This window comes from Streptomyces sp. GS7 (assembly GCF_009834125.1).
Lineage (GTDB): Bacteria > Actinomycetota > Actinomycetes > Streptomycetales > Streptomycetaceae > Streptomyces.
Genome location: NZ_CP047146.1, coordinates 6,121,537 through 6,179,207, shown reverse-complemented (window position 1 = coordinate 6,179,207; position 57,671 = coordinate 6,121,537). Strand labels below are relative to the sequence as shown.

Below are 57,671 nucleotides of genomic sequence, written 5' to 3'. Positions count from 1 at the left end.
TCTCCGGCGCGTTCGTCACCCGCTGGCTGGGCGGTGCGGTCCTGGGCGCGCTGGGCGACCGCCACGGCCGCAGGGCCGCCATGGTCGCCGGCATCCTGCTGTACTCGCTGGGCACCTTCGCCTGCGGATTCGCCTGGAACTACACCAGCCTGTTCGCCGCCCGGCTGGTGATCGGCCTGGGCATGGCGGGGGAGTACAGCGCGAGCGCGACGTACGTGCTGGAGACCTGGCCGGTCCGGCTGCGCAACCGGGCGTCGGGATTCCTGATCTCCGGTTACGCGGGCGGAACGGTCCTCGCGGCCGGGCTCTACGGCTGGGTGGTCCCCTCCTGGGGCTGGCGCCCGCTGTTCTGGATCGGGGTCCTGCCCGTCCTGGTCGCCCTATGGGTGCGCAGGTCGCTGCCGGAAGCCGGCGACTGGCAGGCGGAGATCGGCGGCGCACCGGCCGGCGGACCGGAGCGGCATCCGGAACGCCCGAATCCGTTCCGCCCGTTGTTCACCGGACGCGTCCGCGGCTGGGCCAACACGGTGCTGGCGGTGATCGCGTGCGCCGCGCTGCTCCGCGTCTTCACGCCCGCCGGCGCGGGACATGCGCTCTGGCCGGCCGCCGCCGCGGCGCTGTGCCTGCTCGCGTTCGCCGGGCAGCTCGGCGGGCGCCGGGGAGCGCTGCTGTACGTGTCCCTGACGGTGACGGTGTTCTGCGCGTTCCTGTACAGCTGGCCCCTCCAGGCGCTGCTGCCCACGTACCTGAAGACCGAGCTGGGCTACGCACCGGGGCAGGTCGCCGACGTGATGTCCGCCGCGGGCCTCGGCACGATGGCCGGCTGCTGGCTGGCGGGGTTCACCGGCGACCTGCTCGGCACCCGGCGGGCGTACGCGTACACCCTGCTGGCCTCGTTGGCGCTGGTCTTCCCGGTGTTCGCGGTTCGCGGGAACCTCGTGGGGCTCGGGGTCCTGCTCTTCGGGCTGCTCGCGCTCAGCCAGGGCATCTCCGGCATCCTGCCGAAGCACATCGCGGGCCACTTCCCGACCGTGACCCGCGCCGCGTCCCTGGGATTCGTCTACAACGCGGGCGCCCTGGGCGGTGCGGTGGCACCGGTGCTCGGGGCGCGGCTGGCCGAGGGCATGCCCCTGGGGCGGGCCCTGGCGGTGCTCACCTTCGGGCTGACGCTGGTGGTCGTCGTCCTCGTGGGCGGCGATGTTCCGCGGAGGCTGGGGCGGCTGGTGGACCGTCAGCTGACCGGAGACCACCTTGCGCCCGAGCCCGGGGACCGGGGCGCGGGAGCGGGTGCCGGTCCGGGGGAGGCGTCGCCCGGCGCGGCATGAGCGACCGGACGGATGCCCGCGCCCCATGAGGAGCGGCCCGTCCTCATTCGGTGCTGTCGGACTGCCGCCCCAGCGCCACCCCGCGCACCCCCTCCAGCTCGGTCAGCGCCTCGACCAGGGGGTGCGCGGAACCGTTCCCCTCCAGGCGGAGCAGTACCTCCGCCGGGACCCAGGCGTCGCCCGTGCCGTTCTCCACCTGGACGTCGGTGACCCGGAAGCCGCTGCCGGTGCACAGCTCCAACATCCGCCCCAGCAGTCCGTTCTGCGACCGGTAGGACAGGCGCAGCTCGACCCGGTCGAAGGACCGCCCCGACCCGATCCGTTCCGAGACCTTCGAGAAGCCGCGCACGATGAGGAAGTGCACCGCGGTCGCGCCGACGGCCAGCAGCGGCAGCCCGCCGCCGCACGCCATGCCGATGGCGCAGGTCAGCCAGATGGTCGCGGCGGTCGTCAGCCCGCGGACCGCGTCCTTCCTGACGAAGATCAGTCCGCCGCCGATGAAGCCGATACCGGAGACGACCTGCGCGGCTATCCGGGACGGGTCGAGGGTGACGCCGTCCATGCCCAGTACCGATCCGAAGCCGTGGATCGACACCTCCATGAACAGCGCGCTGCCCACGCCGACGAGGGTGTGGGTGCGCAGCCCGGCACTCTTCTGCCGGGCCTCGCGCTCCAGCCCGATCAGTGAGGACAGCAGCAGGGCTATCGCGAGCTCGGCGAACTGCCGCAGCCCCTGGCCGTCGTGGACGTCGAACAGTGTGGTGGCGAGGTGTGACATGGCCGCATTGTCCCTCCGCCGGCCCGGCGTTCGGCGCTGCGCGGGCCGTTGTCAGTGGTCGCGGTTAGCGTGGAACGCGATGGGTGGCGCGGGCGTACGCGCGGCCCGCCGGGAGGCACCGCGGCCGGTGCCGGACGGGGGAACGGACGTGGAGGCAGGCATGGCGAGGACGGCGGGACCGACGGCGCAGCCCCGCCGCTGCATAGCCCCGGGGGAGTTCATCGCCGAGTGCGGCGGGGGATAGCGGCGCGGCGGAGGCAGGCGCGCGAAGGCCCGCGACGGCGATGGCAGTTGAGCATCGTCGGCGTGGGCTTTTCCGGTGGTGGCCACTTGGCTCGGGGGGCTTGTGGAAAGTGGAACACGTTCTTAACATCACGAGTGTTACATCAGAAGTGTCACAGTGCGGAGGGCATGGGGCGCGATGACGCAGTCAGGGAACGGCCCGCTGAGCGGGGTGCGGGTCGTGGAGCTCGCCGGCATCGGCCCCGGCCCCTTCGCGGCCATGCTGCTGGCCGATCTGGGCGCCGACGTCGTCCGGGTCGACCGGCCCGGAGGCGCCGGGCTGCGCATCGATCCGGCCCACGACATCACCAACCGCAACAAACGCTCGGTGCTGGTGGACCTGAAGCAGCCCGCCGGGGTGGCGCAGGTGCTCGACCTGGCCGAGCGGGCCGACGTCCTCGTCGAGGGGTACCGCCCCGGTGTGGCCGAGCGGCTCGGCGTCGGGCCCGAGCAGTGCCTGGCGCGCAACCCGCGGCTGGTCTACGGCCGGATGACCGGCTGGGGACAGGAGGGCCCGCTGGCCGGCACCGCGGGGCACGACATCGGCTATATCGCCATCACCGGCGCCCTCGGCATGATCGGCCCGGCCGACGGCCCGCCCGCCGTCCCCGCCAACCTCCTGGGCGACTACGCAGGGGGCTCGCTCTATCTGGTCATCGGCGTGCTCGCGGCACTCCAGCACGCCCGCGCCGAGGGCGGTAGCGGCCAGGTCGTCGACGCCGCCATCGTCGACGGCACGGCCCATCTGACAGCCATGATCCACGGCATGCTGGCGGCCGGCGGCTGGCAGGACCGGCGCGGCGCCAATCTGCTCGACGGCGGGACGCCGTTCTACGGCACGTACGCGACCGCGGACGGCGGCTATATGGCCGTCGGCGCGCTGGAGCAGCGCTTCTACGCCGAATTCATCCGCCTGCTCGGCATCGAGGACGAGGTCCCCGCCCGCGACGACCTCGCCGCCTGGGACGAGCTGCGGACCGCCATCGCCGCCCGGTTCCTGACCCGTACGCGGGAGGAGTGGACCGCGGTCTTCCAGGAGTCCGACGCCTGCGTGGCGCCCGTGCTGTCGCTGCGCGAGGCCCCCGGGCACCCGCATCTCGCCGCCCGCGGCACCTTCGTCGACCACGCCGGCATCACCCAGCCCGCCCCCGCGCCCCGCTTCTCGGACACCCCCGGAACGCTGCGCAGACCCCCCGCCCAGCCGGGCGCGGACACCGAGCAGGTCGCCCGCGACTGGCGGATCCCCAGCCTCGCGGTCCCGCCCGAAGACCCGTGCCGCACCGAGCGGAAGGACCCGGTCGGCTGATGGAACCCGCCACCGCGCCGCAGTACGCCGACGCTCCGCGCCAGGCCGCCGAAGAGGCCGCCGCCCCGGAACGGGCCGGACCGGGCGCCGTCCGGGCCGCCGAGGCGTACGGCTTCGGCGCGCCCACCGCCATGCGCTTCCCGGCGGACCGCACGGAGCACGCCGGGATCGGCCCGGCCATCGTGAACGTCCACCCCATAGGCCCCGGCCCCGCGAAGCCGATCGAGACCGTCAGGAACCGGCTCTGAGGGGACCGCGCCGATGCCGCGTCCGCCCGGCCGCCGGCCTCCGGAACCCCTGCCGAGCCGCCCCGCCGCCCGCCCCGCACCACTCCTCGAAGGGACAACAGCGTGAAGCGCCAGCTCTTCACCGACGACCACGACGCCTTCCGCGAGACCGTACGCACCTTCCTCGCCAAGGAGGTGACGCCGTACTACGAGCAGTGGGAGAAGGACGGCATCGTCAGCCGGGACGCCTGGCGGGCGGCCGGCCGGCAGGGGCTCCTCGGACTGGCCGTGCCCGCGGAGTACGGCGGCGGCGGGGAGAGCGACTTCCGCTACAGCGCGGTGCTGGCGGAGGAGTTCACCCGGGCCGGGGCCGCCGGGCTCGCCATCGGACTCCACAACGACATCGTCGGCCCCTACCTGACCTCCCTCGCCACCGACGAGCAGAAGCACCGCTGGCTGCCCGGCTTCTGCAGCGGCGAGACGATCACCGCCATCGCGATGACCGAGCCCGGCGCCGGCTCCGACCTCCAGGGCATCCGCACCTCCGCCGAGGACCGCGGCGACCACTGGATCCTCAACGGCTCCAAGACCTTCATCTCCAACGGCATCCTCGCCGACCTCGTCATCGTCGTCGCCAGGACCACCCCCGAGGGCGGCGCGCACGGCCTGAGCCTGCTGGTCGTCGAGCGCGGCATGGAGGGCTTCGAGCGCGGTCGCAACCTCGACAAGATCGGCCAGAAGTCCCAGGACACCGCCGAACTGTTCTTCCGCGACGTGCGGGTGCCCAAGGAGAACCTGCTGGGTGAGCTCAACGGCGCGTTCGTCCACCTGATGACCAACCTCGCGCAGGAGCGCATGGGCATAGCGATCGCCGGGATCGCCGGCGCCGAGCACCTCCTGGAGATCACCACCCGGTACGTCAAGGAGCGCGAGGCGTTCGGACGGCCGCTGGCCAAGCTCCAGCACATCCGCTTCGAGATCGCCGAGATGGCCACCGAGTGCGCCGTCACCCGCACCTTCCTCGACCGCTGCATCGCCGACCACTCGGACGGCACCCTCGACGCGGTGCACGCCTCCATGGCCAAGTGGTGGGCCACCGAACTCCAGAAGCGGGTCGCCGACCGCTGCCTCCAACTCCACGGCGGCTACGGCTATATGACCGAGTACCGCGTGGCCAAGGCGTTCACCGACGGCCGCATCCAGACCATCTACGGCGGGACGACCGAGATCATGAAGGAGATCATCGGCCGCTCCCTGCTCGGCTGACCCTCCCCGACTGCGCCTCCCCAGGCCCGGGTCGTCAGCGGCTGACGCCGCGGGCCCCCGGGCCCCGGCCGGAAAGAAAGGCTTTCCTGTGAGCACCGAAGCGTATGTGTACGACGCGATCCGCACCCCCCGAGGCCGTGGCAAGGCCAACGGCGCACTGCACGGCACCAAGCCGATCGACCTGGTCGTCGGCCTGATCCACGAAGTGCGCCGGCGCTTCCCCGACCTGGATCCGGCCGCGATCGACGACATCGTCCTCGGTGTCGTCGGACCGGTCGGCGACCAGGGATCCGACATCGCCCGGATCGCCGCGATCGCCGCCGGGCTGCCCGACACCGTCGCCGGCGTCCAGGAGAACCGCTTCTGTGCCTCCGGCCTCGAAGCCGTCAACATGGCCGCCGCCAAGGTCCGTTCGGGCTGGGAGGACCTGGTGCTGGCGGGCGGCGTCGAATCGATGTCGCGGGTTCCGATGGCCTCCGACGGCGGCGCCTGGTTCGCCGACCCGATGACCAACTTCGACACCGGATTCGTGCCCCAGGGCATCGGCGCCGACCTCATCGCCACCATCGAGGGCTACTCCCGCCGCGATGTCGACGAGTTCGCCGCGCTGTCCCAGGAACGGGCCGCCGCCGCCTGGAAGGACGGCCGCTTCGAGCGCTCCGTCGTCCCCGTGCGCGACCGCAACGGCCTGCTCGTCCTCGACCACGACGAGCACATGCGCCCCGGCACCACCGCCGACTCCCTGGCGGTCCTCAAGCCGTCCTTCGCCGCCATCGGGGACGCCGGCGGCTTCGACGCGGTGGCCCTCCAGAATTACCACTGGGTCGAGAGGATCGACCACGTCCACCACGCCGGCAACTCCTCCGGCATCGTGGACGGCGCGGCACTGGTCGCCATCGGCTCCAAGGAGGTCGGCGAGCGCTACGGCCTCACCCCGCGGGCCCGCATCATCTCCGCCGCGGTCTCCGGATCCGAGCCGACGATCATGCTCACCGGCCCGGCGCCGGCCAGCCGCAAGGCCCTCGCCAAGGCCGGACTCACCATCGACGACATCGACCTCGTCGAGATCAACGAGGCGTTCGCCGCCGTCGTCCTGCGCTTCGTCAAGGACATGGGCCTGAGCCTCGACAAGGTCAACGTCAACGGTGGCGCCATCGCCATGGGCCACCCCCTCGGCGCCACCGGCGCGATGATCCTCGGCACCCTCATCGACGAACTGGAGCGGCAGGACAAGCGCTACGGCCTGGCCACCCTCTGCGTCGGCGGCGGAATGGGCATCGCCACCGTCATCGAGCGCCTCTGACCCCTCGTCCCACCCACTACGGAGTACGAACCATGAGTGAATCCGCTGCCGTGTCGACCATCCGCTGGGAGCAGGACGAGACCGGCGTCGTCACCCTGGTCCTGGACGATCCGGACCAGTCCGCCAACACCATGAACAACGCCTTCAAGACCTCCCTCACCGCGGTCGCCGACCGCCTGGAGGCCGAGAAGGACAGCATCCGCGGCATCATCTTCACCTCCGCCAAGAAGACCTTCTTCGCCGGCGGCGACCTGCGCGACCTGATCGCCGTCACCCCCGAGCAGGCCCAGCAGGCGTTCGAGGCCGGCAACGGCATCAAGCGCGACCTGCGCCGCATCGAGACGCTCGGCAAGCCCGTCGTCGCCGCCATCAACGGCGCGGCGCTCGGCGGCGGTTACGAGATCGCCCTGGCCTGCCACCACCGCGTCGCCCTGGACACCCCCGGCACCAAGATCGGCCTGCCCGAGGTCACCCTCGGCCTGCTGCCCGCCGGCGGCGGGGTGACCCGTACGGTCCGGCTGCTGGGCATCACCGACGCGCTGCTGAAGGTGCTGCTCCAGGGCACGCAGTACAACGCCACCCGCGCCAAGGACAACGGGTTGATCCACGAGGTCGCCCAGTCCTCCGAGGAACTGCTCGCCAAGGCCCGGGAGTTCATCGACGCCCACCCCGAGTCCCAGCAGCCCTGGGACCTCAAGGGCTACAAGATCCCCGGCGGCACACCGGCGCACCCGAAGTTCGCCGCCAACCTCCCGGCGTTCCCCGCGAACCTCAAGAAGCAGCTCAACGGCGCGCCGTACCCGGCGCCGCGCAACATCCTCGCCGCGGCCGTCGAGGGCTCCCAGGTCGACTTCGAGACCGCCCAGACCATCGAGGCGCGCTACTTCGTCGAGCTGGTGACCGGCCAGGTCTCCAAGAACATGATCCAGGCGTTCTTCTTCGACCTCCAGGCCGTCAACTCCGGTGCCAGCCGCCCCAAGGGCATCGCGTCGCGCACGGTCGAGAAGGTCGCGGTGCTGGGCGCCGGCATGATGGGCGCCGGGATCGCCTACGCCTGCGCGAAGGCCGGTATCCAGGTCGTCCTCAAGGACGTCACCCCGGAGGCGGCGCAGAAGGGCAAGGCGTACTCCGAGGGGCTGCTCGCCAAGGCGCTGGCCAGGGGGCGGACGACCGAGGCGCAGCGCGACGAGCTGCTGGCGCGGATCACGCCCACCGCCGAGCCGGCCGACCTCGCGGGCTGCGACGCCGTCATCGAGGCGGTCTTCGAGGACGTGGCCCTCAAGCACAAGGTGTTCAAGGAGATCCAGCACATCGTCGCGCCCGACGCGCTGCTGTGCTCCAACACCTCCACCCTGCCGATCACCCTGCTCGCCGAAGGCGTCGAGCGGGACGCCGACTTCATCGGTCTGCACTTCTTCTCGCCGGTCGACAAGATGCCGCTGGTGGAGATCATCAAGGGCGAGCGGACCGGTGACGAGGCACTGGCCCGCGCCTTCGACCTGGTGCGCCAGATCAAGAAGACGCCGATCGTCGTCAACGACTCCCGCGGTTTCTTCACCTCCCGCGTCATCGGCCACTTCATCAACGAAGGCGTGGCGATGATCGGCGAGGGCCTGGACCCGGTCTCCGTCGAGCAGGCCGCCGCCCAGGCCGGCTACCCGGCCAAGGTGCTGTCCCTGATGGACGAGCTGACCCTGACCCTCCCGCGCAAGATCCGCAACGAGACCAGGCGGGCCGTCGAGGAGGCCGGCGGCAGCTGGCAGCCGCACCCGGCCGACGCCGTCATCGACCGCATGGTGGACGAGTTCGAGCGCCCCGGGCGCAGCGGCGGCGCGGGCTTCTACGACTACGGCGAGGACGGCCGGCGGACCGGTCTGTGGCCGGGGCTGCGCGAGCACTTCCAGCAGGAGGGCGCCGCCATCCCGTTCGTCGACATGCAGGAGCGGATGCTGTTCTCCGAGGCGCTGGACACCGTCCGCTGCCTGGAAGAGGGCGTGCTCACCTCCGTCGCCGACGCCAACATCGGCTCCCTCTTCGGCATCGGCTTCCCGGGCTGGACCGGCGGTGTGCTCCAGTACATCAACGGGTACCAGGGTGGGCCAGGGCGGGAGAAAGCCGCCGGGGCGGGCCGGGAGGAGCTGGTCGGCCTGCCCGGATTCGTGGCCCGCGCCCGCGAGTTGCAGGCGGCCTACGGCGAGCGCTTCGCGCCCAGTGCGCTGCTGGTCGAGAAGGCCGAGAAGGGGGAGCGGTTCGGCGACTGAGCCGGGCCGGGGGCGGGCCGCCACGGCCCGCCCCCGTCAGCCCTCGCTGCGGCCGCCGCCCTCGCCCCTGCCGAACCACTCCCGCAGCTCTTCCTTCATCGACCGTTGGAAGGCGGTGACCAGTGCCTGCACGACCATCGGCTGCATATGGGCGGAGAGCGACTTCATCCGCGCCATCTCCTCCTCGTCCGGCCCGCCGTCGCGGTACGGACCCCATACCTCGTCCTTGAAGAGCCGGCTCAGCTCACGGGCCGCCGAGCGGGTGTGCTCGATGACGACGGTGCGCGCCGCGAGGATCGTCTCCAGCGCGATCGGGACATCGAGCAGCCGCGTCCCCAGATGCAGCAGCCCCGGATCGACCCGGTAGACCTGCGGGTCCGCGGTCCGCACGAGTACGCTCATCGCCGCCAGCCGGTCCAGGTCCTCCTCGGTCAGCTCCCGGCCGGCCCGCCGCTCCAGCTGTTCCCTGGTCGCGTCCTCCGCCGTGTCCGGGATCCAACTGGCCACCAGCGCCCGGTGAATGGCCAGGTCCTGGGCGCTCAGGTCGGGTGGCAGCTGCGCCAGATAGCGTTCGATCGCGGACAGGGTCAGGCCCTGGTGCTGGAGTTCCTCGATGAGCGCGAGCCGCGAGAGGTGGTCCGGTCCGTAGCGGCCGACCCGGCGCGGGCCGATCTCGGGCGGCGGCAGCAGACCGCGGGTGCTGTAGAAGCGGATCGTGCGGACCGTGACGCCGGCGCGGGCGGCCAGTTCGTCGACCGTCAGGTCGGGGGCGGACTCCATCATGTTCAACAGTATTGCTGTCTCACCACTTTTGTGAAACCTTCTTCACCGCTCGGCGCCGCCGTGAGGAAACCCGTTCGGTCCGCAGATCAGGCCCATGCCCTCGGGATGCCGCCTTGGCCACGATCCTGCGTATGCCAGGCGATCCGGGCGAACTCACGCTGCCCGCCCTGCTGTTGCGCAACGCCGAGGACCACGGCGCACTGCCCGCCCTGTCCTGGCGCGCGCCGGACGGGACCGGCCGGCGGACGCTCGGCTGGGCCGAGGTCCGCCGCCGGGTCGGCTAGCCGGCCGCCGGTACCGCGCGCTGGGCGTACGGCGCGGCGAGATCGTCCTCCTCATGATGGGCAACCGCCCCGAGCACGGGCTCAGCGACCTCGCCCTGGCGCATCTCGGCGCGGTCCCGGTCACCGTCTACGGCACCGCGGCTCCCGGCCGGACCGCCCATGTCGTCCGGCACGGCGGGGCCCGGCTCGCCGTGGACGCGGGCGGCGGTCGAGGAGGCGGGGGGTGCGCCCGCGCCCACGTGGACTGCCGGCAGCGCGGGGAGCGGCCGTCCGCGGAGCCGGCGGCCGGGTACGCCCGGGCGAAGGCCGAGGTGCTGGACGCCGAGCCGGCTGCGGCCTGGGCGGCGCGGCGGGGCATCGCGGGGACGGTGGCGGAGCAGGCCCGGCACCCGGCCGTCCGGGGGGAGGCCGAGAGGGCCGTCGAGGCCGCCAACGCCCCGCTGAACCGCACGGAGCAGGTCAAGGGAATTTCGCTGCTGAGCGAGGAGTGGGGGTCCGAAAGTGGCGAACTAACGCCGTCGTTGAAGCTTGGGCGCCGTGTTATTCGCCACAAATACGGACAACTCATGGAGCGAATGTGCGCCATGTGATCTTGCGCACAGACGGGGGAGCGGTTTCCGGGGAAGGTGTGCCGTCGGCCGTTCGCGCGATCCGCGGAGCCGGTCTTCGGTCCTGATCTCCCTGAAAGCGAGATGAACCAGCAGTGAGCGCAGAAACCGTCATCGATGAAGCACAGAGGTCATCAGACGGGGGGAGTGGGACCCGGCAGGACGCCGGTGACGCCGGTTACAGCAAGGGGCTGAAGGGCCGGCACATCAACATGATCGCCATCGGCGGGGCGATCGGCACGGGTCTGTTCCTGGGGGCCGGCGGCCGGCTGCACTCCGCCGGACCGGCGCTGGCCATCGCGTACGCGGTGTGCGGCCTCTTCGCCTTCTTCGTCGTCCGGGCCCTCGGTGAGCTGGTGGTGCACCGCCCGTCGTCCGGTTCGTTCGTCTCCTACGCCCGGGAGTTCCTGGGTGAGAAGGGCGCCTACGTCGCGGGCTGGATGTACGTCGTGAACTGGTCGACCACCGGTATCGCCGACATCACCGCGATCGCCCTGTACACGCACTACTGGAGCCTGTTCACCAGCATCCCGCAGTGGGTGATGGCGCTGATCGCGCTGGCGGTGGTGCTCTCGATCAACCTGATCTCGGTGAAGATCTTCGGTGAGATGGAGTTCTGGTTCGCGATCATCAAGGTCGCGGCGCTGGTCGTCTTCATGTTCATCGGCATCTTCCTGCTGGCCACCCAGCACTCGGTCGACGGCCACACCCCGGGTCTGCATCTGATCACCGACAACGGAGGCATCTTCCCGACCGGTCTGCTGCCCGTGGTGATCGTGCTCCAGGGCGTGGTCTTCGCGTACTCCGCGGTGGAACTGGTCGGTGTGACCGCCGGTGAGACCAGCGAGCCGCACAAGGTCGTGCCCAAGGCCGTCAACTCGATCATGTGGCGGGTCGGCGTCTTCTACGTCGGCTCGGTGGTCCTGCTGGCGATGCTGCTGCCGTGGAACGCCTTCAGCGCCAACGAGAGCCCCTTCGTCACCGTGCTGTCCCACGTCGGCATCCCGCACGCCGGCGACGTGATGAACCTCGTCGTGCTCACCGCGGCGATGTCCAGCCTGAACTCCGGGCTGTACTCCACCGGCCGCATCCTGCGCTCCATGTCGATGGCGGGCTCCGCGCCCAGGTTCGCCGGCCGGATGAACCGCAACCAGGTGCCGTACGGCGGCATCATGCTCACCTCCACGGTGTGCGTGCTCGGTGTCGGGCTCAACTACTGGCTGCCGGGCAAGGCGTTCGAGATCGTGATCAACATCGCGGCACTGGGCATCGTCAGCACCTGGTGCACGATCATGATCTGCCACATGGTGTTCGTCCGGCGCTCGAAGGCCGGGCTGGTGCAGCGTCCGCGGTTCCGCCTCCCCGGCACGCCGGTCACCGACATCGCCACCATCGCCTTCCTGGTCGGCGTCATCGTGCTCATGTGGTTCGACGACGGCGTCGGCCGGCAGACCGTGATGCTGATCCCGGTCCTGGCCGCGGCGCTGGTCGGCGGCTGGTTCGCGGTGCGCGGCCGGGTCAACCGGATCGCCCGGGAACGCGAACTCGCCGAGTAGCCGCGCCGTCAGGCGCGCCCGAGTGACCGAGGGCGGCTGCGGAGACCCGACGGGCTCCGCAGCCGCCCTTTCGCACGCTCCGCGGTGCCCGGAGCGGCGGCCCGATCCTGCGCTCCGGGCCGATTGTCAGTGGTCGCCCGTACCGTGGGGACATGGCTGAGGAAACGGGGGATGCCATGGGAATCGTCTATGTCACAGGAGACGCCACGGTGCCGCAGGGCAAGGGCGTCAAGATGATCGTGCATGTGTGCAACGACCTCGGGGGCTGGGGCAAGGGCTTCGTGCTCGCCGTCTCCCGGCGCTGGCCGGAGCCCGAGCGGGCCTACCGCCGCTGGCACCGCGAGCGCGCACGGAACGACTTCGGCCTGGGCGCCGCCCAGTTCGTGCCGGTCGCGGATCGCCTGTGGGTGGCCAATCTCGTGGGGCAGCGGGGGATACGGACGGGCAGCAAGGGCGCTCCGGTGCGGTACGAGGCGATAGCCGCCGGGCTGGGCCGGGTGGCGGACAAGGCGCTGGAGCTCGGCGCCTCGGTCCATATGCCGCGTATCGGCTGCGGGTTGGCGGGCGGCAGGTGGTCCCGGGTGGAGCCACTGATATCCGCGCGGCTCGTCGGGCGCGGAGTGGCGGTGACGGTCTACGACCACTGACGACCGACGGTCGCCGCCGGCCACGGATGACCGGCGGTCGCCGCCGGCCACGGATGACCGGCGGTCGCCGCCGGCCGCTGGCGGTGCCGACGGCCGGCGCACCGGGACGGGGCGTCCGCCGGTCAGTCGCCGAGCAGCGGATAGTGGTCCGAGGGGTCGGCGGAGGTGTAGTCCTTGCCCCGGCGGGAGACGGTCCAGGGTGCCGACTCCTCCTTGATCGCCGTGTTCTGCCAACGGGCGGGCCGGGCATGCCCGTTGCGGAAGAGGACGTAGTGCAGGTCCTCGCGGGCTGACAGGCCGTCATCTTCCGTCGGACTGGGCGTCGTTCTGTGCGTACTGCGAAGCCGTGGTTGCCGAGCGGTTGGAGCTGAACCGCTCGGTGCGCGATGTCCTCGACGAGCTGGCCCATCCGCGGAAGCCGCCGGTGCGGTGGCTCCCGGCGTTCCTGTGGCGGCCGTTCGCCGCGCTCGCTGCCCACTGCCGGTCACCGTCGGCGTGCCGCCGCCCGTGCTGTGTGAGCGGCTCGGGCTGCGCTGGACGGACCGGCAGCAGCGGCGGCTGCGGCGGTTCGCCCGCGTGGTGCACTGCCTGGCGGCCCTGGTGCCGCCGCCGCGGATCGCCCCGGCGATGTTCCTGGCGTACCGGAACACCCGCCGGCCCGGGACAGACCCGCATACCCGGCGACCGCTGGGGGCCACCGTATGATGAGTAATGATATGAATACGGTACGGATGGTCCCTAATCCCCCGCCGCCTGGAGGCGTGCTCTGGTCGCTGGTCGGGGACATCCGGACGCTGCTGACGCTGCCCGCCGCGCTGACGCTGCAGGTCGCGCACCCCGCGGTGGGGGCCGGCGTGGACGATCACTCGGTGTTCCGCACGGACCCGTGGGGGCGCGGTGAGCGCTCGCTGGTCTCGCTTCAGCTGTGGGTCTACGGCGGGGAGCGGGCGGCCGAGGAGGGGCGGCGGCTGCGGAAGCTGCACCGGACCATCCAGGGCACCGACGCCCACGGCCGCAGCTACCACGCACTCACCCCTGCCCACTACGCCTGGGTGCATGCCACCGGCTTCCCGGTGTTCCAGCACACCCAGCGCTATCTCGGGCGCCCCTTCACCCCGGCGCAGGAGCGGCAGCTCTACGCGGAGTGGCTCCAGGTCGGCCGGGTCCTCGGCATCCACGACCGCGATATGCCGCAGTCCATCGAGGAGTTCTGGCCGTACTACCGCAAGGTGCTCGACAACGAGCTCGAAGAGACGGCCGTGGTGCGGGAGTTGATCGCCACCGACCGGCCGCTGCCGCCGCCGGACCGCGGCCCGCGGGCGGTGCGGTGGCTGCTGCGGCTGACCTGGCCGCTGCTGCTGCCGCGGTTCGCGCGCTTCCGTCGGTTCGTCACGATCGGGCTGATGCCGCCGGACGCACGGCAGGCCATCGGACTGGAGTGGACCGACGAACAGGAGCGGCGGCTGCGGCGGTTCGGGCGGGTGGTGCGGATCGTGGTGCCGCTGCTGCCGGAGCGGCTGCGGTTCATGCCGCCCGCGCGGCGGGCGCGCCGGGCGTACCGGGCGGCCCGCCGCTAGCGGCGGTGGGCGGCGCCGGGGGATCGCCCCGGCGCCGCCCACCGGCCGGCTCAGTGGCCGACGTGCATGGCGTGGGTGGCCGCGATCTGCTTCCAGGACTTGGGCTGGGCGACGAGGCCGGAGGCAGCGAACGCCCGTACACCCGCGCCCGCCGCGGGCTTGGACGGCTGGAACAGCCAGGTGTGGAAGAAGTCGGCCAGCGGCTTGCCGGACTTCTTCTCGGCGAACGCCACGAAGTCCGCGACCGAGGCGTTGCCGTACTTGTTCTCCGTCGGCCAGGACTTGAGGATGCCGAAGAAGACCTTGTCGCCGACCTTGTTGCGGAGCGCTTGGATGGCCAGCGCACCGCGGTCGTAGACGGCCGTGTCGAACTGCTTGTCCGCGCCCGGGTCGCCCGGCTTGACCGTCCAGAACGGGTCGTTCGCCGGGTGCTGGGCGTAGACGTAGTCCGCGAGCTGCTGCGCGGTGCCCTCACCCTCCTTCTCCGACCACAGCCACTGGCTGTAGGCGGCGAAGCCCTCGTTGATCCAGATGTCCTTCCAGTCCTTGAGCGAGACGCTGTCGCCGTACCACTGGTGGGCCAGCTCGTGCACCACGACCGAGACGTTGGTGCCCTTGTCGAAGGCCGCCTTGCCGTAGAACGGGCGGGTCTGGGTCTCCAGCGCGTAGTGCGCCGGGACGTTCGGGACGTAGCCGCCGACCGAGTTGAACGGGTACGGGCCGAAGACGCTCTCCAGCCACTCGGTGACCTCGGCGGTGCGCTCGATGCTCGCCCGCGCCGACCCCAGGTTCGCGCCGAGGTCCGGGCTGACCGCGTTGATCACCGGCAGGCCGTCGGCGGTCCTGTCCGTGGTGATGTCGAACTTGCCGATGGCCAGCGTCGTCAGATACGTCGCCTGAGGCTTGTCCGAGCGCCAGTTGTAGCGCGTCCAGCCGAGCTTGGAGGTCTGCGAGGCCAGCACGCCGTTGCTGAGCGCCTGGGTGCCGTCCGGGACCGCGATGGAGATGTCGTACGTGGCCTTGTCGCTGGGGTGGTCGTTGCTCGGGAACCACCACACGGCCGAGTCCGGTTCCTGGGCCACCACCCCGCCGTCGGGCGTACGGGCCCAGGCGGTGAAGCCGTCGATCTTCAGCTCCGAGGGCTTGCCCGCGTAGCGGACGACCACGCTGATGTCCTTGCCCTTCTCCAGCCCCGCGGCCGGAGTGACCTCCAGCTTGTGCTTGCCGGAGGTGGCGAAGGTGGCCTTCTTGCCGTTCACCCGGATCTCGCTGACCTTGAGGCCGAAATCCAGGTCGAAGCGGGAGAGGTCCTGGGTGGTCTTGGCGAGCAGCGTCGCCGTGCCCTCCAACAGGTCTGTCTTCGGCTGGTACTTGAGCCGCAGGTCGTAGTGGGAGACGCGGTACCCGCCGTTGCCGCTGTAGGGGTAGTAGCTGTCGCCCACACCCGGGGCGCCCGGTGTGAAGTCGGCGGCCGATGCCGGGATCGCCAGCAGCAGGCTGAGCGCGGCAGCGCCCGGGACCAGAAGTCTGTGACGCACGAGTCCTCCAACTCGTAGGGGAGGTGGATCCCTTCGGACCTTATGTACTCATCAGTGGCACGTCATGTCCATGGCCTCATCTGACACATGACCGACATCTGGTCGACACGGACCTCGGAAAACCCCCTTCTGCACGGGAGTTGACCCGCGCTACCGTCCGCCCGTGACGATACGTACGGGAATTCCCCACATCCCCTGGAAAACGCTCGTGGTGGCGATCACCCTCGCCCTGTTCGGGCTGCTCATCGCCCCGCATCCGGCAGGTGCGGCCCCCTCCTCCGGCGAGAGCGGCCCCGTCTACTCCTACGACCACGCGATCCGCGAATCGGTCTGGGTGGACACCCGGCTCGACGGCGACGGAGACGGGCACACCGACCGGGTCGCCGTCGACATCATGCGCCCCTCCGAACCCGCCCGCCAGGGCCACCGCATACCGGTGATCATGGACGCGAGCCCCTACTACTCCTGCTGCGGACGCGGCAACGAGAGCCAGAAGAAGACCTACGACGCACAAGGGCGCCCGGTCCAGTTCCCGCTCTTCTACGACAACTACTTCGTGCCCCGCGGCTATGCGGTCGTCCTCGTCGACCTGGCCGGAACCAATCGCTCCGACGGCTGCGTCGACGTCGGCGGGCGCTCCGACATCCAGTCCGCCAAGGCCGTGGTCGACTGGCTCAACGGCCGCGGACGCGCCTACACCGCCCGCACCGGCGGCAAACCCGTCACCGCAGGCTGGTCCAACGGCAGCACCGGCATGATCGGCAAGAGCTGGGACGCCACCATCGCCAACGGCGTCGCGGCGACCGGAGTCCCCGGCCTGAAGACCATCGTCCCGATCTCCGGCATCTCCTCCTGGTACGACTACTACTTCGCCAAGGGCGCCCCGCTCTACAACTCCGGCCCCGACCAACTCGCCCACGAGGTCGAGAGCTCCGGCGCGCAGCAACACTGCGCCGCCGTACAGAAGAAGCTGGTCGACGGCGCCCCGCGCAACGGCGACTGGACCGGCCTGTGGACCGAGCGGGACTACGTCCGCAACGCGGGCAAGGTCCGCGCCAGCGTCTTCCTCGTCCACGGGATGCAGGACCTCAACGTCCGCACCAAGCACTTCGGCCAGTGGTGGGACGCGCTCGCCCGGCACGGCGTCCAGCGCAAGATCTGGCTCTCCCAGACCGGCCATGTCGACCCCTTCGACTACCGCCGCGCGGACTGGGTGCACACCCTGCACCAGTGGTTCGACCACTACCTGATGGGCTACGACAACGGAATCGAGCGCGCCCCGATGGCCGACGTCGAGCGGGCGCCCGACACCTGGTCGACGGACGCGCACTGGCCGGCGGCCGGCACCGCGCCCGTCGTCCTGCACCCCCGCAACGGGACCACCGCGGGCGTCGGCGTCCTGGGCGCCCAGCCCGCGCCGAAGGGGGCGACCGCCTCCTTCACCGACGACCCCAAGCAGAGCGAGACGGACTGGGCCGCCCACATCGACCAGGCGACGCCCGCGAAGGCCGGGTTCACCACCGGGCCGCTGACCGCACCGCTGCGGCTGTCGGGCTCCGGCACGGTGACCGTCACCGCCACCCCCAGCACCTCCTCGGCCCATCTCTCCGCCGTCCTGGTCGACCTCGGTCCGGCCACCCTGCGCAACTACGCGGCCGACGGCGAGGGCATCGTCACCCTCGACAAGCGCACCTGCTGGGGCGCCGGCAACAAGGGCGACACCGGCTGCTTCAAGGAGACCGCGGCCGACGTCGAGAAGGCCGGCTACACGGTCTTCAGCCGCGGCTGGGCCGACCTCGGCCACTGGGCCGATCCCGGCAAGGGCCGCCCGCTGACCCCCGGCAAGCCGTACACCATCACCCTCGACCTGGCCGCCACCGACCACATCGTGCCCGCCGGGCACCGGCTCGCGCTGATCGTGGCCGGCACCGACGCCGGACTGATCGACCCGCCCGCGTCCCACCCGCGGCTCACCCTCGACCTGTCCCGCACCGCGGCGCGGCTGCCGCTGACCGGCGGGGCGCCGGTCACCGCGCACGCGATCCCCACCCCGTGACCGCGATCCCCACCCCGTGACCGAAGGGAGGCACCCCTCGTGACGGCGCCTTCACCGGCGCCGAGACGGCCGGCCCGGCGCCCGACGACAGGCGCCGGGCCGGCTGCCTTCCCGCCGAGGCACCCGCGGCGGGCGACGGTACGGCCGCTGCCCGGCGGGCGGGCCCGCCGTCAGCCCGGGGCCGGGACGCCGACGGGCTGCTGAGCGGCGCCGCCCGCCCGCACCAGCCGCAGCACCTCGTCCGCACACCCCCACGCCACGGTCACCCCCGCACCCCCGTGCCCGTAGTTGTGGACGCACCGCGTCCCGTCCGGCAGCCGTTCCGCGGCCAGCCGCACCGCCGGACGGGCCGGGCGCAGCCCCACCCGGTGGGCCAGGACCCGGGCCCGCGCCAGCGCGGGGAAGAACCGTGCGCAGCGCGCCACGATCGCCTCCGCCACCGCCGGGTCCGGCTCCCGCGACCAGGCGTCCTCGCGCGCCGTACCGCCCAGGACCACCCCGAAGGGCTGCGGCAGGACGTAGGCGGTCTCGCCCGCCGCGGAGTCCGCGGTCGCCAGCCAGGTGTCGATGCCGGGGTTCTCCGCGATCACCAACTGCCCCTGAACCGGGTACACCTGCGGATCCGGGACGAGCTCGCGGGCACCCAGACCGGAGCAGTTCACGACCGCGCCGGCGCCCCGGCCCGCCTCCGCCAGCGACGCGACCGCGCGCCGCTCCACGACCCCGCCGGCCGCCGCCAACCGCCGCTCCAGATACCGGAGATGGGCCGGCATGTCCACGAGCGGGGTGCGCGCCCGCCGGCCGGAACCGTACCCCTCGGGCAGCTCGTCGGGGCGCGCGGGCCGCATCCCGGGGACCGCGTCGTACCAGGCGGCGAGGCCGTCCGGGCCCGGGTCGGCGGCAACTTCCGCCATGATGCCGGCCACCATGCGCGCGCCGGTCTCCGCCGGCCGCTCCGCCAGCCCGGCGAGCACCTCGAAGGAGCGCAGCGACCACCGCACCGCGTCCTCGTACGGCTGGATCAGGTAGGGCCAGCACAGCGCCCCGGCCACCGCCGACGTCGTGTCGCCGGCCGCGTCGCGGGTCAGCAGCCGCACCCGGTACCCGTTCTCGGCCAGCACGACCGCCGAGGTCAGGCCGATCACCCCGCCGCCGACCACACACACCCCGACGTCCTCGGCGGTGTCCACCACGCTCTTCGCCATCTGCGCGCCCTCCCGTGATCTTCGGGTAACCCTCCGGCAGCGGCCCGGACAGATCCGGACCTTACGCTGGTGGCAGCACCGTCGGCCGATGACGCCCCTCGGATCCCGCCACCCGTGTCCGCGTACCCACGCCATCGCCCGAGGAGACCCATGCCCCGCGCCCAGCGCGCCGTGCCCGCCTGGCTCGCCCACCCCTTCCGCTGGCAGCGGTTGCCCGTGCCGTGGCCGGCGGTCGTCCGGGGCGCGCTCTGCGCGGGGCCGCTGCTCGCCGCGGGGATCGCGACCGGGCACCCGGCGCCCGGTGTGCTCGCCGCGCTCGGCTCCATGCTGGCCGGCGTCAACGACCGCCCCGGGACCCGGCGCACCGGCGTCGTCCACATCGGACTGCCCGCGCTGGCAGTGGCGTTCGGGATGCTGCTCGGCGGCTCGCTGCGGGCGGCCGACGCCGGCTGGTGGCTGGTGCCGGCGCTCTGCGCGGTCGGCTTCGTCTCCGGGGCGGTCAGCGTCACCGGACCGGTGCGCTCCACCGCCGGCATGCAGATGCTGGCCGCCACCGTCCTCGGCGCGGGCATGCCGCTGCCCGGCGCGCCCTGGGCGAAGGCGCTGTACGTCCTCGCCGGCTGCCTCTGGCTGCTCCTGCTGCGGCTGGTCCTGCGCACCCCGCGCCCGGCGGGTGGCGCGCTGCGCGGCGAGCGGGCGGCGGTCGCCGCGGTCTTCGACGCGCTCGCCGACGCCCTGGCGGCGGTCGGCGGACCCGGTGCCGAGCCCGCCCGGCGCCGGCTCACCGCCGCCCTGGACCGCGCCGACGAGGCACTGCGGCTGCGCCGTCTCACCAGCCGGCTGCTGCGCCGGCCCGCCCGTACGGAGGAGCTGCTGCTGGCCGAACGCTTCGCCGCGGCCACCGCGCTGTGCGAGGCCAGCGTCGCGCTACTGTGGGAGGCTCGCCCGCTGCCGGCGCGGGTCGCGGAAAGCCCCCGGCGGTTCGCCGCGACGCTGCGCACCGGGCGCCCGCCGGGCCGGCTGTCCGCCCCGGAGAACAGTTCCGCGGCACGCGGGGCCTTCGACCACGCCCTGCTGGACGCCGCGGTCGCCTTCGCACGCGAACTGCCCCTGCCGCGGCCGTCGTTCGCGGCACCGGCCACGGGGACCGCGGCGGGCGCCGCGCTCGGCCCCGCCGGGCGGGACTACGGACTGCGGGTCGCCGTCTGCATCGGCACCAGCGCCGCCGTCGCCCTGCTGCTGCGCGCCGACCACTGGTACTGGCTCCCCACGACCGTCACCTTCCTCGTCAAGCCGGACCTGGGCCCGCTGTTCTCCCGCACGGTGAACCGCTTCGCCGGCACCGCGGGCGGCGTACTGGTCTTCGCCGGGGCCGGACTGCTGCTCTCGGGGAGCTGGTGGCCCGCGCTGGTGGCCGGGGCGGGCGGCGCGCTGCTGCCGTTCGCCACCCGGCACTTCGCCCTCCAGACCGGCGCGATCACCCTCATGGTGCTGTCGTTCGTCTACGCCGGCGGCGCCCGGCAGGCTCCCGCCGAACGGATCGTGGACACCGCCGTCGCCTGCGCGATCGTCCTCGTCGTCGGCCATCTGCCCCGGCTCGCGGACCCGCGCCGCCGGGTCGGCCAGCGGGTCACCGCGGCTCTGCGCGCCACGGAACGCTTCCTCCGCCACGTCCTCGCGCCCCGCCCGGACGGCGACACCGCCGACCCCGGCGAACGGCTGGCGCTGCGCCGGGCCGCCTATCGGGCGCTGGCCGAGGCACGGGCGGCGGCCGAGACCGCCGCGGCCGAGCTGCGCCCCTCCCGCGACCGCGTGCCCGACTGGCTGACCGTCGTCACCGCCGCCGAACGCATCGTCGACGCCGCCACCGCCTGCGCCGTACGCCTCGACCACGGCGCCCGCCGCCCGGACCCCGACGAGGCCGAACGGCTCTGCCACGCCCTGGCCGCCATGGCCGTCGCCCTGGAGGACCCGCGCCGCCACCGCGCCACCGGCACCCCGCCGCCCGTGCTGCGGCCGGTCCCCGACTGCGCGACCCTCACCGACGTGGCCGCCGAACTGGAGCGGCTGCGGGAGTACGCGGGGGCGGTGTGACGCCGCCCCGCCGGGTGACCGCTAGCCCGCCGTCGCGGGGAGCCGACGGCCGCGGGCGGCGGCGCGGCGTACCGCCTCCGCCACCCCGCCGGCGACCAGCGCCAGCGCCACCAGCAGGGCGCTGACCCACAGCGGGGCGCGGTAGCCGAGCCCGGCGGCCAGCGGGATGCCGCCGCACCACGGGCCGATCGCGGCACCCACGTTGAGCGAGGCCGTCGCGAACCCGCCGCCCAGGGTGGGTGCCCCGGCCGCCGCGTAGAGCACCTGGGAGATCAGCGTGGCGCCGACGGCGAACGAGAGGGCGCCCTGAACGAGGACCAGCACGACGGTGGCCACCGCGTTCCCGGCCGTGAGCGCGAAGAGCACCCAGCCCAGGAGCAGGGCCACCCCGCCGGCCAGCAGGAGCTGCCGGGGCCGGGCGTCCGCCAGCCGCCCACCGGCGGTGACACCGGCGAACGAGCCCGCCCCGAACAGCGCCAGCGCGGCCGGCACCCCGGCGGCGCCGAACCCGGTGACCTGCGTGACCAGCGGCGCGAGGTAGGTGAAGGTGCAGAAGGTCGCGCCGTTGACGAGGGCGCACAGCAGCAGGGTCACCAGCAGCCGCGGGCTGCGCAGCGCACCCAGCTCACCGCGCGCACGCGGGGCGGCGGCACCGGCACCGGCCGCGGGAGAGGCGGCGCCGCCGCCCGGCACCGACCGCAGAATCGCGAACACCGCCGGCAGCGACACCAGCGCCACCGCCCAGAACGCCGCGCGCCAGCCCCACTGCTGCCCCAGCACGGCGCCCGCCGGAACGCCCGCGATACAGGCGAGGGTGGTGCCGCCCAGCAGGACGGAGGTGGCCCGGCCCTTGGCGTCCGGTGCCACCAGGCCGGCCGCGGTCGCCAGCGCCACCGCCAGGAACCCGGCGTTGGCCAGCGCCGCCACCACACGGGTGGCGAGCAGCACCCCGAAGCTGGTGGTGACCGCGCCCAGGACATGGACGAGCAGGAACGCGGTCAGGAAGGCCAGCAGCGCGCGCCGCCGCGACCAGCGCAGGCTCAGCAGCGCCATCAGCGGCGCCCCGACGATCATCCCGACCGCGAACGCGGAGGTCAGCGAGCCCGCGACCGGGATCGACACCTCCATGTCGCGCGCGATGTCCGGCATCAGCCCGGACAGCATGAACTCGGATGTGCCCTGCGCGAACACCGCCAGCGCGAGCACGTACAGAACGAATGGCATCACACAACTCCGCAACCACACCACGGGTCGGCACGGACCGGTACGGCACCTTCGACAGGGGCGCCGACGCGGGTCGGGAGGGACCGGTACAACCGGCACGGCCGACGGGGAAGCGGCAGCCCCGGCTACCGCATGACAAGATCTGCCGCACGGGCGGCGATCCGGTGGCGGGGGAGAGAACCTCGGCGCGCGAGCGGGCGCAACGGGCCGGAGCGGCACGTCGGTCCGACGAGGCGCGGCACCACAGGGGCCGCGCGGCGGCAACGCGAGGAGCCACCGGGCGGCGCCCGGTGGCTAGCGTCTTGAGGACTCGGGGCTGGACATGATCCGCAGGCTAACCGAGCCGGAGATCCGCCGTCCACGCAATTTCGCATGCTCCGGCCCGAGTTGCCGAACAGGGCGGGCGGCGGCGGGAAACCTCCCGCCGCCGCCCGGTCAGGCCGCCGAACTCACCGGCCGCCCTTGCCGCCCAGCAGCCCGGCCCGCCGGAGCGCGTCCGCCATCGCGTCGTTGACCGGCGCGGCGTCCCGGCCGCCGCCACGGCGCTCGCCGCCCTGCCGCTGCCCGCCGCCCTGCCGCTGCCGCGGCGCACCGCCCCGGCCGCCGTCGCGGGCCCCGCCGCTGCCGCCGCGGCGCTCACCGCCGGCCGCGCCGCGCCGTTCGCCGCCGCCGGCCGCCGCGCCCTTGCCGGGCTCGTCGTCCAGCCGCAGCGTCAGCGAGATCCGCTTCCGCGGAATGTCGACGTCGAGCACCTTGACCCGGACGATGTCGCCCGGCTTGACCACGTCCCGCGGGTCCTTGACGAAGCTCTTCGACATCGCCGAGACATGGACCAGCCCGTCCTGGTGGACGCCCACGTCGACGAACGCCCCGAAGGCGGCGACGTTGGTGACCACGCCTTCCAGGAGCATCCCGGGCGCCAGGTCGCCGATCTTCTCCACGCCCTCCTTGAAGGTGGCCGTCTTGAAGACCGGACGCGGGTCCCGGCCCGGCTTCTCCAGCTCCTGGAGGATGTCGGTGACCGTCGGAAGGCCGAAGGAGTCGTCGACGAAGTCCGCCGCGCGCAGCGTGCGCAGCACGGCCGTGTTGCCGATCAGCCCGCCGACCTCGGTGCCCGCCGAGCGCACCATCCGGCGCACCACCGGATATGCCTCCGGGTGCACGCTGGAGGCGTCCAGCGGGTCGTCGCCGCCCCGGATCCGCAGGAAGCCCGCGCACTGCTCGTACGCCTTCGGGCCGAGCCGCGCCACGTCCTTGAGGGCCTTGCGGGAGTGGAACGGGCCGTTGCCGTCGCGGTGGGCCACGATGTTCTCGGCCAGCCCGGAACTGATGCCGGACACCCGTGAAAGCAGCGGTGCGGAGGCCGTGTTGACGTCGACCCCGACGCCGTTCACGCAGTCCTCGACGACCGCGTCCAGCGAGCGCGACAGCTTCACCTCGGAGAGGTCGTGCTGGTACTGGCCGACCCCGATCGACTTGGGGTCGATCTTGACCAGCTCGGCCAGCGGGTCCTGGAGGCGCCGGGCGATGGACACCGCGCCGCGCAGCGACACGTCCAGGTCCGGCAGCTCCTGCGAGGCGAACGCGGAGGCCGAGTAGACCGAGGCGCCCGCCTCGGACACCATCACCTTCGTCAGCTTCAGTTCCGGCTGCGCGGCGATCAGATCGGCCGCCAGCTTGTCGGTCTCCCGGGAGGCGGTGCCGTTGCCGATCGCGATCAGCTCGACGTCGTGCTCCCGCGCCAGCCGCGCCAGGGTGGCCAGCGACTGGTCCCACTTCTGCTGCGGCACATGCGGGTAAACGGTGTCCGTCGCCGCCACCTTGCCGGTCGCGTCGACCACCGCCACCTTCACACCCGTACGGAAACCGGGGTCCAGGCCCATCGTGGCGCGCGTGCCGGCGGGCGCCGCCAGCAGCAGATCGCGCAGGTTCGACGCGAAGACCCGCACCGCCTCGTCCTCGGCGGCCTGCCGCAGCCGCAGCCGCAGATCGATCCCCAGGTGCACCTGGATGCGGGTGCGCCAGGCCCAACGGACCGTGTCCTGGAGCCACTTGTCGGCCGGTCGGCCCCGGTCCGTGATCCCGAAGCGGTGCGCGACGGCCTGCTCGTACGCGCTGGGGCCCTCGCCGGCCGTCGACGGGGCCTCGGGCTCCAGGGCGAGGTCGAGGACCTCCTCCTTCTCGCCGCGGAACATCGCCAGCACCCGGTGGGAGGGCAGCTCGGTGAACGGCTCCGCGAAGTCGAAGTAGTCGGCGAACTTGGCGCCCGCCTCCTCCTTGCCCTCGCGCACCTTCGCCGCGACCTGCCCGCGCGACCACATCCGCTCGCGCAGCTCACCGATCAGATCCGCGTCCTCGCTGAACCGCTCGGTCAGGATCGCCCGTGCGCCCTCCAGGGCCGCGGCGGGATCGGCGACGCCCTTGTCCGCGTCCACGAACGACGCGGCGGCCGCCGCCGGTTCCACCGAAGGGTCGCTCAGCAGCCCCTCGGCCAGCGGCGCAAGGCCCGCCTCCCGCGCGATCTGCGCCTTGGTGCGCCGCTTGGGCTTGAACGGCAGGTAGATGTCCTCCAGGCGGGCCTTGGACTCGGCGCCGCGGATCTGCGCCTCCAGGGCGGCGTCCAGCTTGCCCTGGGACCGCACGGACTCCAGGACCGCGCTCCGCCGCTCCTCCAGCTCCCGCAGATAGCGCAGCCGCTCCTCCAGGGAGCGCAGCTGCGCGTCGTCGAGCATCTCGGTGGCTTCCTTGCGGTAGCGCGCGATGAACGGGACGGTCGAGCCGCCGTCGAGCAGTTCGACCGCGGCCTTCACCTGCCGCTCCTTGACGCCGAGCTCCCCGGCGATCCTCGCTTCGATGGTCCCGAGGGCCCCGATGGGCTCGGTGGATGCCGTCACGTTGATCCTGCCCCGCCTTCCAGCGCTTGCCTGAGCCTTGCATTGTGCCGGGTCGCGGCCCGCACTGTCGCACCACCCGGCCGGGCACGCCGGGGTGTGACACGTCGCACCACACCCCGGCCGTGACCCACCGGACCGGCCCTAGCCCTCGCCGAACAGCTCCGCGGGGAACGCCCCGGCCGCCACCACCTTCCCGGTGAACGCGGTGGCCAGTTCGGTCAGTCGGGCCACCCCCTCCGAGCCCAGGCGCGCGTACGGGGCCCGGTCCAGCCGGTCCGTCGTCTGCTCCAGGTCCTTGCGCAGCCGCACCCCGGCCTCGGTCAACTCGCCCTCGGCGCCCAGCAGTCCGCGTCCGCGCAGCCGCTCCTGCGCCGCCGCCCACTCCTCCTCCGACCAGCCGCGGGTCGCCAGGTTGCCGCGCCGGCTCATCCCGCGCCCGGTCGCGGAGTGCGTGACCAGCGCCTCCACCGGGTCCAGTTCGGCGTCCAGCAGCGCGACCAGATGGCCGTCGCCGCGGTGCTCGCGCAGCAGCGTCGCGGCGTGCCAGTAGGCCAGGTGCGGGACGTCGGGCACCGGCAGATCGGCGTGCCCGGCGTACAGCGGCCGGGCGTGGCGCCCGCCCGCCTCGGCGGCCCGCAGCGCGAGCTTCGCGGCCTCGGCCATCTCCGGGGACGCCAGCGCCTCGTCGCCGAGCAGCCGGCGCAGCGTGGCGTCCACGGCGCGCAGCCGGGCGTCCAGGACCGCCTGCGGGGTGGTGACCTGCCAGACATCCGGGAGGTGTCCGGCGATCAGCTCGTACTTGAAGCTGTAGAAGGTCGCGGCGACGGTCCCGGCGCCCACCGCGCCGAGCGGCGCGCTGCGCGAGGAGAAGTAGACGGCACGCCCCGACACGCCCAACGCGGCCATTTCCGCGGGCAGTTCGGGAGCGAAGTAGTGCGCCGAGTGGAACGGGTTGAGGGCGTTGTGGCAGTGCCGGCCGGCCCGTTCGGGCAGTGCGCCGGAAGCGGATGCGCTCGAAGCAGAGGTCATGCGAGCAGGTTACCGACCCGTTGGTATGGCGGAGTGGCGGGAGGGGGATTCCGGGCCGGCTTCGCGGCCATGGCAGAAAAGGTGGGATATCTGTCATTGCCGCCATCGGCGCCGCTGTCCAGGATGGACGCATGGAACAGCGCGATGTGCTGGTCGTTCTCTTCGACGGGGTGCAGAGCCTCGACGTCAGCGGCCCGGTCGAGGTCTTCAGCGGCGCCTGCGTCGGCGCCCCCGGCGCCTACCGCATCCGCACCGCGAGCCTGGACGGCGTGCCGGTCCGCACCACCAGCGGACTGACCCTCACCCCCGACCTCACGCTCGACGCCGCCACCCCGCCGCACACCCTCGTCGTCCCGGGCGGCCAGGGCACCGACACCCCCGACCCGCGCCTGGTCGACTGGCTGCGGGCGAACGCCCGACACACCCGCCGCACGGTCTCCGTCTGCAGCGGCGCGTTCCTGCTGGCCGCCGCCGGGCTGCTGGACGGCCGGCGCGCGACCACCCACTGGAGCCTGTGCGACGCCCTCGCCCGACATCACCCGGCCGTCCACGTCGAACCCGAGCCGATCTACGTCCGGGACGGCGACGTGGCCACGTCCGCGGGCGTCACCGCCGGGATCGACCTCGCGCTGGCCCTGGTGGAGGAGGACCTGGGCCGCGACCTGGCGCTGGCCGTGGCTCGCCATCTGGTCGTCTTCCTGCGCCGGCCGGGCAACCAGACCCAGTTCAGCGCCCAGCTCGCGGCGCAGACCGCGCAGCGCCGCCCGCTGCGCGACGTCCAGCAGTGGATCAGCGAGAACCCGGCCGCGGACCTCTCCGTCGACGCCCTCGCCGCACGCGCCGGGCTCTCCCCGCGCCACTTCGCCCGCGCCTTCCTCGACGAGGTCGGGACGACCCCCGGCCGCTACGCCGACCGGGTCCGCCTGGAAGCCGCCCGGCGGCGCCTGGAGGACACCGCCGACGGCATCGAGCAGGTCTCCCGCCGCTGCGGCTACGGCACCCCGGAGGCGATGCGCCGCGCCTTCCTCCGCGTCCTCGGTGCCTCCCCGGCCGAATACCGCCGCCGCTTCCGGCCCGCCACACCACCCACCCGACCAGGCCCGGACCCGTCGGACGGGCCCTGACCCGTCGGACGGGCCCCAGCCCTTCCGCACCACCGACGCCCCTTCGCAGAACAGGAGCCACCATGCAGATCGCCATCCTCCTCTACGACCGCTTCACCGCCCTCGATGCCATCGGCCCGTACGAGACCCTCGGTCTCCTCCCGGGCGCCGAGGTGGTGTTCGTCGCCGAACGCACCGGCCCGCACCGCAGCGACAAGGGCTCCCTCGGGCTGGTCGTGGACGCCGCGCTGAGCGACGTCACCGCGCCGGACGTCCTCGTCGTCCCCGGCGGTCCCGGGCAGACCGCGCTCATGGAGGACGGCCCGCTGCACGACTGGATCCGGGCCGTGGACGCCGGCACCACCTGGACCACCTCGGTGTGCACCGGCTCGCTGGTCCTCGCCGCCGCCGGCCTCCTCAAGGGCCGCCGGGCCACCTCCCACTGGCTCGCGCTGGACCAGCTGCCCGCCCTGGGGGCCGAGCCGACCGGGGAGCGGGTGGTCTTCGACGGCAAGTACGTCACCGCCGCCGGCGTCTCCTCCGGTGTCGACATGGGCCTCGCCCTGGCCGGCCGGATCGCCGGGGACTTCGTCGCGCAGACGATCCAGCTCGGCATCGAGTACGACCCGCAGCCGCCCTACGACGCGGGCGCCCCGGACAAGGCCCCGGCCGAGGTCGTCGCGGCCCTGCGGGGCCACGGCCGCCTCATCCTGGCCGGGAAGCGCTGGCGGGACGAGGCCGCCGCCGAGAGGTGACGGAGCGTCCGCCGCGCCGCGGCCGGCCCCGGGTCAGCCCGCCGGCCAGGTGAACCGCGGCGCCCGGCGCTCCAGGAAGGCGGCGGCACCCTCCAGGATGTCGCCGCTCTCCCGCGCCTGCGCCGCCCAGTACGCCCCGCGCTCCTCGGCCTCCGCGGGCGGCACGTCCCAGGTCCCGTCCGCCAGCTCCTTCGCCGCGGTCTGCGTCAGCAGCGACCGGCTCGCCAGTACGGCCGTGAACTCCGCGACCCGCTTGTCCAGCCCGCCCTCGGCCAGCACCTCGTCCACCAGCCCCGTACGCAGCGCCCGCGCACAGTCGACCAACTCGCCCGAGAACAGCAGGTACTTGGCGGCCGACGGCCCCACCAGCCGGACCAGCCGCCGGGTCGCGGACGCCGGATAGGCCACCCCCAGCTTGGCCGGCGTCACCCCGAACAGCGCCCCCTCCTCCGCGAACCGCAGATCGCAGGCGGCGGCCAGCTGGGCGCCGCCGCCCACGCAGTAGCCGCGTATCGCCGCCAGCGTCGGCCGGGGAAACGCCGCCAGTGCCTCCTCGGCCGCCACCGCCAGCCCCTGCGACGCCCCCGACGCGTCCCGCAGCGAGCCGATGTCCGCCCCCGCGCAGAACGTCCCGCCGTCCCCGGTCAGCACCAGTGACCGCACCGAGCGGTCCGCCGCGAGCCGGTCCAGCAGCGGCGGCAGCTCCCGCCACATCGCGACGGTCATCGCGTTGCGCTTGCCGGTGTTGCTGATGGTGACGTTCGCGGTGCCGTCGCTGACGTGCGTCTTCAGAGCCGGTTCCATGCCGGGATATTAGAGCGACCGCGCACCGTCCGGCCGGATACGATCGGCGGTCTGATGTCCGCAACACTCGTCGCCAAAGACCTCGCCGCCGGCCACGGCGAGCGCGTCCTGTTCTCCGGTCTCGATCTGGTCGTCGCCCCCGGCGACGTGGTCGGACTCGTCGGCGCCAACGGCGCGGGCAAGTCCACGCTGCTGCGCCTGCTGGCCGGCTTGGCGTCCCCGGAGAACGGCACGCTCGCGCTCAGCCCGCCCACCGCCACCGTCGGCCACCTCCCGCAGGAGCCCGACCGCCGCCCCGGAGAGTCGGTACGCGCCTTCCTCGCCCGCCGCACCGGCGTGGCCGAGGCGCAGCGCGCCCTGGACGACGCCACCCAGGCGCTGGTCGACGAACGCCCCGGCGCGGACGACGCCTACGCCACCGCTCTGGAGCGCTGGCTCGCCCTCGGCGCCGCCGACCTGGACGAACGCGCCGAGGAGACCGCCGCCCAGCTGGGTCTCGCCATCAGCCTCGACCAGCCGATGACCGCGCTGTCCGGCGGCCAGGCCGCCCGCGCCTCGCTCGCCTCACTGCTGCTCTCCCGCTACGACGTCTTCCTGCTCGACGAGCCCACCAACGACCTCGACCTGGACGGCCTGCAACGGCTGGAGTCCTTCGTCACCGGGCTGCGCGCCGGCACGGTCCTGGTCAGCCACGACCGCGAGTTCCTGACCCGCACGGTCAACCGCGTCGTCGAACTCGACCTCGCCCAGCAGCAGGTCAACACCTACGGTGGCGGCTACGCCTCCTATCTGGAGGAGCGCGCCCGCGCGCGGCGCCGGGCCCGCGAGGAGTACGAGGAGTACGCGGACACCAAGGCCGCCCTGGAGACCCGGGCGCACACCCAGCGCAACTGGATGGAGAAGGGCGTCCGCAACGCCCGCCGCAAGGCCACCGACAACGACAAGATCGCCCGCAAGGGCCGGGTGGAGGCGACCGAGAAGCAGGCCGCCAAGGCCAAGCAGACCCAGCGCATGATCGAGCGGCTGGACGTCGTCGAGGAGCCGCGCAAGGAGTGGGAGCTGCGGATGGAGATCGCCGCCGCACCCCGGGCCGGCGCCGTGGTGGCCACCCTCCGGAACGCCGAGGTGCGCCGCGGCGACTTCCGCTTCGGCCCCGTGGACCTCCAGATCGATTGGGCGGACCGGGTCGCCATCACCGGCCCCAACGGCGCCGGCAAGTCCACCCTTCTCGCGGCGCTCCTGGGCCGGCTGCCGCTGGATTCCGGCCAGGCCACGCTCGGTCCCGGTGTGGTGGTCGGCGAGATCGACCAGGCCCGCGGCCAGCTCTTCGACGGCCACGGCGACACGCCGCTGATGGACGCCTTCCGGGCCTCCGTACCGGATATGGCGCCCGCCGATGTCCGCACGCTGCTCGCCAAGTTCGGCCTCAAGGCGGCCCATGTGCTGCGCCCGGCGCGCACCCTCTCGCCGGGGGAGCGCACCCGCGCCGCACTGGCCCTCCTCCAGGGCCGCGGGGTCAACCTCCTCGTCCTGGACGAGCCGACCAACCACCTCGACCTGCCCGCCATCGAGCAGCTGGAGTCCGCGCTCGCCTCGTACCCGGGCACGCTGCTGCTGGTCACCCATGACCGGCGGATGCTGGAAGCGGTGCACACCGCGCGCCGCATCGAGGTCGCGGGCGGGCGGATCACCGACCGCGCGGTGTGAGGCGGGGCGCTCGCTCGGACAATCGATTTGGTTCCGGGGCGGGAGACCCGTATGGTGTTCCGAGCCGACGCGGGGTGGAGCAGCTCGGTAGCTCGCTGGGCTCATAACCCAGAGGTCGCAGGTTCAAATCCTGTCCCCGCTACTGAAAAAGAACAGCAGGTCCGGTGCTCAGGCACCGGACCTGCTGCTTTTGTGCCGTCGCACCGCCCCCCGTCGAGCGCCGGGCCCGGTCCGCTCGCCCTGCCCCACCCTGCGATACGGGGTATACCGGGACGTAAGGCACCGGACGGAGGAGGCGGCGATGGCTCGCAGGTCCACAACACCTCGGCGCGACCCGGAGACGGCCCGGCTGGGGCGCGGCTTCGTCGTCCTCGCGGTGCTCGGTGCGGTCCTCGCCCTCGCCGGCATCGTGGGCCTGGTCTACGTGGGCGTGGCCACCCTCACGACCATGCTGCTCTTCGGCTGGCTGCTGCTGATCGGCGGTGTGGTGGGTCTGCTGCACGCCCTCCAGTCCCGCGGCTCGAACTTCTTCTGGCTCGCGGTGATCGTGGCGGCGCTGAACATCGCGGCCGGTGTGGTGGTGATCCGCCGGCCCGACGCCACCGCCGCCGCGCTGACCATGTTCGCCGCTCTGCTGTTCCTGACCGGCGGACTGTTCCGCCTGGTGGGCGCGGTGGTGGTGCGCGGGCCGCAGTTCGGCTGGCTGCTGGTGCAGGGCGCCTTCGGCATCCTGCTGGGCGTCCTGGTGCTCGGCAACTGGCCGCACAGCAGCCTCTACGTCATCGGCTGCTTCTTCTCGCTCGCGCTGCTCTTCGACGGGCTGGGGCTGATCGCGATGGGGGTCGGCGGTCGCCGGGTCGTCGGTATGGTCGAGGAGAGCAGGGTGGCCGGATCCGGACCCCTTTCCGGCGGCTCCGCCGGAGACGCCGCGACGCCCGCCGAGCACCGGCCTCGGAACGAGAAAGAGTAGCGACAGAACGCGTCGATGGATCGATCGGTTCCGGCAGAATTGGCCAAAAGGCGTCGATAGGCGCTGACTTGTGTTCAGGCGGTCGGTCCGGACCAGCGCATTCCCAACACTCTTCGTGTGAGGATGCCTTCCGGACCCCCAGCAGAACCCCCCGAGGAGCTGACCTCCCCGCTCGCGTACGAAGGTGTCTGGCGGTTCACCGCACCGGCACTGGAGTCCTCGGTGCCCCAGGCGCGCCACGTGGTCCGGGATCTGCTCGACGAACAGCATGTGCCCGTCGCCGAGGGCATCGTGGACGGGCTGCTGCTGATCGTCTCCGAACTGGTCACCAACGCCGTCCGGCACGCCGCGCTGCTCTCCCCCCAGATCGCCGTACAGCTCACCATCGGCGCGAACTGGCTGCGGGTCGCGGTCGAGGACGACCACCCCTACCGCCCCAAGGCCCTGGAGGCGGACGAGGGCGACATCGGCGGGCGCGGCCTGTGGCTGGTCAAGATGCTCACCACGGAAGCGGGCGGCAAGTGCGACGTCGAGCACACCGCGAACGGCGGCAAGGCCATCTGGGCCGAGCTGCCGCTCACCCCGCTCGCTACCAGCCCGCCGACTGTCCGGTGAGCTCGCGGACCGCCGGGCGCGCCGCGTCCAGAACGGTCATGAACCACGCGGAGAACGGCGCCTGCGCATGCCGCTCCGCCAGCTCCTCCGGCGTGACGAACGCGATCTCGCCGATCTCCTCGGGGTCCGGCGCCGGCTCCGCCCGCACCAGCCCGACGAACAGGTGGTTGTACTCCTGCTCCACGAGCCCGGAGGCCGGATCGGGATGGTTGTAGCGCACCGTGCCGGCCTCCGCGAGCAGCGCGGGCGCCAGCCCCAGCTCCTCCGCGGTCCGCCGGGCCGCGGCAGCGAACGGCGTCTCGCCCGGATACGGGTGGCCGCAACAGGTGTTGGACCACACGCCGGGGGAGTGGTACTTGGACAGCGCCCGGCGCTGCAGCAGCAGCCGCCCCTTCTCGTCGAAGAGGAACACCGAGAACGCCCGGTGCAGCTGGCCGGGGGGCTGGTGCGCCGCGAGCTTCTCCGCGGTGCCGATCGTCGTACCGTCCTCGTCGACCAGCTCCAGCATGATCGGCTCGGCGGCGCCGTCCGGTGCGCCCACCGTCGGGGTCCCGGCGGTCTGTCCGTTGGCAGGTGTGATCGGCATGCCCATCCTTGTCGTCGGTCGTCGACGCCAAGTCTGCCCCACCGGCGTCCTCATCAGTGGCAGAGCGCTGCCAGGAGATCCGCGGCGCTGACGCGTCCGGGCGGGAAACGGAGGCCGCAGGGGCTCCCCGGACCCGCCTACCGTCCCGTGAGAAGGTCCACACCGGCCCGGCCCGGCCCCCGCCGCACCCACCCCGGCACCAGGCCGCCCCACCCGCGACCAGCCCACTCATCGCCGGCGTCGGGGCGTGCGCCGGAGCGGCGTCCAGTTGTTCATGCGCCGTCCGATCCACCATGATGATCGCGGCAGGCGCAGCCGTCGGTCACCCGATCGAGCGGTGAATGCGTGGTGAACGGCCGCATCCCGCGATCCGATAGCCTCTGCCGACGTGCCCCCCGGCCCTCCGCGGGCGAGGTGTGCCACGCCCGCCGCCCGGGTAGTTCGTGCCGAATGCGGACCGACCGGCGCTGCCTGGTCAGCATCCAAGGAGTGAGTTCGTCTGTCGACCGCCATCCTCACCGGTCCGCCGGTCGCCGGGTCGCCGCTCGAAGCCGACCTGCGCACGCTGGGCTTCGACGTTCGTACGGCCAGTGACCCGGCGGACGTCGCCGGGCTGCTCGCCGACGTCCCCGCACAGCAGCGGGTGGCCCTCGTGGACCCGCGCTTCGTCGGCCATCTGCACGCCCTGCGGCTCGCCCTGACCGACCCCCGCTTCCCGGCCGCCGCGGTGCCCGGCGCGCTCACCGCGCAGCCCGAGGCCCGCCCGGCGCTGGCCCGCGCCGCCGGCCGGATCCCGGTGGGTGCCGGCACCGCCCACCTCACCGACGTCCTCACCGACACCCTCACCGAGGCCCTGGACCGCGAGGACATCGGACTCCACCGCGTCGAGCCCGGCAGCCTGGTCGCCACCCTCGCGCTGACCCCGGCCCAGCGGGACGAGGCCCGGGAGGCGGTCGCCGCCGTCGACGACGAGGCGGTCCGGCTGCGCACCGCCGTCAAGTCCCGCGACGGCTTCTTCACGACCTTCTGCATCAGCCCGTACTCCCGCTACCTCGCCCGCTGGTGCGCCCGCCGCGGCCTCACCCCCAACCAGGTCACCACGGCGTCCCTGCTCACCGCGCTGGCCGCGGCGGGCTGCGCGGCCACCGGCACCCGCGCCGGCTTCGTCGCCGCCGGAGTGCTGCTGCTCCTCTCCTTCGTCCTGGACTGCACCGACGGGCAGCTCGCCCGCTACTCGCTCCAGTACTCGACGATGGGCGCCTGGCTGGACGCCACCTTCGACCGGGCCAAGGAGTACGCGTACTACGCCGGGCTCGCGCTCGGCGCCGCCCGCTGCTCCGGCGACGACGTCTGGGCGCTGGCGCTCGGCGCGATGATCCTGCAGACCTGCCGGCATGTGGTCGACTTCGCGTTCAACGAGGCGAACCATGACGCGACCGCCAACACCAGCCCCACCGCCGCGCTCTCCGACCGGCTCGACAGCGTCGGCTGGACGGTCTGGGTGCGCCGCATGATCGTGCTGCCCATCGGCGAACGCTGGGCCATGATCGCCGTGCTGACCGCGCTGACCACCCCGCGCACCGTCTTCCTGGCGCTGCTGATCGGCTGCGCGCTGGCCGCCTGCTACACCACCGCCGGCCGGGTGCTGCGCTCGCTGACCCGCCGGGCCCGGCGCACCGACCGGGCCGCCCAGGCGCTCGCCGACCTCGCGGACACCGGGCCGCTGGTCGAGCTGGTCTCCCGCGGCGCCCGCGGTCGGGGCCGCACCGGTTCCCTGCTCGCGCCCGTTATGGCGTTTCTCTCGTCCGCGGTGCTGCTGGTCTGGGTGATCTTCCAGAAGAACCCCGCCTCCTGGCTCACCGTCGGCGTCGCCGGCTGCTCCGCGCTGCTCGCCGGCGCGGCCGTGTCCCGCCCGCTCAAGGGTGCTCTCGACTGGCTCGTGCCGCCCTTCTTCCGGGCCGGCGAATACCTCACGGTTCTGGTGCTGGCCGCCCGGTCGGACGCCCCCGGAGCGCTGCCCGCGGCGTTCGGGCTGATCGCGGCCGTCGCCTACCATCACTACGACACGGTCTACCGCATCCGCGGTGGCACCGGGGCCCCACCGAGGTGGCTGGTCCGGGCGACCGGGGGGAGCGAAGGACGGATCCTCGTGGTCACGGTCCTGGCCGCCCTGCTGCCCGATACAGGTTTCACAATCGCGCTCACGGCACTCGCTGTGGTCCTGGCGCTGCTGGTGCTCAGCGAGAGCATCCGCTTCTGGGTGTCTGCTCACTTGGGCGGTGCACCCGCCGTACACGATGAAGGAGAACCCGCATGATCGGCCTCGTGCTGGCGGCCGGCGCCGGACGGCGTCTGCGCCCCTACACCGACACCCTGCCCAAGGCCCTGGTGCCGGTCGACGGGGAGAAGACGATCCTGGACCTGACCCTCGGCAACTTCGCCGAGATCGGCCTGACCGAGGTCGCGATCGTCGTCGGCTACCGCAAGGAGGCCGTGTACGAGCGCAAGGAGGCCCTGGAGCAGCGGTACGGCCTCAAGCTCACCCTCGTCGACAACGACAAGGCCGAGGAGTGGAACAACGCCTACTCCCTGTGGTGCGCCCGTGACGTGATCGCGGCCCACGACTCGGTGATCCTCGCCAACGGCGACACCGTGCACCCGGTCTCCGTCGAGCAGACGCTGCTCGCCGCCCGCGGCGACGGCCAGAAGATCATCCTCGCGCTGGACGCCGTCAAGCAGCTCGCCGACGAGGAGATGAAGGTCGTCGCGGACCCCGCCAAGGGCGTCCGGAAGATCACCAAGCTGATGGACCCGGCCGAGGCCACCGGCGAGTACATCGGCGTCACCCTCATCGAGGGCTCGGCCGCCGCCGAGCTGGCCGACGCCCTGAAGACCACCTTCGAGCGGGACCCCGACCTCTACTACGAGGACGGCTACCAGGAGCTGGTCAACCGCGGCTTCAAGGTGGACGTGGCACCGATCGGCGACGTCAAGTGGGTCGAGATCGACAACCACGACGACCTCGCGAAGGGCCGTGACATCGCATGCCGGTACTGACCCGCCTCATTCCGTCCCCGGTCGTCGTCGACATCAGCGCCGGCGCCCTGGACGACCTGGCGGGCCTGCTGGCCGATCAGCGCATCTCCGCGTCCGGCAAGCTCGCCATCGCGATCAGCGGCGGCTCGGGGGCGCGGCTGCGCGAGCGGCTGGCCCCCGCGCTGCCCGGCGCCGAGTGGTACGAGGTCGGCGGCGGCACCCTGGACGAGGCGATCAAGCTCGCCGACGCCATGAAGAAGGGGCACTACGACGCGGTCGTGGGCCTCGGCGGCGGCAAGATCATCGACTGTGCGAAGTACGCCGCGGCGCGTATCGGCCTGCCGCTGGTGGCGGTCGCGACGAACCTGTCGCACGACGGGCTGTGCTCCCCGGTCGCCACCCTCGACAACGACGCGGGCCGCGGCTCGTACGGCGTGCCGAACCCGATCGCCGTGGTGATCGACCTCGACATCATCCGCGAGGCGCCGGTCCGCTTCGTCCGCTCCGGCATCGGCGACGCGATCTCCAACATCTCCGCGGTCGCGGACTGGGAGCTCTCGCACCGCGAGACCGGCGAGGACCTCGACGGGCTGGCCGCCGCCATGGCACGCCAGGCCGGCGAGGCGGTGCTGCGCCACCCCGGGGGCGTCGGCGACGACAGCTTCCTGCAGGTGCTGGCCGAGGGGCTGGTCCTCACCGGCATCTCGATGTCGGTGGCCGGCGACAGCCGTCCGGCGTCCGGCGCCTGCCACGAGATCAACCACGCCTTCGACATCCTCTTCCCCAAGAGGGCGGCGAGCCACGGCGAGCAGTGCGGCCTCGGTGCCGCGTTCGCCACCCATCTGCGCGGGGACCGGGAAACCTCCGCGCTGATGGTCGAGGTGCTGCAGCGGCACGGGCTGCCGGTCACCCCCGGCGAAATCGGCTTCACCGACGAGGAGTTCGTCCAGGCCGTCGAGTTCGCCCCGAAGACCCGCCCAGGCCGCTACACGATCCTGGAGCACCTGGACCTTTCCACCGACCAGATCAGGGACGCATACGCCGACTATGCCGAAACCATCAGTAGCTGAACTCCGCCCGGTCGTTCACCCCGAGGGCGTGAAGGACCGGCGCAGCGGTGAGCACTGGGCCGGCCGCCTCTACATGCGGGAAATCTCGCTGCGCTGCGACCGGTACCTGGTCAACACCCGGGTCACGCCCAACCAGCTGACCTACCTGATGACCGTCTTCGGTGTCCTCGCGGCCCCGGCGCTGCTGGTGCCGGGCGTCTGGGGCGCCGTGCTCGGCGTGCTGATGGTCCAGCTCTACCTGCTGCTCGACTGCGTCGACGGCGAGGTGGCGCGCTGGAAGAAGCAGTTCTCGCTCGGCGGCGTCTACCTGGACCGGGTCGGCGCCTACCTGTGCGACGCCGCGGTGCTCGTCGGCTTCGGCCTGCGCGCCGCCGACCTGTGGGGCCCCGGGCGCATCGACTGGCTCTGGGCGTTCCTCGGCACGCTGGCCGCCCTCGGCGCGATCCTGATCAAGGCGGAGACCGACCTCGTCGGCGTGGCCCGGCACCAGGGCGGGCTGCCGCCGGTCAAGGAGGCGGCGTCCGAACCGCGTTCGTCCGGTCTGGCGCTGGCCCGCAGGGCCGCCGCGGCACTGAAGTTCCACCGGCTGGTCCTCGGGATCGAGGCGTCCCTGCTGATCCTGGTCCTGGCGATCGTGGACGCGGTGCGGGGCGACCTGTTCTTCTCCCGGCTCGGCGTCGCGGTACTGGCCGGCATCGCGCTCCTCCAGACCGTCCTGCACCTGGTGTCCATCCTCGTTTCCAGCAGGCTCAAGTGACCGCGGCTCCCCGGATGCGGCTCGGCGCGGTGGTCCTGACCATGGGCAACCGCCCCGACGAGCTGCGTGCGCTGCTGGACTCGGTCGCCAAGCAGCACGGCGATCCGGTGGAGATCGTGGTGGTCGGCAACGGCTCGCCGCTGCCGGAACTGCCCGAGGGCGTACGGACCGTCGAACTCCCCGAGAACGTCGGCATCCCGGCGGGCCGCAACGTCGGCATCGAGGCGTTCGGCCCGCACGGCGGCGAGGTCGACGTACTGCTCTTCCTCGACGACGACGGGCTGCTGGCCAACGAGGACACCGCGGAGCTGTGCCGCGCCGCGTTCGCCGCGGACCCGGCGCTCGGCATCATCAGCTTCCGGATCGCCGACCCGGACACCGGGCAGACCCAGCGTCGGCACGTCCCGCGGCTGCGCGCCTCCGACCCGATGCGCTCGTCGCGGGTGACCACCTTCCTCGGTGGCGCGAACGCGGTCCGTACGAAGGTGTTCGCGGAGGTCGGCGGGCTGCCCGACGACTTCTTCTACGCCCATGAGGAGACCGACCTGGCCTGGCGGGCGCTGAACGCCGGGTGGATGGTCGACTACCGGTCGGACATGGTCCTGCACCACCCGACCACGGCCCCGGCCCGGCACGCCGTCTACCACCGCATGGTGGCCCGCAACCGCGTCTGGCTGGCCCGCCGCAACCTCCCCGCCCTCCTCGTCCCGGTCTACCTCGGTGTCTGGTTCCTGCTCACCCTCGCCCGCCGGCCGTCGCGGCCGGCGCTGCGGGCCTGGCTGGGCGGCTTCAAGGAGGGATGGGCCACCGCGTGCGGTCCCAGGCGCCCCATGAAGTGGGCTACCGTTTGGCGACTGACCCGACTGGGCCGCCCTCCCATCATCTGACAAGCTCGTATCTGAGAGCATCAGGCGCGAACCGGGGCGAGCCCCCGGCAGCGCACCTTGAGGACGAAAGTGTCAACTGTGAGCGAGACCACGCACGACAGTGCGGTCGCCATGAGTGCCCCGCCATCCGCCGATGAAGGACTCACGGCGGCCCAGCGGGCCGAGAAGTACGGGCTCGCGCAGAGCGGTGCCCGCCCCAGCCTCGCGGAGTACATCCGGCAGCTGTGGGACCGCCGGCATTTCATCTCCGCCTTCTCCAGCGCCCGGCTGACCGCGCAGTTCAGCCAGGCGAAGCTGGGCCAGGTCTGGCAGGTGGCGACGCCGCTGCTGAACGCGCTCGTCTACTACCTCATCTTCGGCCTGCTGATCGGCACGCGGAAGGGCGTCCCGGACTACGTCCCGTTCCTGGTGACCGGCGTCTTCATCTTCACCTTCACCCAGAGCTCGGTGATGGCGGGCACCCGCGCGATCTCCGGCAGCCTGGGTCTGGTGCGCGCGCTGCACTTCCCGCGGGCCTGCCTGCCGATCTCGTTCTCGTTGATGCAGCTCCAGCAACTGCTGATCTCCATGGGCGTGCTGGTGGTCATCCTGCTGGGCTTCGGCCAGGTGCCCACCTTGGCCTGGCTGCTGGTGATCCCGGCGCTGGCGCTGCAGTTCGTGTTCAACACCGGTCTGGCGATGGTCATGGCCCGGCTCGGCAGCAAGACGCCGGACCTGGCGCAGCTGATGCCGTTCATCATGCGGACGTGGATGTACGCGTCCGGCGTCATGTTCAGCATCGACCTGATCATGAAGGGCAAGCACGTCCCGCACATCGTCGAGGTGCTGCTCTACGCCAACCCTGCTGCGGTCTACATCGACCTGGTGCGGTTCGCGCTGATCGACAGCTTCAAGGCGCACCAGCTCCCGCCGCACGTGTGGGCGTTCGCGGCCGGCTGGGCGGTGCTGGCGGGCGTCGCGGGCTTTGTGTACTTCTGGAAGGCTGAGGAGCGGTACGGACGTGGCTGAGCAGATGGATGCCGTCCAGCCGACGGCGGCGGCGCAGGAGCGGATCCCGACCGTGATCGCGGACGAGCTGCACATCGTCTACCGGGTGTACGGCACCGGTACGGGCAAGGGCAGCGCGACCGCCGCGCTCAGCCGCATCGTCCGGCGCCGGCCGTCGGTGGGCGTGCGCGAGGTGCACGCGGTCAAGGGTGTCTCCTTCACCGCCTACCGCGGCGAGTCGATCGGCCTGATCGGCTCGAACGGCTCCGGCAAGTCGACCCTCCTCAAGGCCGTCGCCGGTCTGCTGCCCGCGGAGCGCGGCAAGGTCTACACCCACGGCCAGCCGTCGCTGCTCGGCGTCAACGCGGCCCTCATGAACGACCTGACCGGCGAGAAGAACGTCATCCTCGGCGGTCTGGCCATGGGCATGTCCCGCGAGCAGGTCCGCGAGCGCTACGACGAGATCGTCGACTTCTCCGGCATCAACGAGAAGGGCGACTTCATCTCGCTGCCGATGCGCACCTATTCGTCCGGTATGGCGGCCCGGCTGCGGTTCTCCATCGCGGCGGCCAAGGACCACGACGTGCTGCTGATCGACGAGGCGCTGGCCACCGGCGACCGGGCCTTTCAGAAGCGCTCCGAGGCCCGTATCCGGGAGCTGCGCAAGGAAGCCGGTACGGTCTTCCTGGTCAGCCACAACAACAACTCGATCCGGGACACCTGTGACCGGGTGCTGTGGTTGGAGCGGGGCGAGCTGCTGATGGACGGCCCGACGGACGAGGTCATCAAGGCGTACGAGAAGCAGACGGGCAAATAGTCCGTTTGCGGAGGAAGGCCCTCGCGAGTCCGGTTCGCGGGGGCTTCCGACCGTTAAGAGATGGTCAACTCCGCGGAATCCGGGAACGGTTCGGATCTCCGTGGGGTTGGTCGAAGGGTTGTCCGGGGCTTCGGCACCCGCCCCGAGGTGGCACAGGTGTACGGCGTAAGCTGTACTGGTCGCCGAATGGTGCAACTGGTGTAAGCCGGGCAAGCCCCTCCCAGGTGGGCGTTGAGGGCTCGATCGGAGCGCGTCGCGGAGCGCGGCGTGTCCGAAATGGGATGTTTTGGTTTGGCGGTGTAGAACGGGAGACGTGACGGCAATGGCTACTGGTTCGCTCCGGCTCCACAACGCGCCGGGTAGCCCCCGGTGAGCCGTGGAGACGAGCAGGCGCGTCGCGCCTTCCCGCGGAGGGCGGTGTTGAGTGGCGGGAGGGACCAGACGCGCACCGTGCTCGACCAGGCCGCACACGAGAATTTCCCGGTCGCGCCGTTCTTCCTGCCGCGCGCCTGGCGCGCCGATCTGATGGCCGTCTACGGCTTCGCCCGCCTCGTCGACGACATCGGCGACGGCGACCTGGCGCCGGGCGGCGGCGATGCCGTCCTCCTCGGCCTGGACCGGGACCGGTACGACGACCGGCCCGCCCTGCTCGACGCCCTCGAAGCCGATCTGTACCGCTGCTTCGCCGACCGCGCCCCCGGCCCCAGCCATCCGCTGATGCGCAGGCTCGGCCCGACCGTCCGCCGCTGCGGACTGACCCCCGAGCCCTTCCTCGGCCTGATCGAGGCCAACCGGCAGGACCAGCGGATCAGCCGCTACGGTACCTACGACGACCTGGTCGCCTACTGCGAGCTGTCCGCCAACCCCGTCGGGCGGCTCGTCCTCGGCATCACCGGCACCACCAGCCCGGAGCGGGTCCGGTACTCGGACGCGATCTGCACGGCGCTGCAGATCGTCGAGCACATCCAGGACGTGGCCGAGGACCTCGGCCGCGACCGCGTCTATCTGCCGGCCGAGGACATGAAGCGCTTCGGGGTCACCGAGGCCGATCTGGCCGCCCCGACCGGGGGCGCATCGGTGCGCGCGTTGATCGCGTTCGAAGCGGAACGCGCCCTTGAGCTGCTGAATGAAGGCACCCCGCTGGTGGGTAGCGTGCACGGCAGACTCAAGCTGCTGCTGGCCGGCTTCGTGGCCGGCGGGCGCGCCGCACTCGGGGCGGTGGAGACCGCCGATCACGATGTCCTCCCCGGACCCCCCAAACCGACCAAGCTCAGCCTGCTGCGCGAGATGCGGGCGACATTGCGAAGAGAGGGGTGAGTCGGACCGTGGAGACAACTGCACACGTGTCCGCGCCGGTGCTCGCCGCGTACCGCTACTGCGAGGCCGTCACCGGGCAGCAGGCACGGAACTTCGCGTACGGCATCCGGCTTCTGCCGACCGAGAAGCGCCAGGCCATGTCGGCGCTCTACGCCTTCTCGCGCCGGGTCGACGACATCGGCGACGGCAGCCTGGCGACCGCCGCCAAGCAGCAGCGGCTGGAGGACACCCGCGCCCTGCTCGCCCGCGTCAAGGACGGTGCGATCAGCGAGGACGACACCGACCCGGTGGCCGTCGCGCTGGCCGACGCCGCCCGCCGGTTCCCGATCCCGCTCGACGCGCTGGACGAGCTGATCGACGGGGTGCTGGCGGATGTGCGCGGTGAGACGTACGAGACCTGGGAGGAGCTCAAGGTCTACTGCCGCTGTGTCGCCGGGGGCATCGGCCGCCTCTCCCTGGGCGTGTTCGGCACCGTACCGGGCGCGCCGGGCGCCGAGCACGCCGCCGAATACGCCGACACGCTCGGGCTCGCGCTCCAACTCACCAACATCCTCAGGGACGTTCGCGAGGACGCGGGGAACGGCCGGACGTATCTGCCGGCCGAGGATCTTGCCAAGTTCGGCTGCTCGGCGGGGTTCGACCGCCCGGTCCCGCCGCCCGGTGCCGACTTCGCCGGGCTGGTGCACTTCGAGGTCGGGCGCGCCCGCGCGCTGTTCGCCGACGGCTTCCGGCTGCTGCCGATGCTCGACCGGCGCAGCGGTGCCTGCGTGGCGGCGATGGCCGGGATCTACCACCGGCTGCTCTCGCGGATCGCCGCGGACCCGGAGGCGGTGCTGCGCGGCCGGGTGTCGCTGCCGGGCCGGGAGAAGGCGTTCGTCGCGGTGCGCGGACTGTCCGGGCTCGACGCGCGGGCGATCGGCCGCCGGGAGTCGGTCAGGAGGCGCGGATGACGCGCCCGACCGCGCGCACCTGCGGTGATCCGGCATCGGCGCGGCGGGCAACCTCTCGCCGGGTGGCTGCGTCCATGGCAGGCGTAAGGGGGGAGAGCCCATGACATCGGGAACCACGCTGCCCGGGCGCGCCACCGCCCGTCCCGCCGGCCGTCCCGAAGGGGCGGCTGCGGTGGTCATCGGGGGCGGTCTCGCGGGTACCACCGCGGCGCTGGCGCTGGCCGACGCCGGGCTGCGGGTCACCCTCGTCGAGGGCCGGCCGCGCCTCGGCGGGCTGGTCTTCTCCTTCCGCCGCGACTCCGCCGCCGGCGAGCTGACCGTCGACAACGGCCAGCACGTCTACCTGCGCTGCTGCACCGCCTACGGCACGCACCTGGCGCGGATCGGCGCGGACGGCCTGGCCCCCGTCCAGGACCGCATGGACGTCCCGGTCCTGGACGCGGACCGCCGGCGGCTCGGCCGGCTGCGGCGGACCGCGCTGCCGGTGCCGCTCCACCTGGCCAGGAGCCTGGCGGTGTACCCGCACCTCTCACCCGCCGAGCGGGCCGGTGTGGTCCGCGCGACGCTGGCGCTCAAGAACCTCGACCCGGCCGATCCCGCGCTGGACGGGCTGGACTTCGGCAGCTGGCTGCGCCGCTACGGCCAGTCGCCGCGCGCCGTGGAAGCGCTCTGGGACCTGGTCGGCATCGCGACGCTCAACGCCACCGCCGGCGACGCCTCGCTGGGGCTGGCCGCCAAGGTCTTCAAGACCGGGCTGCTCTCCGCGCCAGGAGCCGCCGACATCGGCTGGTCCCGGGTCCCGCTGGGCGCCGTCCACGACACGCTCGCCGGCACCGCGCTGCGCGAGGCCGGCGTCCGGATCTCGCTGCGCACCCGCGCCGCCGTCGTCTCGCCCGCCGACGGCGGCTGGCAGGTCGCGGTGGAGAACGGCCCGCGCGGCAGGGAGACGCTCACCGCGGACACCGTCGTGCTCGCGGTACCCCAGCGCGAGGCGCACGCCCTGCTCCCCGACGGCGCGCTGCCCGGCAAGGACCGGCTGCTGGACATCGGCACCGCGCCGATCCTGAACCTCCATGTCGTCTACGACCGCAAGGTGCTGCGCCGCCCCTTCTTCGCCGCGGTCGGCTCCCCGGTCCAGTGGGTCTTCGACCGGACCGACGCCTCGGGGCTGACCGGGGGCGGGCAGTACCTGGCCGTCTCGCAGTCCGCCGCGCAGCAGGAGATCGACCATCCGGTCGCCGCGCTGCGCGCCCGGTACCTCCCCGAGCTGGAGCGGCTGCTGCCGGCCGCCCGGGGCGCCGGGATCCGCGACTTCTTCGTCACCCGCGAGCGCACCGCGACGTTCGCGCCCACCCCGGGCGTCGGCAGGCTCCGCCCCGCCGCCCGCACCCAAGCCCCCGGCCTGTTCCTGGCCGGTGCGTGGACCGCCACCGGGTGGCCCGCGACCATGGAAAGCGCTGTTCGCAGCGGCACTGCCGCCGCTCGCGAGGCACTCACCGAACTCGGCTTCCCCCAGGGCCAGTTGCCTCAGGAGGCGGCATGACAACGAGTACGAGCGATCGCACGAGCACGAGCATCGGAAACAGAGGAGAAACCGTGACCCCGGCTTCCCCAGCTATCGACACCGCGAGCGTCACCGCGCTGCTGGAGCGCGGGCGCACGCTCGCCACTCCCGTGCTGCGTGCCGCCGTGAACCGGCTCGCCTCTCCCATGGACGCGGTCGCCGCGTACCACTTCGGCTGGATCGACGTCGACGGCCGCCCCACCGCGGGCGACGGCGGCAAGGCGGTGCGGCCCGCGCTCGCGCTGCTGTCGGCCGAGGCCGCGGGCGCCGCCCCCGAGGTCGGGATCCCCGGCGCGGTCGCCGTCGAGCTGGTGCACAACTTCTCGCTGCTGCACGACGACCTCATGGACGGCGACGAGCAGCGCCGGCACCGCGACACGGTCTGGAAGGTGCACGGCCCGGCCCAGGCGATCCTCGTCGGCGACGCGCTGTTCGCGCTGGCCAACGAAATACTGCTGGAGCTCGGCACCGTCGACGCCGGCCGCGCCACCCGCCGACTGACCCTGGCCACCCGCAAGTTGATCGACGGTCAGGCCCAGGACATCTCGTACGAGCACCGCGAGCGGGTCACCGTCGAGGAGTGCCTGGAGATGGAGGGCAACAAGACCGGTGCGCTGCTGGCCTGCGCCGTCTCCATCGGCGCCGTCCTCGGCGGCGCCGACGACCGTACCGCGGACATCCTGGAGAAGTACGGCTACCACCTCGGCCTCGCCTTCCAGGCCGTCGACGACCTGCTCGGCATCTGGGGCGACCCGGAGTCCACCGGCAAGCAGACCTGGAGCGACCTGCGCCAGCGCAAGAAGTCGCTGCCGGTCGTGGCCGCACTGGCGGCCGGCGGGTCCGCCTCCGAGCGGCTCGCCCAGATCCTGGCGGCCGACGCCAAGAAGAGCGAGACCGAGATCGCGGACTTCACCGAGGAGGAGTTCGCCTCCCGCGCGGCGCTGATCGAGGAGGCCGGCGGCCGGGAGTGGACCTCCCAGGAGGCCCGCCGCCAGCACGCCACCGCCGTCGCCGCGCTGGACGAGGTCGACATGCCGGAGCAGGTCCGCGCGCAGCTCGTCGCGCTCGCGGACTTCGTCGTCGTACGAGAGAGATGATGGCCATCACCACGCAGTAGCTCGCAGTCGCCGGCCGGTGCCAGCCGGGCGCCGGCCGACGGAATCCCTGAACACGCATTGACAGTTCACTGCAGAAGGGGAAGCCATGACAGCGACGACCGACGGAAGCGCCGGGGCGCAGCCGCCCCGGGCCCCCTCGGCCGGCGACGACACCGCCGAGAAGACCGCACCGGCCGCGAAGACCCGCGGAAGTGCGAAGCCCCGCGCGAAGGGGAAGGCCGGCAAGGCCGGCCGGGCACGTACCGCCGTGGTGCAGGACACGGCGGACGCCGCACGGGAGGCGACCGCCCGTGCCACCGACTTCCTGCTCTCCGTCCAGGACCCCGCCGGCTGGTGGAAGGGCGACCTCGAAACCAACGTCACGATGGACGCGGAAGACCTGCTGCTCCGTCAGTTCCTGGGCATCCAGGACCCCAAGCTCACCGACGCCAGCGCCCGCTACATCCGCGGCGAACAGCGCGCGGACGGCACCTGGGCCACCTTCTACGGCGGCCCCGGCGAACTCTCCACCACCATCGAGGCGTACGTGGCGCTGCGGCTCGCCGGGGACGACCCCGAGGCGCCGCACATGGCGAAGGCGTCCGCCTGGGTCCGGGCGCACGGCGGAATCGCCGCCGCCCGCGTCTTCACCCGCATCTGGCTGGCCCTCTTCGGCTGGTGGAAGTGGGACGACCTGCCCGAACTCCCCCCGGAACTCATCTACTTCCCCAAGTGGTTCCCGCTCAGCATCCACGCCTTCGGCTGCTGGGCGCGGCAGACGATAGTGCCGCTGACCATCGTCTCGGCCACACGCCCGGTGCGCCCGGCGCCGTTCGCCCTCGACGAGCTGCACACCGATCGCCGCCGCCCCAACCCGCCGCGCCCGCAGGCGCCCGCCACGACCTGGGAAGGCGTCTTCCAGCGGTTGGACAAGGCGCTGCACGTGTACCACAAGGTCGCGCTGCGCAAGCCGCGTGCCGCGGCGATGCGTTCGGCCGCCCGCTGGATCGTCGAGCGGCAGGAGAACGACGGCTGCTGGGGTGGTATCCAGCCGCCCGCCGTCTACTCCGTCATCGCCCTGCACCTGCTCGGCTACGACCTCGACCACCCCGTGCTGCGCAGCGGCCTGGAGTCCCTGGACCGGTTCGCGGTATGGCGCGAGGACGGCGCCCGGATGATCGAGGCGTGCCAGTCGCCGGTCTGGGACACCTGCCTGGCCACCATCGCGCTGGCCGACGCCGGACTGCCCGCCGACCACCCGCAGTTGGTCAGGGCCGCCGACTGGATGCTCGCCGGGCAGATCGACCGGCCCGGCGACTGGTCCGTCCGCAGGCCCCAACTCCCCTCCGGTGGCTGGGCGTTCGAGTTCCACAACGACAACTACCCGGACATCGACGACACCGCCGAGGTGGTGCTCGCGCTGCGCCGGGTCCGGCACCCGGACCCGCAGCGGGTCGCGGCGGCGGTCGACCGGGCGGTGCGCTGGAGCGCGGGCATGCAGTCGAGGAACGGTGCCTGGGGCGCGTTCGACGCCGACAACACCAGCCCGTTCCCCAACCGGCTGCCGTTCTGCGACTTCGGCGAGGTGATCGACCCGCCGTCGGCCGACGTCACCGCCCATGTCGTCGAGATGCTCGCCGACGTCGGCCGCTCCCACGACCCGCGCACCCGCCGCGGCATCGCCTGGCTGCTGGCCGAACAGGAGCCCGGCGGCGCCTGGTTCGGGCGCTGGGGCACCAACTACGTCTACGGCACAGGGTCGGTACTGCCGGCGCTCGCCGCGGCCGGCGTCCCCGGCTCCCACCCCGCCGTCCGCCGGGCCGTCGGCTGGCTGGAGCGGGTGCAGAACGAGGACGGCGGCTGGGGCGAGGACCAGCGCTCCTACCAGGACAAGGAGAAGTGGGCCGGGCGCGGCGCCTCCACCGCGTCCCAGACCGCCTGGGCGCTGATGGCGCTGCTGGCGGCCGGCGAGCGGGACGGCGAGGCGGTCCGGCGCGGTGTGCGCTGGCTGGTGGAAGCCCAGCTGCCGGACGGCTCCTGGGACGAGCCGTACTTCACCGGTACCGGCTTCCCCTGGGACTTCTCCATCAACTACCACCTCTACCGCCAGGTCTTCCCGCTGACGGCCCTGGGGCGTTATGTCAACGGCGGCCCGGCCGGTGTGCCGGTGGGGGCCTGATGCCGAGACGGTCCCCGCCGGACGCGGATCCGCCGCTGCTGGTCGCCTGCGCGCTCGGCATCGAGCGGTTCGCGCTGCGGGGCGGGGACGCCGGGGGAGCGGATCCTCCCGTGGTCACCCTCCGGACCGGTATGGGCCCCCACGCGGCGGAGCGCGCCATCGCCGCCGCGCTGGCCGCGGGCTCGGCCACCGCGGACTCGCCCGTCGTGGCCAGCGGCTTCTGCGCCGGCCTCGTCGCCGGGATGCGGCCCGGGGACGTGGTCGTCGCCGACGCCACCCGCGACCACCGGGCCGGCGTACCGGACGTGCCGTGCCGGGACAACGGGCCGCTGCTGCGGTCCCTGCGGCAGCGCGGGCTGCGGGTGCACACCGGGCTGCTGCGCGGCTCCGACCATGTGGTGCGCGGCGCGGAGCGGGCCGAGCTGCACGCCCAGGGCGCGGTCGCGGTGGACATGGAGTCCGCCGCCACGCTCCGGGCCGCGGTGCGCGCCGGCCGCCGCCCGGTTGCGGCCGTCCGGGTGGTCGTGGACGCTCCAGAACATGAACTCGTACGCATCGGGACCCTGCGCGGTGGAATATCGGCCTTCCGGGTGCTGCGCTCCGTGGTTCCGGTTCTCTTTGAATGGCACCGTTCTTTGCCGCTCCCCAGGAGGTGAGCCAGATGGCTATGCCGCTCCGCCAGTCCATCCGGGTCGGGACCTATCTCTTTGAACAGAAAGTGCTGCGGAAGCGGGAGAAGTTTCCGCTGATCGTCGAGCTGGAGCCGCTCTTCGCGTGCAATCTGAAGTGCGAGGGCTGCGGGAAGATCCAGCACCCGGCCGGAGTGCTCAAGCAGCGGATGCCGGTGGCGCAGGCGGTGGGAGCGGTGCTGGAATCCGGCGCCCCGATGGTCTCCATCGCCGGCGGCGAGCCTCTGATGCACCCTCAGGTCGACGAGATCGTACGGCAGTTGGTAGCGCGCCGGAAGTACGTCTTCCTGTGCACCAACGCGATGCTGCTGCGCCGCAAGATCGACATGTTCCGGCCCTCGCCGTACTTCGCCTTCGCGGTGCACATCGACGGGATGCGCGAGCGGCACGACGAGTCCGTCGCGAAGGAAGGCGTCTTCGACGAGGCGGTCGAGGCCATCAAGGAGGCCAAGCGGCGCGGCTTCCGGGTCACCACGAACTCCACCTTCTTCAACACCGACACCCCGCAGACGATCATCGAGGTGCTGAACTTCCTCAACGACGACCTGCAGGTCGACGAGATGATGCTGTCGCCCGCCTACGCCTACGAGAAGGCCCCCGACCAGGAGCACTTCCTGGGCGTCGAGCAGACCCGGGAGCTGTTCCGGAAGGCGTTCGCGGGAGGCAACCGCCGGCGCTGGCGGCTCAACCACAGCCCGCTCTTCCTGGACTTCCTGGAGGGCAAGGCGGACTTCCCGTGCACCGCCTGGGCGATCCCCAACTACTCCCTCTTCGGCTGGCAGCGCCCCTGCTACCTGATGAGCGACGGCTATGTCCCCACCTACCGGGAGCTGATCGAGGAGACCGACTGGGACAAATACGGCCGCGGCAAGGATCCGCGGTGCGCCAACTGCATGGCGCACTGCGGCTATGAGCCCACCGCCGTCCTGGCGACCATGACCTCCCTGAAGGAGTCCCTCCGGGCCGCCAGGGAGACCGTCGCGGGAAACCGCGGGTGAGGTGTCGCGGGGTGAACCGGTGACGCCGGGGTCCGCCGGCGTCCCGTCCCGCCCGGCACCCCCGACGCCACCGTCCGCCGAACCACTGGAGGGGGACCGCCCATGACGCTGCTGGAGCAGATCCGCTCGCCCCGCGACCTGAAGGCGCTGCCGGCCGGCCGGCTCAGGGAACTCGCCCTGGAGGCACGGCAGTTCCTGGTGCAGGCGGTAGCCCGCACCGGCGGGCACCTGGGGCCCAACCTGGGGGTGGTCGAGCTGACCATCGCCCTGCACCGGGTGTTCGACTCGCCCACCGACCGGATCCTCTGGGACACCGGCCACCAGTCGTACGTCCACAAGCTCCTGACCGGACGTCAGGACTTTTCCGGGCTGCGGTCCAAGGGCGGGCTGTCCGGCTACCCCGCACGGGCCGAGTCCGCGCACGACGTCATCGAGAACAGCCACGCCTCGACGGTGCTGGGATGGGCCGACGGCCTGGCCAAGGCGCGCCGGCTGCGCGGCACCGACGAGCATGTGGTGGCCGTCATCGGCGACGGGGCGCTGACCGGCGGCATGGCCTGGGAGGCGCTCAACAACATCGCCGCCGCCAAGGACCGCCCGCTGATCATCGTCGTCAACGACAACGAGCGCTCCTACGCGCCCACCATCGGCGGCCTCGCCGACCACCTCGCCACCCTGCGCACCACCGACGGCTACGAGCGCTTCCTGGCCTGGGGCAAGGACGTCCTCCAGCGCACCCCGGTCGTCGGGCAGCCGCTCTACGGATCGCTGCACGGTGCCAAGAAGGGCTTCAAGGACTTCATCGCGCCGCAGGGCATGTTCGAGGACCTGGGGCTGAAGTACGTCGGCCCGATCGACGGCCACGACATCGCGGCCGTCGAATCCGCGCTGCGCCGGGCCGCGGGATTCCACGGCCCGGTGCTGGTCCACTGCCTGACCGAGAAGGGCCGCGGCTGCCGCCCGGCCGTGGAGGACGAGACGGACCGCTTCCACGCCGTCGGGGTGCTGGACCCGCTGACCTGCGCGCCCGCCGTACCGGCCGGTGCGCCGTCCTGGACGTCCGTCTTCGGCGACGAGATGGTCCGGATCGGCGCCGAGCGGGAGGACGTCGTCGTCCTCACCGCGGCCATGCTCCAGCCGCTCGGGCTGGAGCGGTTCGCCGCGGCGTATCCGGACCGGATCTGGGACGTCGGGATCGCCGAGCAGCACGCCGCGGTATCGGCCGCGGGACTGGCCACCGGCGGGCTGCACCCGGTCTTCGCGGTCTACGCCACCTTCCTCAACCGGGCCTTCGACCAGGTCCTGATGGATGCCGCGCTGCACAGGTGCGGCGTCACCTTCGTACTGGACCGCGCCGGCATCACCGGCACCGACGGCGCCTCGCACAACGGCATGTGGGACATGTCGCTGCTGAGCGTCGTACCGGGACTGCGGATCGCCGCACCGCGCGACGCCGACCGGCTCCGCGCCCAGCTGCGGGAGGCCCTGGACGTGGACGACGCGCCGACCGTGCTGCGCTACCCGAAGGAGACGGTGGGCGAGCCCGTTCCGGCGGTGGCGCGGACCGGCGGAACGGACGTGCTGCGGCGGGCCGAGCGGCCGGATGTGCTGCTGGTCGCGGTCGGGGCGATGGCGCCGGCGTGCCTGCGGGCCGCCGAGCTGCTGGCGGACCGCCGCGTGGGCGTCACGGTCGTCGATCCCCGCTGGGTCAAGCCCGTTGACCCGGCGCTCGTCCAACTGGCCGCGGAACACCGCATGGTGGCCGTCGTCGAGGACAACTGCCGTACCGGTGGGGTCGGCTGGATGGTGGCGCAGGCGCTGCGGGACGCGGAGGTGGATGTGCCGCTGCGGACCATCGGCATCCCCGAGCGGTTCCTGCCGCATGCCACCCGCGGTGAGCTGCTGGCCGACCTGGGGCTCACCCCGGCCGGGATCGCCGCCCGGATCGGCGGCGCGCCGGCCGCCCGTGAGGAGAACCCGACATGACCGGATTCGATCTGCGGCAGCTGCTCGCCGAACGCGGCGCAGAGCGCTACGACCTGCACGCCCGCCACCTCAACCACCAGCTGCCGCGGACGCTGCACACCATCGGCTTCGACAAGGTCTACGAGCGGGCCGAGGGCGCCTACTTCTGGGACGCCGACGGACGGGACTACCTGGACATGCTCGCCGGATTCGGGGTGATGGGCCTCGGGCGGCACCACCCCGTCGTCCGGCAGGCCCTGCACGACGTCCTCGACGCCCAGCTGGCCGATCTCACCCGCTTCGACTGCCCGCCGCTGCCCGGTCTGCTGGCCGAGAAGCTGCTCGGACACGCACCCCACCTCGACCGGGTCTTCTTCGGCAACAGCGGGACCGAAGCCGTCGAGACCGCCCTGAAGTTCGCCCGCTACGCCACCGGAAAGCCCCGCGTCCTGTACTGCACCCACGCCTTCCACGGCCTGACCACCGGCTCGCTCTCCGTCAACGGCGAGGACGGCTTCCGGGACGGTTTCGCGCCGCTGCTGCCGGACACCGCCGTGGAGATGGGCGATCTGGCCGCGCTGGAACGGGAGTTGGGGCGCGGCGATGTGGCGGGCTTCATCGTCGAGCCGATCCAGGGCAAGGGCGTACACGCCACACCGCCCGGATTCCTGCGGGCCGCACAGGAGTTGCTGCACCGGCACAAGGCCCTGCTGATCGCCGACGAGGTGCAGACGGGGCTCGGCCGCACCGGCGACTTCTTCGCCTACCAGCACGAGGAGGCGGTGGAGCCGGACCTGGTGTGTGTGGCCAAGGCGCTGTCCGGTGGCTATGTCCCGGTCGGTGCGACCCTCGGCAGGGACTGGATCTTCAAGAAGGTCTACTCGTCCATGGACCGGGTACTGGTGCACTCCGCCAGTTTCGGCGCCAACGCCCAGGCGATGGCGGCGGGCCTCGCGGTGCTCTCGGTGATGGAGGACGAGGGGATCGTGGCCCGGGCCCGGCGTACCGGCGACCTGCTGCGCGAAAGGCTCGCGGCGCTGATCGGCGACTACGAGCTGCTGCACGACGTCCGGGGGCGCGGGCTGATGGTCGGCATCGAGTTCGGCCGCCCCAAGTCCCTCGGCCTGCGCAGCCGTTGGACGATGCTGCAGGCGGCGCGCAAGGGCCTGTTCGCGCAGATGGTCGTGGTGCCGCTGCTCCAGCGCCACCGCATCCTGACCCAGGTCTCCGGCGATCACCTGGAGGTCATCAAGCTGATCCCGCCGCTGACCATCGGCGAACGGGAAGTGGACCGCTTCGTCACGGCGTTCACGGCCGTCATGGACGACGCCCACAGCGGCGGCGGCCTGATGTGGGACTTCGGGCGGACGCTGGTCAAGCAGGCGGTCGCCAACCGCTGACAGCGGGCGTGGGGGACGGGACGGCCGCCGGGGCGACGGTGCGGGCCGTCAACGACAGGACGGCCCGCTGGGCCCGCCAGGCTGTGGGGGAGGGCGGTACGGTCCTGACCGCGACCGGCGCGGCCTGGAGCCGCGTTCCGCATGGCCGGCCGGCCTGCCGCCCGCGCTGCACGGCGAACTCACCGACGATCCGGCCGCCGACCAGGAGGCGATGAACTCCTGGGCGCGCCGGAACACCGGCGGGGCCGTCCAGGAGATGCCCACGCCCGACGGTCCGCTGACCGCCGTACGGGGCGAGGGCGACAGCGGCCCGGACGTCCATCTGCCGCTCACCGCGATGCCGGCACCGGCCGGGGGCGATGCCGGGTCAGCCCTCCAGCAGCCGGTCGCGCAGCCGCTCGCGGGTGGCGGGCGTCAGCTTGAGGCCGTCGGAGAGGTAGGACTCGGTCGAGCCCCAGGTCTCCTCGATCGCGGCGAAGGCGGCCGAGAGATAGTCCGCGTCCGCCCCGAACAGCGGCGAGAGCAGCTCCATGACCTCGGGGGACATCCCCACCGAGGTGCTGTCCGAGCGGCGGATCTTGTAGCGGCGGCTGGGGTCGTTGGACTTGAGGTAGTCCACCTCGATGGCGTCCCGCTCCACGCCGACGGCGAGCAGGGTGACCGCGATGGACAGCCCCGCACGGTCCTTGCCGGCCGCGCAGTGCATCAGCGCCGGCACGCTGTCCTCGGCGAGGGCGTGCAGCACCCGGCTGTGGTCCTCGGTGCGGGTGGTGATGATCTCGCGGTAGGTGTGGGCCATGCGAGCCGCGGCCTTCCCGTCGCCGAGCGCGACCCGCAGGTGGTCGAGTTCGCCGTCGCGCACCATCGTCCAGAACTCGGCGCCGTCGGCCGGGTCGGTGAGCGGGATGTTGACGTTCCGTACGCCGGGGAGCGTGACGTCCGGGCCTTCCAGCTTGATGTCCGAGGCGTTGCGGAAATCGAAGACGGTGTGCAGCCCGAGTCCGGTGAGATAGGCGGCGTCCTCTTCGGTGGCGTGTGCCAGATGACCGCTGCGATAGAGCCTGCCGTACCGGATGCGACGCCCGTCCACGGTCGGCAGCCCGCCCACGTCACGGAAGTTGCGGACCTCCGCGAGCTCGGGCTGGGCCTGGGGGACCTGCGGCGTCTGCTGCGTCACGGGCGCTCCTTGTGGTCGGCCGCCGACGCTGCTCGTCGACGAAGCGTAACTGCTTCGACGATACGACATTGATGCAATAGGCAATCGGAGGCCAACGCTCCGGTGGCGGCGGGCATCATCGTCGATTTAGCGCGCTGGGTGAGCACTGCATGCCCGATTCTTATTCCAACTTGAATGGAATTTGACCTGGTGGCATTAATCACCTCGCGTCAACCCCTGGTTACGGTGGCGTAAGTCACTTCGGAAGGTGAAGTATGTCCTGACGTGGCAGACGATTCGAAGAACAACAGCAACGGCGCGAAAAGCGCCATCGGGTCGTACGCAGCCGTCGGGGACAGCTTCACCGAGGGGGTCGGGGATCCCGGCCGTGACGGGGCGTACATCGGTTGGGCGGACCGGCTGGCGGTCCTGCTCTCTGACCAGCGGAACGAGGGGGACTTCCGCTACGCGAACCTCGCCGTCCGGGGGCGGCTGCTCGACCAGATCGTCGAGGAGCAGGTGCCCCGGGCCCAGCAGCTCGCCCCCGAGCTGGTGACGTTCTGCGCCGGGGGGAACGACATCCTGCGGCCCGGTTCGGACCCGGACGCGGTGGCCGAACGGTATGAGGCGGCGGTCGTGGATCTGCGCGAGTCGGTCGGGACGGTGCTGCTGTGCACCGGCTTCGACACCCGCGGGGTCCCGGTCCTCAAGCATCTGCGCGGCAAGATCGCCACCTACACCGCCCATGTGCGGGCCATCGCCGACCGGCACGACTGCCCGGTGCTCGACCTGTGGTCGCTGAAGTCCGTGCAGGACCGGCGGGCGTGGAGTGACGACCGGCTGCACCTGTCCGCCGACGGGCACACCCGGGTGGCGCTGCGCGCCGCGCAGGTGCTGGGGCTGACGGTGCCGGCCGACCCGGACCAGCCGTGGCCTCCGGAGGCGGAGCGGTCGGCCGCCGAGGCGCGGCGGGACAACATCCACTGGGCGCGCGAGCACCTCGTGCCCTGGATCGGCCGCCGGCTGCGCGGTGAGTCCTCCGGCGACCACGTCGAGCCCAAGCGGCCGGACCTGCTGCCGCTGTAGCACCCCGCCGCACGGGAAGGCGCTCCCGTACGAGAAGGCCCCGATGTCCGCCCTGACGGCGGCGCGGGGCCTCAGTGCATCGTGCCGCGGTACGGAAGATCGGCCCAGACGACCTGGCCCCGGCCGCCGTCGTCGGGCCGGGTGCCCCAGCTGTCGGACAGCGCGCCGACCAGGAACAGGCCGCGTCCGCCCTCCTGGTCGAGGCTGCCCGGCTGGGCGTGCGGCGAGGCTGCCCCGGGGCCGCCCTCGTCGGTGATCTCTATCCGTATGTGCACGCCGACGACGGTGACCTCGCAGCCGACCTTCTCGCTGTCGGTGTGCCGGACCGCGTTGGTGAACAGCTCGGTGACCACCAACTCCACGTCGTCGCGGACCTGTTCATCCGCACCCCACTCGCGCAGCAGCGTGCTGACGCGCCTGCGCGCCTCGGGCACGGACGTACATCGCGCCGGCAAGTGGAACGCGTCCTGCGGGCTCTGGGCGAGGAATCCGCCGCATCGCCCTAACGAGGGAGCGTTTTTGTAGGAAGCCACGACATAACTATGTGCGATGTTGGTCACCGTTGGCAAGGATCACTCTGTAATTTGCAGAATTGAAAGTGCAGTCTGTTCGAGCTGATGACGGCATGACACACTGCTGAACACTGAAGCTGGTTGGAGGGGATGGGACGTGGCGGACCCACGGTCTGCAGGAGCACCGACCGTCCTGCGGGTGGTGCTCGGCAAGCGACTGCAGGATCTGCGGGAGAAGGCGGGGCTCTCCTTCGAGCGGGCCGCCGCGGCGCTGGATGTGACCCACGCCACGATAAGGCGGATGGAGAAGGCCGAGGTCGGCCTCAAACTCCCCTACGTCGAAAAGCTGTTGGCGACCTACGGCGTCACCGACGAAGCGGAGATCGAGGGCTTCCTCTCCCTCGCCCGCGAGGCCAACCGGCCCGGCTGGTGGCACCGCTTCCGCGACGTACTCCCCGAGTGGTTCAGCGCGTTCGTCAGCCTGGAGAGCGAGGCCAACCTCCTGCGCTCCTACCAACCGCACTACGTCCCCGGGCTGTTGCAGACCGAGGACTACGCCGCCGCCGTGCTGCGCGCCGGCATGCCGCATGCCGCCCCCGCCGACATCGACCGGATCGTCGCGCTGCGCATGGAGCGGCAGGCGCTGCTGACCCGTGACAGCGCGCCGATGCTCTGGTCGGTGATGGACGAGACCGTGCTGCGGAGGCCCATCGGCGGTCCCAAGGTGATGCGCGATCAGATCTCCCGGCTGATGGAGGCCACCGAGCTGCCCAACGTGCGGCTCCAGGTGATGCCCTTCGCCGCGGGCCCGCACCCCGCCATGTACGGACCGTTCCACATCTTCCGCTTCCCGATCCCGGAGCTTCCGGACATCGCGTATGCGGAAAGCCTCGTCGGAGCCGTGTACTTCGACCAGCGCAACGACGTCTCGCAGTACCTGGAGGCCCTGGACCGGATGTGTGCGCAGGCCGCGCCGGCACACGCGACCGAGGCCATTCTGGGTGGCTTTCGCAAGGAGATCTGAACCCCCCATGGATCGCATACGTATCTACAACGGCATGCCCGCCAACGAACTCGGCAGCGAGGGCTGGCACAAGCCGTGGAGCGGCGGAAACGGCGGAGAGTGCCTGGAGGCCATGCGCCTTCGGGACGGCCGGGTCGCGCTGCGCCAGTCCACCGACCCGGACGGTCCCGCACTGATCTACACGCATCGCGAGATGGTCAGTTTCATCGAGGGCGCGAAGGCCGGCCACGCCGACTTCCTGCTCTCCGTCGCGCCGTGCCCGGCGCACTGAGGGAGGATGCCGTGAGCGACCAGCACAGCATTCCGGAGGCGGCCCGGTCCGACGTACCGGAGATCGGGCCGTACGCCCCCGGCCCCGAGCACCTGGGCTTCTCCGCCGAGGAGATCGACACCAGCCGTCCGCATCCTGCCCGGATGTACGACTACTTCCTGGGCGGCTGGGACAACTACGAGGTCGACCGGGTCGCCGCCGACCGGGTCATCGAGGTGCATCCCCAGGTGCGGGACAGCGTCCGCGCCAACCACGCCTTCGTCCAGCGCGCGGTCCGCACGGTGGTCGCGTCCGGCATCCGGCAGTTCGTCGAGATCGGCACCGGCATCCCCACCTCGCCCAACGCCCATGAGGTGGCGCGGGAGACGGCACCCGACACCCGGGTGGTGTACGTGGAGAGCGACCCGATCGTCGCCACCCACGCCCGGGCCCGGCTCGCCAACACCCCCGAGACCGGATTCGTCCTGGGCGACATCCGCGACGCCAAGGCGCTGCTCGACCATCCGGTGGTCCGCGAACTGATCGACTTCGACCGGCCGGTGGGACTGCTGATCGGCGGCGTCATGGACTTCATCGCGGACGAGGACAACCCGGCCGGCCTGATCGCCCGGCTCGCCGAAGCGGTGCCGGCCGGCAGTCATCTGGTGCTCTCGCACGGGACCCACGAGCCCTACGAGGGATACCCGCAGGGCCGCACCGACGAGGTGGCGCGGTCGAACGTGGAGGACGTCTACAAAAGCGCCAGCACTCCGCTGGTGCTGCGGACGAAGTCCCAGATCGCCGCGATCCTCGGGCCGTTCGCGCCCCTGGAGCCGGGCATCGTCCGGGTCCCGCTCTGGCGACCGGACGGTCCGGTGCCCTCTCCGGAAGAGCTCAACAACACCATTTTCTACGGTGCGGTGGGGCGTAAGGACTGAACCGCCCCGGCCGGCGCCGGCGCCCCTGCCGCGATCCGGCCCGCCGCGGGCAGGGGCGCGGGCGCAGCGCGCCGCGGATGCCGCCGTCGTGGAGATCGCCCAGCTCGGCGCGGACGAAGTGGCAGCGCCGGACCGTGCCGTCGCCGTCCACCGGGATCACCGACTCGCCCGCGCGGCACGGGAGTCCGGCGCTCCGGTGCGGAGGGCGG

Annotated in this window: 49 protein-coding genes, 1 tRNA gene and 3 pseudogenes (3 of these 53 cut by a window edge); 41 read left to right on the top strand and 12 right to left on the bottom strand. The window is 72.4% G+C overall.

The genetic code is table 11. The annotated features are described in order from the left end of the window. Positions 1–1,325: the 3' portion of a sialate:H+ symport family MFS transporter gene (locus tag GR130_RS26910; protein WP_159507101.1), read on the top strand. Its footprint begins 199 nt before the window's first position; the window shows 1,325 of its 1,524 coding nt (coding positions 200–1,524); its start codon lies beyond the left edge, outside the window; the stop codon is at positions 1,323–1,325. Positions 1,326–1,368: 43 nt separating this feature from the next. Here the strand turns inward: GR130_RS26910 and GR130_RS26905 are convergent, their stop codons facing one another. Continuing rightward, positions 1,369–2,103: an MgtC/SapB family protein gene (locus GR130_RS26905; protein ID WP_159507100.1), complete on the bottom strand. Its 735-nt coding sequence runs from the start codon at positions 2,101–2,103 to the stop codon at positions 1,369–1,371. 421 nt (positions 2,104–2,524) lie between these two features. Here GR130_RS26905 and GR130_RS26900 point away from each other — a divergent pair, with 421 nt between their 5' ends. The 5 genes from GR130_RS26900 to GR130_RS26880 all read left to right on the top strand — a co-directional run bounded on the left by GR130_RS26900 (position 2,525) and on the right by GR130_RS26880 (position 8,748). Next, the gene (locus GR130_RS26900) at positions 2,525–3,691 is read left to right on the top strand and encodes a CaiB/BaiF CoA transferase family protein (protein WP_201305011.1); all 1,167 of its coding nucleotides are present in this window, start codon (positions 2,525–2,527) and stop codon (positions 3,689–3,691) included. Continuing rightward, on the top strand, positions 3,691–3,939 hold the full coding sequence (locus GR130_RS26895) for a hypothetical protein (RefSeq protein ID WP_159507099.1): 249 nt from the start codon (positions 3,691–3,693) through the stop codon (positions 3,937–3,939). Before GR130_RS26900 ends, GR130_RS26895 begins: the two co-directional genes overlap by 1 nt. Positions 3,940–4,041: 102 nt before the next feature. Continuing rightward, complete coding sequence (locus GR130_RS26890; protein ID WP_159507098.1) at positions 4,042–5,184, top strand: acyl-CoA dehydrogenase family protein; 1,143 nt, start codon at positions 4,042–4,044, stop codon at positions 5,182–5,184. 88 nt (positions 5,185–5,272) lie between these two features. After that, on the top strand, positions 5,273–6,487 hold the full coding sequence (locus tag GR130_RS26885; protein ID WP_159507097.1) for an acetyl-CoA C-acetyltransferase: 1,215 nt from the start codon (positions 5,273–5,275) through the stop codon (positions 6,485–6,487). Between the two features lie 32 nt (positions 6,488–6,519). Next, a complete protein-coding gene (locus tag GR130_RS26880) occupies positions 6,520–8,748 on the top strand; it encodes a 3-hydroxyacyl-CoA dehydrogenase NAD-binding domain-containing protein (RefSeq protein ID WP_159507096.1) in 2,229 nt (742 codons plus the stop codon). A gap of 36 nt (positions 8,749–8,784) precedes the next feature. On the opposite strand, the gene GR130_RS26875 is transcribed toward GR130_RS26880, so the two are convergent. Then, positions 8,785–9,531 carry a MerR family transcriptional regulator gene (locus GR130_RS26875; RefSeq protein ID WP_159507095.1) on the bottom strand — a complete coding sequence of 249 codons (747 nt, stop codon included), beginning with the start codon at positions 9,529–9,531 and terminating at the stop codon, positions 8,785–8,787. 113 nt (positions 9,532–9,644) lie between these two features. Here GR130_RS26875 and GR130_RS42040 point away from each other — a divergent pair. From GR130_RS42040 to GR130_RS26850, 6 genes and pseudogenes are all read left to right on the top strand, one after another. Next, positions 9,645–10,405, top strand: a pseudogene (locus GR130_RS42040) (AMP-binding protein). Positions 10,406–10,536: 131 nt separating this feature from the next. Then, complete coding sequence (locus GR130_RS26865; RefSeq protein ID WP_159510246.1) at positions 10,537–11,979, top strand: amino acid permease; 1,443 nt, start codon at positions 10,537–10,539, stop codon at positions 11,977–11,979. 152 nt (positions 11,980–12,131) lie between these two features. Next, on the top strand, positions 12,132–12,626 hold the full coding sequence (locus tag GR130_RS26860; RefSeq protein ID WP_159507094.1) for a macro domain-containing protein: 495 nt from the start codon (positions 12,132–12,134) through the stop codon (positions 12,624–12,626). 346 nt (positions 12,627–12,972) lie between these two features. Then, positions 12,973–13,041: pseudogene (locus GR130_RS41660) on the top strand (hypothetical protein); the annotation flags it as partial. An 80-nt stretch (positions 13,042–13,121) separates the two neighbouring features. After that, on the top strand, positions 13,122–13,331 hold the full coding sequence (locus GR130_RS26855) for a DUF2236 domain-containing protein (RefSeq protein WP_159507093.1): 210 nt from the start codon (positions 13,122–13,124) through the stop codon (positions 13,329–13,331). Between the two features lie 11 nt (positions 13,332–13,342). Beyond that, entirely contained in the window at positions 13,343–14,203 is an 861-nt protein-coding gene (locus GR130_RS26850; RefSeq protein WP_236573520.1) for an oxygenase MpaB family protein, read from the top strand. Between the two features lie 50 nt (positions 14,204–14,253). Here the strand turns inward: GR130_RS26850 and GR130_RS26845 are convergent, their stop codons facing one another. Next, entirely contained in the window at positions 14,254–15,741 is a 1,488-nt protein-coding gene (locus GR130_RS26845; RefSeq protein WP_159507091.1) for a M1 family metallopeptidase, read from the bottom strand. Between the two features lie 169 nt (positions 15,742–15,910). Here GR130_RS26845 and GR130_RS26840 point away from each other — a divergent pair, with 169 nt between their 5' ends. Beyond that, complete coding sequence (locus tag GR130_RS26840) at positions 15,911–17,797, top strand: Xaa-Pro dipeptidyl-peptidase (protein ID WP_159510245.1); 1,887 nt, start codon at positions 15,911–15,913, stop codon at positions 17,795–17,797. Positions 17,798–17,967: 170 nt separating this feature from the next. On the opposite strand, the gene GR130_RS26835 is transcribed toward GR130_RS26840, so the two are convergent. Next, positions 17,968–19,002 (bottom strand): FAD-dependent oxidoreductase, encoded by a 1,035-nt coding sequence (locus tag GR130_RS26835; protein ID WP_201305009.1) that lies wholly within the window; start codon positions 19,000–19,002, stop codon positions 17,968–17,970. 150 nt (positions 19,003–19,152) lie between these two features. Between GR130_RS26835 and GR130_RS26830 the strand changes: the two genes are divergently transcribed. After that, a complete protein-coding gene (locus tag GR130_RS26830) occupies positions 19,153–21,096 on the top strand; it encodes an FUSC family protein (RefSeq protein WP_159507090.1) in 1,944 nt (647 codons plus the stop codon). Positions 21,097–21,117: 21 nt separating this feature from the next. On the opposite strand, the gene GR130_RS26825 is transcribed toward GR130_RS26830, so the two are convergent. The 3 genes from GR130_RS26825 to GR130_RS26815 all read right to left on the bottom strand — a co-directional run bounded on the left by GR130_RS26825 (position 21,118) and on the right by GR130_RS26815 (position 26,243). After that, entirely contained in the window at positions 21,118–22,320 is a 1,203-nt protein-coding gene (locus GR130_RS26825; RefSeq protein ID WP_159507089.1) for a Cmx/CmrA family chloramphenicol efflux MFS transporter, read from the bottom strand. Positions 22,321–22,769: 449 nt separating this feature from the next. Continuing rightward, complete coding sequence (locus GR130_RS26820; protein ID WP_159507088.1) at positions 22,770–25,214, bottom strand: Tex family protein; 2,445 nt, start codon at positions 25,212–25,214, stop codon at positions 22,770–22,772. A 141-nt stretch (positions 25,215–25,355) separates the two neighbouring features. Then, positions 25,356–26,243 carry an SCO6745 family protein gene (locus tag GR130_RS26815; RefSeq protein WP_159507087.1) on the bottom strand — a complete coding sequence of 296 codons (888 nt, stop codon included), beginning with the start codon at positions 26,241–26,243 and terminating at the stop codon, positions 25,356–25,358. A 131-nt stretch (positions 26,244–26,374) separates the two neighbouring features. Between GR130_RS26815 and GR130_RS26810 the strand changes: the two genes are divergently transcribed. Together GR130_RS26810 and GR130_RS26805 are read left to right on the top strand one after the other, a co-directional pair. Beyond that, positions 26,375–27,367, top strand: coding sequence for a GlxA family transcriptional regulator (locus GR130_RS26810; protein ID WP_159507086.1), 993 nt, complete (start codon positions 26,375–26,377; stop codon positions 27,365–27,367). Between the two features lie 62 nt (positions 27,368–27,429). Beyond that, a complete protein-coding gene (locus GR130_RS26805; RefSeq protein WP_159507085.1) occupies positions 27,430–28,101 on the top strand; it encodes a DJ-1/PfpI family protein in 672 nt (223 codons plus the stop codon). A gap of 33 nt (positions 28,102–28,134) precedes the next feature. On the opposite strand, the gene GR130_RS26800 is transcribed toward GR130_RS26805, so the two are convergent. After that, positions 28,135–28,905, bottom strand: a complete 771-nt coding sequence (locus GR130_RS26800) for an enoyl-CoA hydratase/isomerase family protein (RefSeq protein WP_159507084.1) — start codon at positions 28,903–28,905, stop codon at positions 28,135–28,137. Positions 28,906–28,959: 54 nt separating this feature from the next. Here GR130_RS26800 and GR130_RS26795 point away from each other — a divergent pair, with 54 nt between their 5' ends. The 4 genes from GR130_RS26795 to GR130_RS26780 all read left to right on the top strand — a co-directional run bounded on the left by GR130_RS26795 (position 28,960) and on the right by GR130_RS26780 (position 32,197). Continuing rightward, on the top strand, positions 28,960–30,612 hold the full coding sequence (locus GR130_RS26795; protein ID WP_159507083.1) for an ABC-F family ATP-binding cassette domain-containing protein: 1,653 nt from the start codon (positions 28,960–28,962) through the stop codon (positions 30,610–30,612). Positions 30,613–30,680: 68 nt separating this feature from the next. Further along, positions 30,681–30,754: transfer RNA gene (locus tag GR130_RS26790), tRNA-Met, on the top strand. 159 nt (positions 30,755–30,913) lie between these two features. Further along, positions 30,914–31,582 carry an HdeD family acid-resistance protein gene (locus GR130_RS26785; RefSeq protein ID WP_159507082.1) on the top strand — a complete coding sequence of 223 codons (669 nt, stop codon included), beginning with the start codon at positions 30,914–30,916 and terminating at the stop codon, positions 31,580–31,582. Between the two features lie 123 nt (positions 31,583–31,705). Beyond that, the gene (locus GR130_RS26780; protein ID WP_159510243.1) at positions 31,706–32,197 is read left to right on the top strand and encodes an ATP-binding protein; all 492 of its coding nucleotides are present in this window, start codon (positions 31,706–31,708) and stop codon (positions 32,195–32,197) included. On the opposite strand, the gene idi is transcribed toward GR130_RS26780, so the two are convergent. Further along, complete coding sequence (gene idi, locus GR130_RS26775) at positions 32,172–32,783, bottom strand: isopentenyl-diphosphate Delta-isomerase (RefSeq protein WP_159507081.1); 612 nt, start codon at positions 32,781–32,783, stop codon at positions 32,172–32,174. The two genes, GR130_RS26780 and idi, sit on opposite strands and share 26 nt — an antisense overlap. 499 nt (positions 32,784–33,282) lie before the next feature. On the opposite strand from idi, the gene GR130_RS26770 reads away from it, so the two are divergent. The 16 genes from GR130_RS26770 (at position 33,283) to GR130_RS26695 (ending at position 52,496) form a co-directional block, all read left to right on the top strand. After that, positions 33,283–35,100 (top strand): DUF5941 domain-containing protein, encoded by a 1,818-nt coding sequence (locus tag GR130_RS26770; RefSeq protein ID WP_159510242.1) that lies wholly within the window; start codon positions 33,283–33,285, stop codon positions 35,098–35,100. Continuing rightward, positions 35,097–35,840, top strand: coding sequence for a phosphocholine cytidylyltransferase family protein (locus tag GR130_RS26765; RefSeq protein WP_159507080.1), 744 nt, complete (start codon positions 35,097–35,099; stop codon positions 35,838–35,840). The genes GR130_RS26770 and GR130_RS26765 overlap by 4 nt, the downstream gene beginning before the upstream one ends. Continuing rightward, the gene (locus GR130_RS26760) at positions 35,828–36,889 is read left to right on the top strand and encodes an iron-containing alcohol dehydrogenase family protein (RefSeq protein ID WP_159507079.1); all 1,062 of its coding nucleotides are present in this window, start codon (positions 35,828–35,830) and stop codon (positions 36,887–36,889) included. Before GR130_RS26765 ends, GR130_RS26760 begins: the two co-directional genes overlap by 13 nt. After that, positions 36,867–37,646 carry a CDP-alcohol phosphatidyltransferase family protein gene (locus tag GR130_RS26755; RefSeq protein WP_159507078.1) on the top strand — a complete coding sequence of 260 codons (780 nt, stop codon included), beginning with the start codon at positions 36,867–36,869 and terminating at the stop codon, positions 37,644–37,646. The genes GR130_RS26760 and GR130_RS26755 overlap by 23 nt, the downstream gene beginning before the upstream one ends. A gap of 14 nt (positions 37,647–37,660) precedes the next feature. Then, positions 37,661–38,533, top strand: a complete 873-nt coding sequence (locus tag GR130_RS26750; protein WP_159510241.1) for a glycosyltransferase family 2 protein — start codon at positions 37,661–37,663, stop codon at positions 38,531–38,533. Between the two features lie 78 nt (positions 38,534–38,611). Further along, on the top strand, positions 38,612–39,541 hold the full coding sequence (locus GR130_RS26745; protein ID WP_159507077.1) for an ABC transporter permease: 930 nt from the start codon (positions 38,612–38,614) through the stop codon (positions 39,539–39,541). Positions 39,542–39,545: 4 nt separating this feature from the next. Beyond that, complete coding sequence (locus tag GR130_RS26740; RefSeq protein ID WP_159510240.1) at positions 39,546–40,337, top strand: ABC transporter ATP-binding protein; 792 nt, start codon at positions 39,546–39,548, stop codon at positions 40,335–40,337. Between the two features lie 450 nt (positions 40,338–40,787). Then, positions 40,788–41,654, top strand: coding sequence for a squalene synthase HpnC (gene hpnC, locus GR130_RS26735; RefSeq protein ID WP_159510239.1), 867 nt, complete (start codon positions 40,788–40,790; stop codon positions 41,652–41,654). Continuing rightward, positions 41,651–42,604 (top strand): presqualene diphosphate synthase HpnD, encoded by a 954-nt coding sequence (gene hpnD / locus GR130_RS26730; protein ID WP_159507076.1) that lies wholly within the window; start codon positions 41,651–41,653, stop codon positions 42,602–42,604. The genes hpnC and hpnD overlap by 4 nt, the downstream gene beginning before the upstream one ends. 100 nt (positions 42,605–42,704) lie before the next feature. After that, on the top strand, positions 42,705–44,147 hold the full coding sequence (hpnE, locus tag GR130_RS26725) for a hydroxysqualene dehydroxylase HpnE (protein ID WP_159507075.1): 1,443 nt from the start codon (positions 42,705–42,707) through the stop codon (positions 44,145–44,147). A gap of 53 nt (positions 44,148–44,200) precedes the next feature. Continuing rightward, a complete protein-coding gene (locus GR130_RS26720; protein WP_201305008.1) occupies positions 44,201–45,265 on the top strand; it encodes a polyprenyl synthetase family protein in 1,065 nt (354 codons plus the stop codon). 106 nt (positions 45,266–45,371) lie between these two features. Next, positions 45,372–47,444 carry a squalene--hopene cyclase gene (gene shc / locus GR130_RS26715; protein ID WP_159507073.1) on the top strand — a complete coding sequence of 691 codons (2,073 nt, stop codon included), beginning with the start codon at positions 45,372–45,374 and terminating at the stop codon, positions 47,442–47,444. After that, on the top strand, positions 47,444–48,100 hold the full coding sequence (locus GR130_RS26710; protein WP_159507072.1) for a phosphorylase family protein: 657 nt from the start codon (positions 47,444–47,446) through the stop codon (positions 48,098–48,100). The genes shc and GR130_RS26710 overlap by 1 nt, the downstream gene beginning before the upstream one ends. A 5-nt stretch (positions 48,101–48,105) precedes the next feature. Further along, positions 48,106–49,131, top strand: a complete 1,026-nt coding sequence (gene hpnH, locus GR130_RS26705; RefSeq protein ID WP_159507071.1) for an adenosyl-hopene transferase HpnH — start codon at positions 48,106–48,108, stop codon at positions 49,129–49,131. Positions 49,132–49,233: 102 nt separating this feature from the next. Continuing rightward, on the top strand, positions 49,234–51,117 hold the full coding sequence (gene dxs / locus GR130_RS26700; protein WP_159507070.1) for a 1-deoxy-D-xylulose-5-phosphate synthase: 1,884 nt from the start codon (positions 49,234–49,236) through the stop codon (positions 51,115–51,117). Continuing rightward, the gene (locus GR130_RS26695) at positions 51,114–52,496 is read left to right on the top strand and encodes an aspartate aminotransferase family protein (protein ID WP_159507069.1); all 1,383 of its coding nucleotides are present in this window, start codon (positions 51,114–51,116) and stop codon (positions 52,494–52,496) included. Before dxs ends, GR130_RS26695 begins: the two co-directional genes overlap by 4 nt. Before the next feature lie 367 nt (positions 52,497–52,863). Here the strand turns inward: GR130_RS26695 and GR130_RS26685 are convergent, their stop codons facing one another. Beyond that, the gene (locus GR130_RS26685) at positions 52,864–53,673 is read right to left on the bottom strand and encodes a tyrosine-protein phosphatase (RefSeq protein WP_159507067.1); all 810 of its coding nucleotides are present in this window, start codon (positions 53,671–53,673) and stop codon (positions 52,864–52,866) included. A gap of 264 nt (positions 53,674–53,937) precedes the next feature. Between GR130_RS26685 and GR130_RS26680 the strand changes: the two genes are divergently transcribed. Further along, positions 53,938–54,738, top strand: coding sequence for an SGNH/GDSL hydrolase family protein (locus GR130_RS26680; RefSeq protein WP_159507066.1), 801 nt, complete (start codon positions 53,938–53,940; stop codon positions 54,736–54,738). Positions 54,739–54,809: 71 nt separating this feature from the next. Here the strand turns inward: GR130_RS26680 and GR130_RS26675 are convergent, their stop codons facing one another. Next, positions 54,810–55,271: an ATP-binding protein gene (locus GR130_RS26675; protein ID WP_236573518.1), complete on the bottom strand. Its 462-nt coding sequence runs from the start codon at positions 55,269–55,271 to the stop codon at positions 54,810–54,812. Positions 55,272–55,407: 136 nt separating this feature from the next. On the opposite strand from GR130_RS26675, the gene GR130_RS26670 reads away from it, so the two are divergent. The 3 genes from GR130_RS26670 to GR130_RS26660 are packed head-to-tail and all read left to right on the top strand — an operon-like array spanning position 55,408 to position 57,462. Next, complete coding sequence (locus GR130_RS26670; protein WP_159507065.1) at positions 55,408–56,274, top strand: helix-turn-helix domain-containing protein; 867 nt, start codon at positions 55,408–55,410, stop codon at positions 56,272–56,274. A 7-nt stretch (positions 56,275–56,281) separates the two neighbouring features. Next, positions 56,282–56,545: a DUF397 domain-containing protein gene (locus GR130_RS26665; protein ID WP_159507064.1), complete on the top strand. Its 264-nt coding sequence runs from the start codon at positions 56,282–56,284 to the stop codon at positions 56,543–56,545. Positions 56,546–56,556: 11 nt separating this feature from the next. Continuing rightward, the gene (locus tag GR130_RS26660; protein ID WP_159507063.1) at positions 56,557–57,462 is read left to right on the top strand and encodes an SAM-dependent methyltransferase; all 906 of its coding nucleotides are present in this window, start codon (positions 56,557–56,559) and stop codon (positions 57,460–57,462) included. A gap of 46 nt (positions 57,463–57,508) precedes the next feature. Here the strand turns inward: GR130_RS26660 and GR130_RS40940 are convergent. Next, positions 57,509–57,671, bottom strand: a pseudogene (locus GR130_RS40940) (STM4011 family radical SAM protein) (its annotated part continues 23 nt past the right edge of the window); the annotation flags it as partial. Further along, positions 57,618–57,671, top strand: the 5' portion of a protein-coding gene (locus GR130_RS42035) for a DUF6745 domain-containing protein (protein ID WP_443043779.1). The gene runs 171 nt beyond the window's last position; the window shows 54 of its 225 coding nt (coding positions 1–54); it begins with the start codon at positions 57,618–57,620; its stop codon lies beyond the right edge, outside the window. The pseudogene GR130_RS40940 and the gene GR130_RS42035 overlap by 77 nt on opposite strands.

Coding starts and splice junctions, on each gene's coding strand:
- GR130_RS26905 (WP_159507100.1), bottom strand. CDS start 2,103: ATGTCACACCTCGCCACCACACTGTTCGACGTCCACGACGGCCAGGGG.
- GR130_RS26800 (WP_159507084.1), bottom strand. CDS start 28,905: ATGGAACCGGCTCTGAAGACGCACGTCAGCGACGGCACCGCGAACGTC.
- shc (WP_159507073.1), top strand. CDS start 45,372: ATGACAGCGACGACCGACGGAAGCGCCGGGGCGCAGCCGCCCCGGGCC.
- GR130_RS26900 (WP_201305011.1), top strand. CDS start 2,525: ATGACGCAGTCAGGGAACGGCCCGCTGAGCGGGGTGCGGGTCGTGGAG.
- GR130_RS26765 (WP_159507080.1), top strand. CDS start 35,097: ATGATCGGCCTCGTGCTGGCGGCCGGCGCCGGACGGCGTCTGCGCCCC.
- GR130_RS26695 (WP_159507069.1), top strand. CDS start 51,114: ATGACCGGATTCGATCTGCGGCAGCTGCTCGCCGAACGCGGCGCAGAG.
- GR130_RS26875 (WP_159507095.1), bottom strand. CDS start 9,531: ATGATGGAGTCCGCCCCCGACCTGACGGTCGACGAACTGGCCGCCCGC.
- GR130_RS26785 (WP_159507082.1), top strand. CDS start 30,914: ATGGCTCGCAGGTCCACAACACCTCGGCGCGACCCGGAGACGGCCCGG.
- GR130_RS26805 (WP_159507085.1), top strand. CDS start 27,430: ATGCAGATCGCCATCCTCCTCTACGACCGCTTCACCGCCCTCGATGCC.
- GR130_RS26830 (WP_159507090.1), top strand. CDS start 19,153: ATGCCCCGCGCCCAGCGCGCCGTGCCCGCCTGGCTCGCCCACCCCTTC.
- GR130_RS26750 (WP_159510241.1), top strand. CDS start 37,661: ATGCGGCTCGGCGCGGTGGTCCTGACCATGGGCAACCGCCCCGACGAG.
- GR130_RS26795 (WP_159507083.1), top strand. CDS start 28,960: ATGTCCGCAACACTCGTCGCCAAAGACCTCGCCGCCGGCCACGGCGAG.
- GR130_RS26760 (WP_159507079.1), top strand. CDS start 35,828: ATGCCGGTACTGACCCGCCTCATTCCGTCCCCGGTCGTCGTCGACATC.
- GR130_RS26860 (WP_159507094.1), top strand. CDS start 12,132: ATGGCTGAGGAAACGGGGGATGCCATGGGAATCGTCTATGTCACAGGA.
- GR130_RS26895 (WP_159507099.1), top strand. CDS start 3,691: ATGGAACCCGCCACCGCGCCGCAGTACGCCGACGCTCCGCGCCAGGCC.
- GR130_RS26780 (WP_159510243.1), top strand. CDS start 31,706: ATGCCTTCCGGACCCCCAGCAGAACCCCCCGAGGAGCTGACCTCCCCG.
- dxs (WP_159507070.1), top strand. CDS start 49,234: ATGACGCTGCTGGAGCAGATCCGCTCGCCCCGCGACCTGAAGGCGCTG.
- GR130_RS26835 (WP_201305009.1), bottom strand. CDS start 19,002: ATGGCGAAGAGCGTGGTGGACACCGCCGAGGACGTCGGGGTGTGTGTG.
- GR130_RS26740 (WP_159510240.1), top strand. CDS start 39,546: ATGGATGCCGTCCAGCCGACGGCGGCGGCGCAGGAGCGGATCCCGACC.
- GR130_RS26665 (WP_159507064.1), top strand. CDS start 56,282: ATGGATCGCATACGTATCTACAACGGCATGCCCGCCAACGAACTCGGC.
- GR130_RS26880 (WP_159507096.1), top strand. CDS start 6,520: ATGAGTGAATCCGCTGCCGTGTCGACCATCCGCTGGGAGCAGGACGAG.
- hpnE (WP_159507075.1), top strand. CDS start 42,705: ATGACATCGGGAACCACGCTGCCCGGGCGCGCCACCGCCCGTCCCGCC.
- GR130_RS26825 (WP_159507089.1), bottom strand. CDS start 22,320: ATGCCATTCGTTCTGTACGTGCTCGCGCTGGCGGTGTTCGCGCAGGGC.
- GR130_RS26815 (WP_159507087.1), bottom strand. CDS start 26,243: ATGACCTCTGCTTCGAGCGCATCCGCTTCCGGCGCACTGCCCGAACGG.
- GR130_RS26710 (WP_159507072.1), top strand. CDS start 47,444: ATGCCGAGACGGTCCCCGCCGGACGCGGATCCGCCGCTGCTGGTCGCC.
- GR130_RS26810 (WP_159507086.1), top strand. CDS start 26,375: ATGGAACAGCGCGATGTGCTGGTCGTTCTCTTCGACGGGGTGCAGAGC.
- hpnH (WP_159507071.1), top strand. CDS start 48,106: ATGGCTATGCCGCTCCGCCAGTCCATCCGGGTCGGGACCTATCTCTTT.
- idi (WP_159507081.1), bottom strand. CDS start 32,783: ATGCCGATCACACCTGCCAACGGACAGACCGCCGGGACCCCGACGGTG.
- GR130_RS26755 (WP_159507078.1), top strand. CDS start 36,867: ATGCCGAAACCATCAGTAGCTGAACTCCGCCCGGTCGTTCACCCCGAG.
- GR130_RS26850 (WP_236573520.1), top strand. CDS start 13,343: ATGAATACGGTACGGATGGTCCCTAATCCCCCGCCGCCTGGAGGCGTG.